General features: G+C 65.7%; 49 protein-coding genes and 3 pseudogenes. 19 read left to right on the top strand and 33 right to left on the bottom strand.

Annotation, left to right across the window (positions count from 1 at the left end):
* The 3 genes from VFH65_RS17145 to urtA form a co-directional block, all read right to left on the bottom strand.
* On the bottom strand, positions 1–387 hold a 387-nt coding region (locus VFH65_RS17145), incomplete at its 3' end, for an ABC transporter permease subunit (protein ID WP_414688440.1).
* Positions 384–1,268, bottom strand: coding sequence for an urea ABC transporter permease subunit UrtB (gene urtB, locus VFH65_RS17140; protein ID WP_353323047.1), 885 nt, complete (start codon positions 1,266–1,268; stop codon positions 384–386). The genes VFH65_RS17145 and urtB, both read right to left, overlap by 4 nt.
* Position 1,269: 1 nt before the next feature.
* Positions 1,270–2,535 carry an urea ABC transporter substrate-binding protein gene (urtA, locus tag VFH65_RS17135; protein WP_353323046.1) on the bottom strand — a complete coding sequence of 422 codons (1,266 nt, stop codon included), beginning with the start codon at positions 2,533–2,535 and terminating at the stop codon, positions 1,270–1,272.
* A 346-nt stretch (positions 2,536–2,881) separates the two neighbouring features.
* Here urtA and VFH65_RS17130 point away from each other — a divergent pair, with 346 nt between their 5' ends.
* Positions 2,882–3,199: a hypothetical protein gene (locus VFH65_RS17130; protein ID WP_353323045.1), complete on the top strand. Its 318-nt coding sequence runs from the start codon at positions 2,882–2,884 to the stop codon at positions 3,197–3,199.
* A gap of 4 nt (positions 3,200–3,203) precedes the next feature.
* Here the strand turns inward: VFH65_RS17130 and VFH65_RS17125 are convergent, their stop codons facing one another.
* From VFH65_RS17125 to VFH65_RS17105, 5 genes are all read right to left on the bottom strand, one after another.
* Positions 3,204–3,554 carry a gamma-glutamylcyclotransferase family protein gene (locus VFH65_RS17125; RefSeq protein ID WP_353323044.1) on the bottom strand — a complete coding sequence of 117 codons (351 nt, stop codon included), beginning with the start codon at positions 3,552–3,554 and terminating at the stop codon, positions 3,204–3,206.
* On the bottom strand, positions 3,551–4,444 hold the full coding sequence (locus tag VFH65_RS17120; protein WP_353323043.1) for a haloalkane dehalogenase: 894 nt from the start codon (positions 4,442–4,444) through the stop codon (positions 3,551–3,553). The genes VFH65_RS17125 and VFH65_RS17120 overlap by 4 nt, the downstream gene beginning before the upstream one ends.
* A gap of 59 nt (positions 4,445–4,503) precedes the next feature.
* On the bottom strand, positions 4,504–5,226 hold the full coding sequence (locus tag VFH65_RS17115; RefSeq protein WP_414688439.1) for a hypothetical protein: 723 nt from the start codon (positions 5,224–5,226) through the stop codon (positions 4,504–4,506).
* A gap of 146 nt (positions 5,227–5,372) precedes the next feature.
* Positions 5,373–6,602, bottom strand: coding sequence for an FAD-dependent oxidoreductase (locus VFH65_RS17110; protein ID WP_353323041.1), 1,230 nt, complete (start codon positions 6,600–6,602; stop codon positions 5,373–5,375).
* Positions 6,603–6,612: 10 nt separating this feature from the next.
* Positions 6,613–7,260, bottom strand: a complete 648-nt coding sequence (locus VFH65_RS17105) for a PadR family transcriptional regulator (protein ID WP_353323040.1) — start codon at positions 7,258–7,260, stop codon at positions 6,613–6,615.
* Positions 7,261–7,370: 110 nt separating this feature from the next.
* Here VFH65_RS17105 and VFH65_RS17100 point away from each other — a divergent pair, with 110 nt between their 5' ends.
* Positions 7,371–8,384, top strand: a complete 1,014-nt coding sequence (locus VFH65_RS17100) for an Rv2578c family radical SAM protein (protein WP_353323039.1) — start codon at positions 7,371–7,373, stop codon at positions 8,382–8,384.
* A gap of 205 nt (positions 8,385–8,589) precedes the next feature.
* Here VFH65_RS17100 and VFH65_RS17095 read toward each other — a convergent pair whose 3' ends face one another.
* From VFH65_RS17095 to VFH65_RS17075, 5 genes are all read right to left on the bottom strand, one after another.
* Positions 8,590–8,931, bottom strand: coding sequence for a hypothetical protein (locus tag VFH65_RS17095; protein ID WP_353323038.1), 342 nt, complete (start codon positions 8,929–8,931; stop codon positions 8,590–8,592).
* A gap of 196 nt (positions 8,932–9,127) precedes the next feature.
* Positions 9,128–10,384 carry an acyl-CoA dehydrogenase family protein gene (locus VFH65_RS17090; protein ID WP_353323037.1) on the bottom strand — a complete coding sequence of 419 codons (1,257 nt, stop codon included), beginning with the start codon at positions 10,382–10,384 and terminating at the stop codon, positions 9,128–9,130.
* The gene (locus VFH65_RS17085; RefSeq protein WP_353323036.1) at positions 10,381–11,514 is read right to left on the bottom strand and encodes an acyl-CoA dehydrogenase family protein; all 1,134 of its coding nucleotides are present in this window, start codon (positions 11,512–11,514) and stop codon (positions 10,381–10,383) included. The genes VFH65_RS17090 and VFH65_RS17085 overlap by 4 nt, the downstream gene beginning before the upstream one ends.
* Positions 11,515–11,594: 80 nt before the next feature.
* Positions 11,595–12,815, bottom strand: coding sequence for an amidohydrolase family protein (locus tag VFH65_RS17080; RefSeq protein WP_353323035.1), 1,221 nt, complete (start codon positions 12,813–12,815; stop codon positions 11,595–11,597).
* Positions 12,816–12,893: 78 nt separating this feature from the next.
* Complete coding sequence (locus VFH65_RS17075) at positions 12,894–13,529, bottom strand: TetR/AcrR family transcriptional regulator (protein ID WP_353323033.1); 636 nt, start codon at positions 13,527–13,529, stop codon at positions 12,894–12,896.
* A 77-nt stretch (positions 13,530–13,606) separates the two neighbouring features.
* Here VFH65_RS17075 and VFH65_RS17070 point away from each other — a divergent pair.
* Together VFH65_RS17070 and VFH65_RS17065 are read left to right on the top strand one after the other, a co-directional pair.
* Positions 13,607–13,963: pseudogene (locus VFH65_RS17070) on the top strand (LLM class flavin-dependent oxidoreductase); the annotation flags it as partial.
* Positions 13,964–14,018: 55 nt separating this feature from the next.
* Entirely contained in the window at positions 14,019–14,903 is an 885-nt protein-coding gene (locus VFH65_RS17065) for an acyl-CoA thioesterase (RefSeq protein WP_353323032.1), read from the top strand.
* 99 nt (positions 14,904–15,002) lie between these two features.
* Here VFH65_RS17065 and VFH65_RS17060 read toward each other — a convergent pair whose 3' ends face one another.
* Genes VFH65_RS17060 through ypfJ form a run of 7 tightly spaced genes read right to left on the bottom strand, consistent with a single transcriptional unit; the run spans position 15,003 to position 21,296 of the window.
* Positions 15,003–15,830: a mycofactocin-coupled SDR family oxidoreductase gene (locus tag VFH65_RS17060; protein WP_353323031.1), complete on the bottom strand. Its 828-nt coding sequence runs from the start codon at positions 15,828–15,830 to the stop codon at positions 15,003–15,005.
* A complete protein-coding gene (locus tag VFH65_RS17055; RefSeq protein ID WP_353323029.1) occupies positions 15,827–17,401 on the bottom strand; it encodes a flavin-containing monooxygenase in 1,575 nt (524 codons plus the stop codon). Before VFH65_RS17055 ends, VFH65_RS17060 begins: the two co-directional genes overlap by 4 nt.
* Positions 17,394–17,987: a TetR/AcrR family transcriptional regulator gene (locus VFH65_RS17050; RefSeq protein ID WP_353323028.1), complete on the bottom strand. Its 594-nt coding sequence runs from the start codon at positions 17,985–17,987 to the stop codon at positions 17,394–17,396. Before VFH65_RS17050 ends, VFH65_RS17055 begins: the two co-directional genes overlap by 8 nt.
* Positions 17,988–18,027: 40 nt before the next feature.
* Positions 18,028–18,558: a DinB family protein gene (locus VFH65_RS17045; protein ID WP_353323027.1), complete on the bottom strand. Its 531-nt coding sequence runs from the start codon at positions 18,556–18,558 to the stop codon at positions 18,028–18,030.
* The gene (locus tag VFH65_RS17040; protein WP_353323025.1) at positions 18,555–18,749 is read right to left on the bottom strand and encodes an MBL fold metallo-hydrolase; all 195 of its coding nucleotides are present in this window, start codon (positions 18,747–18,749) and stop codon (positions 18,555–18,557) included. Before VFH65_RS17040 ends, VFH65_RS17045 begins: the two co-directional genes overlap by 4 nt.
* Positions 18,750–18,763: 14 nt before the next feature.
* Positions 18,764–20,410, bottom strand: coding sequence for a DUF885 domain-containing protein (locus VFH65_RS17035; RefSeq protein WP_353323024.1), 1,647 nt, complete (start codon positions 20,408–20,410; stop codon positions 18,764–18,766).
* Complete coding sequence (gene ypfJ, locus VFH65_RS17030; protein ID WP_353323023.1) at positions 20,403–21,296, bottom strand: KPN_02809 family neutral zinc metallopeptidase; 894 nt, start codon at positions 21,294–21,296, stop codon at positions 20,403–20,405. Before ypfJ ends, VFH65_RS17035 begins: the two co-directional genes overlap by 8 nt.
* Positions 21,297–21,326: 30 nt before the next feature.
* Here ypfJ and VFH65_RS17025 point away from each other — a divergent pair, with 30 nt between their 5' ends.
* Positions 21,327–22,832 (top strand): carboxylesterase/lipase family protein, encoded by a 1,506-nt coding sequence (locus tag VFH65_RS17025; RefSeq protein ID WP_353323021.1) that lies wholly within the window; start codon positions 21,327–21,329, stop codon positions 22,830–22,832.
* A 70-nt stretch (positions 22,833–22,902) separates the two neighbouring features.
* Here VFH65_RS17025 and VFH65_RS17020 read toward each other — a convergent pair whose 3' ends face one another.
* From VFH65_RS17020 to VFH65_RS17005, 4 genes and pseudogenes are all read right to left on the bottom strand, one after another.
* Entirely contained in the window at positions 22,903–23,403 is a 501-nt protein-coding gene (locus tag VFH65_RS17020; protein ID WP_414688438.1) for an SRPBCC family protein, read from the bottom strand.
* Between the two features lie 33 nt (positions 23,404–23,436).
* On the bottom strand, positions 23,437–23,940 hold the full coding sequence (locus VFH65_RS17015) for an SRPBCC family protein (protein WP_353323050.1): 504 nt from the start codon (positions 23,938–23,940) through the stop codon (positions 23,437–23,439).
* An 11-nt stretch (positions 23,941–23,951) separates the two neighbouring features.
* Positions 23,952–24,266 (bottom strand): annotated as a pseudogene (locus VFH65_RS17010) (ketopantoate reductase C-terminal domain-containing protein); the annotation flags it as partial.
* 22 nt (positions 24,267–24,288) lie between these two features.
* A pseudogene (locus tag VFH65_RS17005) lies at positions 24,289–24,381 on the bottom strand (hypothetical protein); the annotation flags it as partial.
* A 77-nt stretch (positions 24,382–24,458) separates the two neighbouring features.
* Here VFH65_RS17005 and aspS point away from each other — a divergent pair.
* The gene (gene aspS, locus VFH65_RS17000) at positions 24,459–26,234 is read left to right on the top strand and encodes an aspartate--tRNA ligase (RefSeq protein WP_353323017.1); all 1,776 of its coding nucleotides are present in this window, start codon (positions 24,459–24,461) and stop codon (positions 26,232–26,234) included.
* Between the two features lie 16 nt (positions 26,235–26,250).
* On the top strand, positions 26,251–26,682 hold the full coding sequence (locus VFH65_RS16995; protein ID WP_353323016.1) for a nitroreductase family deazaflavin-dependent oxidoreductase: 432 nt from the start codon (positions 26,251–26,253) through the stop codon (positions 26,680–26,682).
* A gap of 63 nt (positions 26,683–26,745) precedes the next feature.
* Here VFH65_RS16995 and VFH65_RS16990 read toward each other — a convergent pair whose 3' ends face one another.
* The gene (locus VFH65_RS16990; protein WP_353323014.1) at positions 26,746–27,927 is read right to left on the bottom strand and encodes a thiolase family protein; all 1,182 of its coding nucleotides are present in this window, start codon (positions 27,925–27,927) and stop codon (positions 26,746–26,748) included.
* Between the two features lie 95 nt (positions 27,928–28,022).
* Here VFH65_RS16990 and VFH65_RS16985 point away from each other — a divergent pair, with 95 nt between their 5' ends.
* A complete protein-coding gene (locus VFH65_RS16985) occupies positions 28,023–28,493 on the top strand; it encodes a winged helix-turn-helix transcriptional regulator (RefSeq protein ID WP_353323012.1) in 471 nt (156 codons plus the stop codon).
* A gap of 80 nt (positions 28,494–28,573) precedes the next feature.
* Here VFH65_RS16985 and VFH65_RS16980 read toward each other — a convergent pair whose 3' ends face one another.
* Genes VFH65_RS16980 through VFH65_RS16970 form a run of 3 tightly spaced genes read right to left on the bottom strand, consistent with a single transcriptional unit; the run spans position 28,574 to position 30,742 of the window.
* Positions 28,574–29,980, bottom strand: coding sequence for a selenium-binding family protein (locus tag VFH65_RS16980; RefSeq protein ID WP_353323010.1), 1,407 nt, complete (start codon positions 29,978–29,980; stop codon positions 28,574–28,576).
* Positions 29,981–30,010: 30 nt separating this feature from the next.
* The gene (locus VFH65_RS16975) at positions 30,011–30,391 is read right to left on the bottom strand and encodes an MmcQ/YjbR family DNA-binding protein (protein WP_353323008.1); all 381 of its coding nucleotides are present in this window, start codon (positions 30,389–30,391) and stop codon (positions 30,011–30,013) included.
* A gap of 9 nt (positions 30,392–30,400) precedes the next feature.
* Positions 30,401–30,742 (bottom strand): hypothetical protein, encoded by a 342-nt coding sequence (locus tag VFH65_RS16970; RefSeq protein ID WP_353323006.1) that lies wholly within the window; start codon positions 30,740–30,742, stop codon positions 30,401–30,403.
* A 65-nt stretch (positions 30,743–30,807) separates the two neighbouring features.
* Here VFH65_RS16970 and VFH65_RS16965 point away from each other — a divergent pair, with 65 nt between their 5' ends.
* From VFH65_RS16965 to VFH65_RS16945, 5 genes are read left to right on the top strand one after another with little or no spacing between them, the layout of a single operon-like run.
* A complete protein-coding gene (locus VFH65_RS16965) occupies positions 30,808–31,719 on the top strand; it encodes a DUF389 domain-containing protein (protein ID WP_353323004.1) in 912 nt (303 codons plus the stop codon).
* A gap of 41 nt (positions 31,720–31,760) precedes the next feature.
* Complete coding sequence (locus tag VFH65_RS16960) at positions 31,761–35,129, top strand: DUF2126 domain-containing protein (RefSeq protein WP_353323002.1); 3,369 nt, start codon at positions 31,761–31,763, stop codon at positions 35,127–35,129.
* Positions 35,129–37,801, top strand: coding sequence for a circularly permuted type 2 ATP-grasp protein (locus VFH65_RS16955; protein ID WP_353323000.1), 2,673 nt, complete (start codon positions 35,129–35,131; stop codon positions 37,799–37,801). Before VFH65_RS16960 ends, VFH65_RS16955 begins: the two co-directional genes overlap by 1 nt.
* Positions 37,798–38,721, top strand: coding sequence for a transglutaminase family protein (locus VFH65_RS16950; RefSeq protein ID WP_353322998.1), 924 nt, complete (start codon positions 37,798–37,800; stop codon positions 38,719–38,721). Before VFH65_RS16955 ends, VFH65_RS16950 begins: the two co-directional genes overlap by 4 nt.
* Positions 38,714–39,775, top strand: coding sequence for a zinc-binding metallopeptidase family protein (locus tag VFH65_RS16945; RefSeq protein ID WP_353322997.1), 1,062 nt, complete (start codon positions 38,714–38,716; stop codon positions 39,773–39,775). Before VFH65_RS16950 ends, VFH65_RS16945 begins: the two co-directional genes overlap by 8 nt.
* 75 nt (positions 39,776–39,850) lie before the next feature.
* Here VFH65_RS16945 and VFH65_RS16940 read toward each other — a convergent pair whose 3' ends face one another.
* From VFH65_RS16940 to VFH65_RS16930, 3 genes are read right to left on the bottom strand one after another with little or no spacing between them, the layout of a single operon-like run.
* Positions 39,851–40,627 (bottom strand): SDR family NAD(P)-dependent oxidoreductase, encoded by a 777-nt coding sequence (locus VFH65_RS16940; protein ID WP_353322995.1) that lies wholly within the window; start codon positions 40,625–40,627, stop codon positions 39,851–39,853.
* On the bottom strand, positions 40,624–41,106 hold the full coding sequence (locus tag VFH65_RS16935; RefSeq protein WP_353322994.1) for a nuclear transport factor 2 family protein: 483 nt from the start codon (positions 41,104–41,106) through the stop codon (positions 40,624–40,626). The genes VFH65_RS16940 and VFH65_RS16935 overlap by 4 nt, the downstream gene beginning before the upstream one ends.
* Complete coding sequence (locus VFH65_RS16930) at positions 41,103–41,957, bottom strand: LLM class F420-dependent oxidoreductase (RefSeq protein ID WP_353323049.1); 855 nt, start codon at positions 41,955–41,957, stop codon at positions 41,103–41,105. Before VFH65_RS16930 ends, VFH65_RS16935 begins: the two co-directional genes overlap by 4 nt.
* Before the next feature lie 109 nt (positions 41,958–42,066).
* Here VFH65_RS16930 and VFH65_RS16925 point away from each other — a divergent pair, with 109 nt between their 5' ends.
* Entirely contained in the window at positions 42,067–42,714 is a 648-nt protein-coding gene (locus VFH65_RS16925; protein WP_353322992.1) for an IclR family transcriptional regulator, read from the top strand.
* Positions 42,715–42,778: 64 nt separating this feature from the next.
* Here VFH65_RS16925 and VFH65_RS16920 read toward each other — a convergent pair whose 3' ends face one another.
* Complete coding sequence (locus VFH65_RS16920) at positions 42,779–43,570, bottom strand: SDR family NAD(P)-dependent oxidoreductase (protein ID WP_353322990.1); 792 nt, start codon at positions 43,568–43,570, stop codon at positions 42,779–42,781.
* Between the two features lie 96 nt (positions 43,571–43,666).
* Here VFH65_RS16920 and VFH65_RS16915 point away from each other — a divergent pair, with 96 nt between their 5' ends.
* Positions 43,667–44,251: a TetR family transcriptional regulator gene (locus VFH65_RS16915; protein WP_353322988.1), complete on the top strand. Its 585-nt coding sequence runs from the start codon at positions 43,667–43,669 to the stop codon at positions 44,249–44,251.
* Here VFH65_RS16915 and VFH65_RS16910 read toward each other — a convergent pair.
* On the bottom strand, positions 44,241–44,816 hold the full coding sequence (locus tag VFH65_RS16910) for a hypothetical protein (protein WP_353322986.1): 576 nt from the start codon (positions 44,814–44,816) through the stop codon (positions 44,241–44,243). The two genes, VFH65_RS16915 and VFH65_RS16910, sit on opposite strands and share 11 nt — an antisense overlap.
* A gap of 24 nt (positions 44,817–44,840) precedes the next feature.
* Between VFH65_RS16910 and VFH65_RS16905 the strand changes: the two genes are divergently transcribed.
* The 4 genes from VFH65_RS16905 to VFH65_RS16890 form a co-directional block, all read left to right on the top strand.
* On the top strand, positions 44,841–45,683 hold the full coding sequence (locus tag VFH65_RS16905; protein WP_353322984.1) for a DUF3097 domain-containing protein: 843 nt from the start codon (positions 44,841–44,843) through the stop codon (positions 45,681–45,683).
* A 20-nt stretch (positions 45,684–45,703) separates the two neighbouring features.
* Positions 45,704–47,032: a replication-associated recombination protein A gene (locus VFH65_RS16900; RefSeq protein WP_353322982.1), complete on the top strand. Its 1,329-nt coding sequence runs from the start codon at positions 45,704–45,706 to the stop codon at positions 47,030–47,032.
* Positions 47,033–47,079: 47 nt separating this feature from the next.
* Positions 47,080–47,943, top strand: a complete 864-nt coding sequence (locus VFH65_RS16895) for a hypothetical protein (protein WP_353322980.1) — start codon at positions 47,080–47,082, stop codon at positions 47,941–47,943.
* Positions 47,944–48,121: 178 nt separating this feature from the next.
* Positions 48,122–48,376: ArsR/SmtB family transcription factor (locus VFH65_RS16890; protein ID WP_353322979.1), on the top strand; the 255-nt coding region annotated here is incomplete at its 3' end.

The raw sequence follows: 48,376 nt of genomic DNA, 5'->3' as shown, positions 1-48,376 counted from the left end.
CGCGGCGATGGCCGTCGGAACGAGCACGATCGCCAGCAGCGTGAAGGCGGGGGAGGCGAACGGCTGCCAGTACGCGGGCAGTTCGCGCACGCCGGCGATCTGCATGAAGTCGGGCACGTCGTCGCCGCGGATCTGCGCGTCGGCGATCTTGAGGTGCATGCCCATCATGTAACCGCCGAGGCCGAAGAACACGCCCTGGCCCAGCACCAGCATTCCGCCGCGGCCCCACGCCAATCCGATGCCGACGGCGACGATCGCGAAGCACAGGAACTTCCCGAGTAGCGACAGCCGGAAGTCGGACAGCACCACGGGTGCCACGCCGAACAGCACCACCGCGGCAATGCCGAATCCGGCCCAGGTCTGCCAGCGGCCGAGCACGGTTCTCACACCAAACTCCTTGTCCGAACTGTGAACAGGCCCTGCGGTCGTACCTGCAGGAAAATCACGATGATCACGAACAGAATCACCTTGGCCAGCGACGCGGTGGTGTTGTACTCGATGAACGAGTTGAAGAAGCCCAGCGCGAACGCTGCGATGACGGTGCCCTTGATCTGGCCAAGACCGCCGACCACCACGACAAGGAACGCGTCGATCAGATAGCTCTGTCCGATTGTCGGGCTGGTCGAGCCGATCAATGTCAACGCCACACCCGCCACCGCTGCCAGACCTGACCCGATGAAAAACGTTGTGATGTCGGTCTTTCGGGACGAGATGCCACTAGTCTCGGCGAGGTCGCGGTTCTGTACGACGGCCCGGATGCGCCGTCCCATCGGGCTGACCTTCAACACGATGGCCAGCACCGCCACACACACCACTGCAAGCACCATGATGAAGATGCGGCTCTTGGGAACGACGGCGCCGAGTACCTCCACACCTCCGGACAGCCATACCGGTGCGACGACGTTGACCGCGGGCGCACCGAAGATGTCGCGGGCGACCTGTTGAAGGACCAGGCCGACGCCGAAGGTCACCAGCAGGGTGTCCAGCGGCCGGTCGTACATCCGCTGAATCAGCGTGACCTCTAGGAGCGCGCCCATGGCACCGCCGACCAGGAATCCAACGACCAGTGAGATCAACAGGGACACACCGGCACTCGAGAAGATCTGCTGCACCACGTAGGCGGTGTAGCAGCCGGCCATGATGAACTCGCCGTGCGCCATGTTGATGACGCCCATCTGACCGAAGGTCAGCGACAACCCCAGTGCAGCCAACAACAGGATTGAGCCGAGGCTCAACCCCGTCGTCAGCTGTCCGATTAGGACGTCCATATCAGTTGGAGAGACCAGCCGCCCACGGGTAGGACTTGAGGTAAGGATCCGGCTCGATCGGTCCCGGCGACTCCCAGATCGTGTAGATCAACTTGTCGGGGCGGATCTCGCCGATGCGGGCCGTTTTGGTGATGTGGTGGTTCTCGCCGTCGATGGTGACCAGGCCCTCTGGCGCGTCGAACGTGACCCCGCCTGCATTGTCCTGAATCGCCTTGACGTCGAACGACTTCGCCTTCTCGACGGTGTTCTTCCACAGGTAGACCGACACGTAGGCGGCTTCCATCGGGTCCGACGTCGGCTTGTCCGCGCCGAACTTGTCCTTGTAGGCCTTGACGAACGCCTTGTTCACGGGGCTGTCGACGGTCTCGTAGTAATTCCAGGCGGTGAGCTGTCCGGTGATGTTCTGGATGCCGATGCCGTTGATCTCCTCCTCGGCGATCGACACCGACACCACCGGCATCGCCTGCGGTGTCAGGCCGACGTTCTTGTACTCACGGAAGAACGCCACGTTGGAATCGCCGTTGAGGGTGTTGAACACCGCGTCGGCGTCGGCGGTGCGGACCTTGTTGATGATGGTGGAGAAATCCGTCGAACCCAGCGGGGTGTAGTCCTCGCCCTTGATCTCGATGCCGTTCGCGCCGGCGTACGCCTTGATGATCCGGTTGGCGGTCTGCGGGAAGACATAGTCGCTGCCGACCAGATACAGCGATTTGATGCCCTTTTCCTTGAGGTAGTCAAGCGCCGGCACGATCTGCTGATTGGTGGTGGCGCCGGTGTAGAAGATGTTCTTCGATGACTCGAGGCCCTCATACTGCACCGGGTAATAGAGCAGTGAGTTGGCGCTTTCGAACACCGGCAGCATGGCCTTGCGGCTCGAAGAGGTCCAGCCGCCGAACACCGCGGCCACGCAGTCGCTGCTGATCAGCTTCTCGGCCTTCTCCGCGAAAACCGTCGGCTCGGAGGCGCCGTCCTCGCCGACCAGCTGGATTTGCTTGCCCATCACGCCGCCCGAGGCGTTGATCTGCTCGACGGCCAAGTCGATGGCGTGGCGAACAGTCACCTCGGAGATCGCCATGGTGCCCGACAGCGAGTTCAGCGCGCCCACTTTGATCGTCGAACCTGAGGTGTCGACGCACGATTCGGCGTTTGCCGCGTCGGTCTCGGTGGCCTTGCTTCCACACCCGGCCAACAACAAGCTGGTCGCGGCGACAACGCTCCCCGCAGCCAGAGCCGATCTCTTCAACGCGGAGCGTCGTGGTGGTCGCATGTACAGCCTTTCCCTTTGTCAGCAGCGCTCATTCCCTAATGAGTGCTGGCAAGAGCGCAAAAGATAAGACACCGTTCCGGTGTCGAATCGGGACGTTAGAACGCCCGTGTTTCTGCCAAATGTCTGTATGTGACGAACAAATTAACGTGTAGACCTACTGGCATACGTTTGCCGTTCAACTGGCCCGACGTAGCTGTCTGTAAGCATTTGTAACGATCCGGTACGGTGCCCCGATGTGACGGACATGCGAACAGCGACAGCTAGGGTCGGGACGGCATTCGTGGTGGCGGCTGCCAGTATTGCGGTGAGCCAGGCAACGTCGACTGCCGAGCCAACCGGCCAAAAGGTGACGTACACACTCATTTCGGCAGGTGCTGCGGACTACAAGCTCAATTATCTGACGGCGCAGCCTGCAAGCAAGGAGGCCTACAACGCCGACGCCTACAAGTACCTGAAGAGCGAGACGGTGGTCCTGGCGCCGGGCGTGCCGTGGGTTTTCGAAACCACGCTCGAGGATCCGCAATGGGCGATCCTGACCGCGAGCACGGGCGTGCACGCCATGCAGGGTTCGCCGAACCCGCACTGCGAGATCGCGATCGACGGTCAGGTTGCCGTGCAGAATGACGGTCCCTATACCGCGCACTGCCAGCTCGGGCAGTGGTGATTCGTCAACTGGCGAACACGTACACCCAGGCTTGATCGCCTGACCTCAGCGGCACCGTGATGCGCCGGTAGTCGTCGACTTCGTATTCGTCGGCGGCCGCCAGTTCGGCTGCGCTGACGACGAATACCGTGCCCTCGACCGCGGCGTCGGCACGGTCGGTCGGCTTCAGAATCGGATGGCGGTCACTACCGCTGGTGGCGATCACATGCGGATCGGTAATGGTGACGTAGTCAAGGTCGTAGCCCACGATGGCGTCCGGCCTGCCGTCGAGCTCACGGCCGAACGTGGTCAGTTGAACTTCGCGTTGGCGCAGCGTGCCGTAGGAGAACAGCAGTTCCGTCACGGCAACAGTCAAGCTCCAGTCGCGCGAATCGCGCGGACGAAGGATGCGACCGCCGCACCGATCTCGTCGGGGCTGTCCTCCTGAATGAAATGCGCTCCGGGCACGGTGACTTCGGTCTGGTTGGGCCAGCTGCGCACGAAATCCCGGACACGGCCTCGGATCAGTGCGCCGGGTTGGCCGTTGATGAACAGTTTCGGCACGTCGCTGCCGGCGAGCCAGCGGCCGTACTCCTCGACGATCGCGACGACATCGGCCGGCTCGCCCTCGATCGGAATGTTGCGCGGCCACGAAAGCGTCGGGCGCCGGTCCTCACCAGGATTGCGGAACGGCTCACGGTAGTGATCCATCTCCTCATCGCTCAGCGTGCGCAGGATGGCACCGGGCAGTACGGCCTCGACGAACATGTTGTTGTCCAGCACCATCGCCTCGCCTTGCGGCGAGCGGAAGCCCTGGAAGACCGCGCGCACGGGATCAGGAAAGTCGGACCAATCAATAGGCATGGCAATGGCTTCCATGAATACGATGCCTGCCACCCGGTCGCGGTGCTGGTTCGCCCAGTCGAAGCCCAGCGCCGAACCCCAGTCATGCACGACGAGTATCACGCGGTCACCCAGATCCAGGGCGTCCCACAGCGCGAACAGGAAATCGCGGTGTTCGGCGTAGTGGTAGCGGTCGGGCCCGGAGTCGTCGAGCTTGTCAGAGCCACCCATGCCGATCAGGTCACACGCCACGAGACGGCCAAGGCCTTCCACATGCGGCATCACGTTCCGCCACAGATACGACGACGTGGGATTGCCGTGCTGAAAGACGATCGCGTCGCCTTCGCCCTCATCGACATAGGCCATTCGCTTACCGTTGACGTCCTTGTATCGCAGCGTTCCGTACGGCGTGGCTCCGGCCATCGTGTCCTCCTCGCTCCCGCACAACAGTCAACCACTTCGTGTGCAGTCGGCCGCGCGAGTTATCGAGTGTGCTGAAGGACCCGGCTATCCATCCGCCGATAGACGTCGTCCATCTCCGCGAAGATCTTGGGGAGCTGTTCGGGCTCGGCGTGGTCGGCGAAGGTGAGCCGGTCCCACCACATCATTTTTGTGCGGTAACGCCCGTCGGGGTACGGCGTCGAATGGACCGGCGCCACAACACCACCGGACGACCGCCAGCGGTCAAGGGCGTGTTCGGCGGACGTCGCCATGAAGAACTGGACACCAAGCAGTGCCATCGCGTGGAAAGCGGCGCGGGCCAGCGGCTTGGTGAGGTGGCGGTTGCGATTCGGATCATCGGTGACCCATGCCGACTTCCCTTCCATCACACCTAGCGGCACTCGCTCGGCAATCATCGTGCGGACAAGAGGCAAGCCGGGTTGGCCGGCCCACTCGATGACGGCGTGTGAGTCGTCGGGGGACTGCAGCGGGCCGACCGCCCGCAGACCGCCCACCACCCGTCCTGCCGCATCGAGCAGGGTCCAGAAGAGTGCCGTGTCGCGGGCCCGTTGAATTGCCTCGACGTCCAGGGCGGCTTCGACGCCGTGCTTGCGGTAACTACGCGCTGCACCGAGGAGGTAGTCGCGCCACAGCTCTTTGTCGGCCGATGGTTCCGACATCACGAGGGTGCACTCGGCATCGTCGTCCCACCAGCTTGTTGACGCCGCGTGAGCCGATATGGCGGGTAATTCAACGACGGCCATCGGCCTCCGATCAGCGTCAACTCAGTGCATCGGCGACCAGCTTCCCATAAAACAGCCGAAAAGTCTGTTTAATGGCAAGATGCAGAGTGCTGCTAATCAAATGTCTTCAATAGGGTAAAGAGTGACTACAGATTTCCGTAGCGAACTCAGGTACGTGCACGAGCAACATCTGGGTCGACGCGAGCCGCCCAATCAATGGTGTAGCGCTGCTCGGCGGCGGCGGTCTTGTCGATGTTCATCGTCTTGAGCATCACCGGTAGCAGCACGCGCATCATGCGCTGCGCGATCGGTCCAGGGGCTTTGGCGCGGCCGATGCGGGCGCCCCGCGCGGCGATCTTCTCCACCCGCGGCCTGCGCATCCGCTCATAGGTGTCGAACGCAGACGTCACGTCGGGCAAATCCCGCACGCAACGGGCCAGTTGGATCGCGCTCTCCATGGCCAGCGATGCGCCCTGCCCGGTGCTGTTGGACGGTGCGTGCACGGCGTCGCCCACCAGCACCATGCGGTGACGATGCCAGTGTGGCACCGGCGGCATGATGTGCAGCGCGCCGACGGCCTGCAGCGTGTCACTGGTCGTCTCAGTGGCAAGCCGCGCGCCAGGAACGTCGTCGGCGTAGGCCTTGCGCAGTGTGTGCCGCCAGTCTTCGGCGGGCACTGCGCGGGCTTCTTTGAGGCTGGTCGGTTGTGGCGAGGGCAGATTGGCGCCCCAGCCGATCCGGCCATCGGGGCGCTTCCAGTAGAGGTAGTACGCGCGTCGCCCGAACGCGAACGTCATCGTTCCCGGCTCGAGTGTGGCGGTGTCTGGGCCGTCGTCGACCAGTCCCTCGAACCCGAGAAGGCCAAGATAGCGGGCGCCCGGTGCCTCCGGGTCGATCAGACGACGCACTGTCGAGTGCACGCCATCGGCGCCAATCAGCACCTGGGCACTGGCGCTGCCGCCGTCCGCGAAATGCGCAGTGACGCCGTCAACGCCTTCCTCGACGCGAATCAGCTTCTTGCCGTGCTCAATTCGCACACCGGCTTGCTGCGCCCGATCGCGCAGTATGCGGTGCAGGGCGCCGCGATCGATGAGCTGGCGGGGCGGAAGTCCGTGCGGCGATGGCACCTCCCGGCCGGGTTTGTTCCCGATCGACATGATCGACCGGGTGATGGGCACCGCAGCGGCGCGCACCGCGTCGTCGAGGTCGACGATGCGCAGTGCGGCCAGTCCATTGGGTTCCAGCGCCAGCGAGCCGCCAATCCCGTTGGCCGAAGCCGCATCCGCCGGTCGGGCCTCACAAATCACGGTATCGATGCCGGACATGGCCAGCGCGGTGCCTGCAACCGGTCCTGCGATACCACCGCCGACGACGAGTGCGGTCTGTACTGCGGGCATCTGATTCCTCCTATTGCTCGTGTTCGGCGCCGCGTTCGGCGGGCTCGGTGAATTCGGTTGGAACGTCGCCACTTTCGTGCCAACGCCGCCATGCATCGAAATGAGGGAATGTTCCCGACGACAGTTCGTCGATCAGCGTCCGCGTCCAATCGGCTTCGGCCTGCGTCATCGCGATCCGGTATTCGTCTTCGATCAGGAACAGCCGGGGCACGTCCGCGGCCTGCCCGATCTCGGCGCGCATCGCAGCCACCGATTCGGTCAGCCGCTGAAGGCGCCGGCGCAGCAGATCGACGACGTCGTTCGGGGGGAGCACCACCAAGACCGACAGGCCGGCCACGAACCGGGTGTGCTCTGTCGCGGGTTCGGCGATCAACTCGCGAGTCCACGCCGTCAGCTCATCCCGGCCGGCGTCGGTGATCTGATAAACCGTGCGCTCCGGGCGCGCACCCTGCCGGGTGACGCCGATCGGTTCGATAAATCCGTTCCGCTCGAGATTTGCGACGACGGTGTAGAGCGATCCCCACTTGATGTCCATGTCGCGGTCCTTGCCGCGGACCCGCATCACCGACGCCATCTCGTAGCGGTGCATCGGACGCTGCACCACCGTGGCCAGCACGGCGAGCGCCAGCAGGTTCGCGACCTTGCGCTTTTCGACCATGACCACCCCTTGCGCATAATACTCGTAGCCGAATATACGTATGCGAGTATTGCGACACAAGCTCGTAATTACCTTGACAATCAGATCGAACAAGAGTTCGAATAGAGGATGTGCGGTGGGACAGTCAGGGCGTCAGCGTCGACGACGGCGCCCTGCCCGGTCTGCAGCGCATCGGCTTCGTGCGTAGCGTCCGCACGCCACAGTTCGACGGCATCACGTTCCACGAAGTGCTGTGCAAGTCGGCGCTGAACAAGGTGCCTGCCGCCTCGATGCTGCCGTTCCGGTACACCGTCAACGGCTACCGCGGCTGCTCGCATGCCTGCAGGTATTGCTTTGCCAGGCCCACCCACGAGTACCTGGATCTGGATTGCGGCACCGATTTCGACACCCAGGTGGTGGTCAAGACCAATGTGGCCGAGGTGCTGCGGCGCGAGTTGCACCGGCCGTCGTGGCAGCGAGAGACCGTCGCTCTTGGCACCAATACAGACCCGTATCAGCGGGCAGAGGGTCGCTACGCGCTGATGCCAGGAATCATCGGCGCGCTTGCCGACTCCGGGACGCCGTTCTCGATCCTGACCAAGGGCACGCTGCTGCGCCGGGATCTACCGTTGATCACCGACGCTGCGCGCCGCGTCGACGTCAGTGTCGCGGTCTCGCTGGCCGTCGGCGATCCCGAACTTCACAAGGACGTCGAACCGGGGACGCCGTCACCGCAGGCGCGGCTCGGCCTGATCTCGGCCATCCGTGAGGCAGGCCTGGATTGTCACGTCATGGTCGCGCCCGTGCTGCCGCGGTTGACCGACTCGGTCGCGCACCTGGATGCGCTACTGGCCCAGATCGCTGAGGCCGGCGCCACGGGCGTGACGGTGTTCGGGCTGCACTTGCGCGGCTCGACGCGTGGCTGGTTCATGTCGTGGTTGGCGCGATCGCACCCAGAGCTTGTCGGGCAGTACCGCGAGTTGTATCGGCGTGGAGCTTATCTGCCGTCGGACTACCGAAAGATGCTGCACGACAGGGTGACACCGCTGGTAGCCAAACACGGCCTCGCCCCCGATCGGCGGTCGTTCCGCGCGGCCGAGGCACCCGCACCCGCCGCCGAGGCGCTGCAGCCGACACTGTTCTAGGTGTGCTGTTCCATCACATTGGTTACGTGGATTGGATCCCTCACCGGGCTATGGCCCCGGTCTGGTCTATCTCGTGGTCTGAGCTGACACCCGGATTCACGGTTGACCGAATGAAGCGGCCTCCGTGATTCACCGATGGTTGATCACCATCTCTGGACGTCTTCACCGCGGCAGGTGGCTGGTCGAAACGCCGAATTCGGTTCGCTCACCACACGATTGGCGTCGCGCTCGCTACGATCGCGACGATCATTCCAGTTTCGGAACCGGACTCATGTATCTCACCGGGGCTCCACAACACCGCCTGGCCTTCGCTGATCGGAGCAGTCATGCCGGTGGAGTCCGCAACCCAGCCCGATCCGTTGACTACCGCGAAGAGTTGGTGCATCCGGGCCGGGTGGCGCCCCAGGACGCTGTCTGGACCACACAAAGCGATATGCACCCGCACCTCGGCACCCGAAGCCAGTCGGGCGAGCCGAAGCATCGTGACATTACGGCTTCCATGCTCATCACCGTCTAAATCACCGCGGGGCAACTCAACAAACTCCATGACCAATAGTGTCCCGCGGAGCGATCCGATCACCGCGCTGGCAGTGGACTGGTATGGCGGCCAGGAAGCCGACGGCGTCTGGCCGGCAGCGTTGGCAGGTTGAATACAAGTCCGCTATCCGAACTCCGTGTAACCAATGAAGTGGAACAGCTCTAGTCCACCCGATCAGTACGAGAGGTGGATCGCCGACGCTGTTCTAGGACTTGTTGCGCTTGACTTGATTGAAGGGCACACCACGGTCGGCGGCGGGCTCCCGTGGGAAGCCGAGTACCCGTTCGCCGATGATGTTGCGGGCGATCTCGGTGGTGCCGCCCCCGAGGGAGGCCGTCTGCCGCGACAGGTACCGATCGCCAAACCGGATCAGGTCTTCGCCGGCGTCGACGACGCCTGCACTGCCAGTGATGGCCAACGCGGTGTCGAACTCCAACTGATGTGTCTCGGCATGCGTGATCCGGATGATCGAACCCGCCGCCGGGGGCAGGGAACCGTCGAGGACGCCGTGGTAGACGTGGTCGACGAGTTGCTCCTGCACTTCCCGGTGCACGAGCGCCCGGCCCGCCAGTTCACGCGCCCGCTCGTTGTCGGCCTGTCCCGTCGCGGCCAACAAGGAGACGTAATCGATCGCCTGGTCGGTCTTGCCCTCGGCGCCAATGCCGCTGGAGAACTCGGAGCCGCCGCCGACCGCGCGCCGCTCGTGATAGAGCTGCCGCGACGCCACATGCCAGCCCTCATTCACCTCACCGACGACCGCGTCGTCGCCCAGTTCGAGGTTGTCGAAGAACTCCTCGCAGAACTCGATGGAGCCGTTGACTTGTTTGATCCGCCGCATCGTGATGCCCGGGCTGTCGAGTGGCACCAGGAACATGGTCAGCCCCTCGTGCTTCGGCACGTCCCAGTTCGTGCGGGCCAAAAGCAATCCGTAGTCGGCGGCGAATGCGCTTGTGCTCCAGGTCTTTGCGCCATTGATCACCCATTTGTCGCCCTGTCGGTCGGCGCGGGTGATGACACCTGCGAGATCCGATCCGCCGCTGGGCTCCGACAACAGCTGCACGAGTACCTCGTCGCCGCGCAGCGCAGCCGAAATGTGTTGGCGCTTCTGCTCTTCAGTTCCGGTGTCGAGGATCGTCGCGGCGCAGATCGTGAACGTCGGCGTGTTGAGGATGATCGGCAGCTCGTAGCCGCGCGACACGTTGTCGAACGCTCTCTGGTAGGCGATGGGCAGGCCAAGGCCGCCGTACTCGCGGGGGAAGCAGATACCCGCGAATCCACCTTCGTAGAGCTTCTTTTGAATCTCGCGCGCGCGCAGCCACGGCGCCTCTTCGCCGCGGTCGGCTTCGGGCGGGTTGTCCGGATCGGTCCTCGGCATGTTGTCCGCCAGCCAGGCGCCGGCCCTGGCGGCAAAGTCCTCGACTGATTCCGCCGTCTCGGTGGCTGCCGACGTGGTCTCGGTCATGAGGCGGCCTCCAGCTCGGTCAGGGTGTAGACCCGCAGGTTGTGGTCCTCAGGTGTGCCGAATATCGAGCGGTACAAGGTGACTCGCCGCAGGTACAGGTGTAGGTCGTGTTCCCACGTCACCCCGATACCGCCGTGCAACTGGATGCAATCCTGAACCATGCCCGGGGCGCGTTCACCCACATAGGATTTCGCGACGCTGACGGCCATATCGGCGCCGGGGGAGCGCGCGGAGACTTCCGCGACCGCCGCGCGCGTGGTGGCCCGGCACGCCTCGAACCAGATCTTCAGGTCGGCGTACTTGTGCTTGAGCGCCTGATACGACGCCAGCGGGCGGCCGAACGAATGCCGGTCCAGCCCCCACTGGATGGTGAACGCGAGAACCGTGTCGAGAATGCCGACCACTTCCGCGCACTGCAGCACCTGTGCGATCTGGCTTTGACGTCGGATCAGTCCCGCGGTCTGTTCCGCTGTGCCAACCACGGCGTTCTCGTCGACCTCGACAGCGTCGAAATGCACGCGGGCATACCGCTTCACCAAGTCGACTGACCGTTGCACCTCGATGCGCACGTTCGGCGCGGCCGTCGGCACCAGGAACTGGCGTACCTCGCCGTCGCATTGCGCAACGACCAGCAGTACGTCGCTTTCGGCGCCCGCCTCAACGCGATCCTTGACGCCGTCGATGCGGTATCCGGACGGCGTGCGTGTCGCCGTGACAGTGGCGTCGAGCGGCGACCACGGCTTTCCGGGTTCGTAGACGGCCCAGGATGCGATGGTCTCACCGGATACCAGGGATTCGATTGTCGCCTCATGGTTTTCGGGCGACTCCACCAGGCCGGCCAGCACGGTGCTGACGGGGTGCAATGGTCCTGGCGCGACGGACTTGCCTGCCAGCTCGGCGACGAGTGCCAGGTCGGACACGCCGTCGGCCGACACGCTGCCGCCGCCGAGTTCTTCGGGGACCAGGAGGCTGGTCCAGCCGAGTTCGGCGGCTCGACGCCACCATTTGCGCTCGAAGGAGGTGCCGGCTTCATGGAGTTCCCGCAGCCGGCCCAGCGATGCTTCCTTCTCGAGGAACGACTGGGTCGTCGAAGCGAACAGCAGCCGTTCTGGGTTTGCGGCGTCGGTCACGGCGCGAGCTCACTTTCAATAAAGCGTGACCGTGCGTGCCGAAGTACCGACACGCACGTTCACGATAGACGCCGTTGTGATCAGGCGAACTCCATAGCAGGCACACCCGGCTTGTGGACGACCTCGTTCGGGATCTTGAACAGGTCGATCATGTTGCCGCCCATGACCTTGCGCTGCCCCTCTTCGTCGAGACCCTGAAGATCGTCGATGAGATGCGTCGGTTGCGCCAAGCCCTCGGGGTGGGGCCAGTCTGATCCGAAGATCACCCGGTCGACGCCGCACAGCTCGGCCATCTGGGTGAAGTCGTCCTCCCAGAATGGCGCGACGTAGACGCCACGCCGGAACGCCTGGATCGGATCCTCCAGGAACCCATGGGGCATCTTTGCGTAGACGCTCTTGAACTGTTTGAACAGATAGGGCACCCAATCCGCGCCGTTCTCGATCGACAGGATGCGCAGATCCGGGTTGCGGGTCAGCGCACCGTGGCAGACCATCGCCGCCATGGTGTCTTCGATCGGCCGCTTGCCCATCGCGACCATGCGGAACGACGTCGGCGCGAACGGCTTGTACTCGTCGCCGGGTTCCCAGTCGTTGAGGTACTCGGAGTACCCGCTGTCCGAGGCGTGCATCGACACCGGGATGCCGGCCTTGACGCAGGCATCCCAGAACGGGTCGAACTCTTCCAGTCCCAGCGAGCGGGTTCCCCGATACCCGGGCACCGGCGCCGGCCGGACGAGGACGGTCTTGGCGCCGCGCTCGAGACACCAATCCAGTTCCTCGAGTGCGCGGTCGACATTGCCCAGGTTGATGACCGGGGTGGAGAAGATGCGGTCCTCGTAGTTGAACTGCCAGGTCTCGTACATCCACTGGTTTAGCGCATGGACGATGTCGAGGATCAGGTCGGGATCGTCCTTGAGTCGCTCCTCGACGAGGCTGGCCAGCGTCGGGAACATCAGGGTGTAGTCCAGGGCGAGGCTGTCCATCACCTCGAGGCGTGCCTCGGGGTTGCGGAACGCGGGAATCGCCTTCATGGGCTTGCCCATCACTTCGCGGAAGCTCTTGCCGCCGCTGCCGTGCCGGAAGTACTCCTCCTGGGCGCCGGGCCGGGCTACCACCTCGAACGTCGGGTTGGGGATGTAGTCGCTGACCACATTGCGGACCATGATCTTGGTGCGCCCGCGGACGTCGATGTAATCGATGACGCCCTTGCGGTTGTCCGGGAGGAACTGGGTCAGGGCCTCTTTGGGCTCGTAGAAGTGGTTGTCGGCGTCGAACACCGGATAGGGGAGCTTGCGGGTCATTTCCGCCTCCTGGAAGTCTCGTTAGCTGCAAGTGGTAATGACGTTACCACTTCTGGACCAGCGAAAACAACACGCAGGTCAGGCCTTGTTCGACGGGCCGATGAGGCCGCCAATGCAGAACGCGAAGATGTGGTCCGCCTCGACAGGGACGCCGCTTAGCTCGATGCCCAGAACGCGCAGCCGCATCGCGCCCAGCGCCGACTGCATGATCAGTGCGGCGGTGGCGTCGACGTCTAACTCGGCTCGGAACGAGCCCTCGTCGATCCCGCGGGTGATGATGTCTTTGATCAGCTCGTGCAGTGGCGAGAGCACGCGCGCGTACTCACGGGGCAGGGTTTCAGCAAGATGGTCGTTGTAGTCGGTCAGCCCGCGGTTGACTCTGTCCTGGGTGCTGGATTCGGCTGGGGTACAGATCCTGTCGATCAGCGCCCGCATCGCGGCCAGGCTGTCCAGCCCTTCGGTGTCCTGGCGCCACTTGCGCGTCGACTCGGTCATGATCCGCTCGATGAGCGCGAGTAGGAGCTCGTCCTTGGTCGAAAAATGCTGGTAGAAGGATCGCAGGGAAGTCTTCGAGCGCTCAACCACCTCGAGCACCGTGAAGTCGGTGCGTCCGGTTTCGCCCAGGATGGTCAGCGCGGACTTCATGAAGCGATTGGCGCGGGATTCGGCGTCGACGCTGACGCCCTCCGGCGTTCGCTCGGTCGACTTCGGCATGGGAGACACCTTCCCGCATGACAGCATGTTGGTAATGACGTTACCGGTTTTGAAGAAGCTCGGTTACTGTTCCTTCGATGGCCGAATGGTTCCTGTTCCTGCCGCAGGTGCGGCTGGACATCCCCGCGATCGTCGAGCGCGCGCACGTCGCCCAATCCAGCGGCTTCGACGGCATCGCGTTCATCGACCATCTCGAAGCGCAGGGGGCCGTCGACCAAAGCATTTGGGAGGCAATGGCCCTCTGGGGCGACGGGGAGTTGGCGCAGAAACCCGCGCCGTCGCACCGGATTCCGTTGGTGCTCGGCGGAACCGGGAAGAAAACCATGGGGTTGGTCCGGAAGCACGCGGATTGGTGGAACATTCCCTCGCATCAGCTCGACCGCCTGCCGCGGCTGCTGCCGACAGCGGGCTCCGCGCGGGTTTCGCTGCGCCAGACACCCTTACCGAGTTTGCAGACACAGTAATCGGTTACAAGTAAAGGCAATTCACATGACAACAGATTCAGCGCAGACGCAGTGGTCGGTCGAGAGCCTGCTCGACCTGTTCGATGTGCAACCCGACGGTGAGAACCGTTTCATCGCCGCGACCGGCCCCGCAGGCGAGGACGATCGGCAGGTTGTTGAAGGCACGCAGGTCCTCGCCCAAGTGATTGTGGCTGTGGCGAAACGATTTCCGGACAAGTCGGTGCGATCCGTGTACGCAGTGTTCGCGCGTGCGGTGTTGGTCGGGGCAGGGCCGGTCGAGCTGGAGATCGACGTCGTAAGTGAAGGGCGGTCCACTGCGACGGCCATCGTCGCGGCCAAGCAGAACGGCAAGCGGTGCATCACGGCGACGGTGCTGGCCGACGTACCGACCGCCGACGTGATCCGTCATCACCTGCCGCGCCCTGAGGTCGCTGGTCCCGCGGACGCCAACGTCTCGGAGATGCCGATGATCGGGCGCGAGCTGCGCCTGGTCGACGTCGTCGACGTCAACAGCCCCGACGAGGTTGGGCCGCCGGAGCTGTATGCCTGGTTGCACTACGACCCCATCCCGTCCCGCGACGACCTCGCCAAGGCGCTGATCGCGTATTTCACTGGGCATCTTGGCATTTCGACGACGATGCGGGCACACGCCGGCATCGGCACCGCGCAATCGCATCTCACCGTCTCGACGGCGCCGATGACGATCACGGTCAGCTTCCACGAGCCGGTCAGCTGGGACGGTTGGATCCTCTACTCGCATGAGAGCACCCAAGTGGGCGCCGGGATGTCCTACGTTCGCGGCACAGTGCACACCGAAGGGGGTGAGCTGATCGCGTCCTTCGCGCAGGATGCGTTGATCCGCCCGCTGCGCACCACCGACACTGCCATCCAGGAGCAGTCGCGGTTGTAGCACGATTACGGAATCAGACGAGCCGCGAGAGTCGGATATATGACGGATTTCGCGCCGCATGCATCATATTTCCCACTGTCGGCGCAATTTCACGACAGGTCAGATCTTCAGATAGCCCTTGTCCGCGGGGATCTGAGCCGCTGTCACCAACGACGAGGCGTCACCGGCCAGCCAGACGACGATGTCGGAGATGAGATCCGGGTCGGCCAGCGAATCTGTGGGCAGCGCGCCCGGGGAGTAGCTGTGGATGTAGTTCGGGTGGTCTTGGAACACCTTGTACATCGACAGGTCGTTACCCATCGGCGTATCGGTGCCGTACGGGTGCACCGAGTTCACCCGAATGCCGTATTCGCCCAGTTCGACCGCCAGCGAGTTTGTCAGCCCGACGACTCCGAATTTGCTTGCGCAGTAGTGGCCGCAGCCCGGAACAGCCTTGATTCCGGCCGCCGAGCTGATGGTGATGATCGATCCGCCGTTTCCGGCCTCGATCATCGGTGGCACCACCGCCTTGATGGTGTTCCACAGCCCGGTGAGGTTGACATCGAGAATGTCCTGCCACTGCTGTGCCGAGATCTCCCACAGCCGACCCCAATTCAGCACACCGGCGTTGGCGACGACGATGTCGATACGACCGAACTGTTCCAGCGCGTCGGCTACCACGCGCAGCAGCCCGGCGGCGTCGCGGACGTCGACTCGGTCGGCGAGAATCTTGCGTCCCTCTCCCTCGACCAGGCTCACCGTCTCGGCAAGGTCTTCGGGGCTAGCAGGCGGATAACCGTTGTGCTCAGCGACGGGCCCGCAGGCATCGATCGCGACGATATCGGCCCCGGCGCGGGCCAGCCGGATGCAGTGTGAGCGTCCCTGACCCCGCGCGGCGCCCGTGACGAAGGCGACCTTACCGGCCAGCGGGGCGTCGGGATTCGTCATGCGGGCAGCTCCTTCGGAAGTGGAGCGGACAGCACATCAGCCGCCCGCGTGGAGAACTCGTAGTCCGATAGAGGCGACCGACGCGCGAATCGCCTTGACCCGGTGATGGTTTGGGGTCGGTAGTACACAACCTCGTCATGTGAGTTGACGAAGTAGCTGTTCATTCCGCGATTGCATTCGGCGATGTAGGTCTGAACCGCCTTGCCGTGCCTGCGCATCCGCTCGTTCCAGCGGTTGAACGCGTCGTGGCTGACCTCGACGACCTGGGCGCCGCGCCTGCGTGTCTCGTCGATCATGCGTACCGCGTGCTCGGCCATCGTCTCGTCGTAGTCCATCCACGCAAAGCCGACGAAGCCGGTCGGCCCGACGATCTCCCACCGGTTGGGTAGCCGTGGATGGGCGGTGCCGGCATAGCTGCGTAGCCCGTGCGCGCGGTAGTACTCGGCAAGGTCGAAACCCGCTGCGCCCAAGATGGTTCCGGGCCGGTAAGTCTGCGGATCGGTCCACAGCTCGTAGCCGGTTGCCGCGACGATCAGATCGGCCTCGCGTTCGACGCCGTCGGTGGTGCGCACCCCGTTGCGGGTGATCCGGTCGATCGGGGTGGTGATCAGGGCGGTGTTCGGGTTGTTCAGCGCCTTGAAAAACGCGCTCGAGATGACGGGGCGCTTGGCGAGGATACCGATGCGGGGCACGAGCGCCCGTCGGTAAGCGGGATCGTCGACCGTGGCCCGGAGCAGGAGGCGGTACAGCAGCCGTGACCACTTGTCGTAGAGCGGCAGGACACGCACCAGCACGTTCTCCGGCAGCCGCGAGAGCAGATGCACGATGGGCATCACCATGAAGGCGTCCATCGCGGTCCGCCCGAGCACGTTGACCGCGGTGATGAAACCCGGCAGGCGCAACACCCTGCGCGCCGCCGGGGAGAACTCGAAGTCGATCTTCGGCAGCACCCAACCCGGGGTGCGCTGGTAGACATCGAGAGTCTTGGCTTGCGCCGAGAGGGCTGCGGCGATTTGCACGCCGCTGGATCCCGTTCCGATGACCGCGATGCGCTTGCCGCGGGTGTCGTAGCCGTCATCCCACGCGTTGGGTCGCAGGATGGTGCCTTCGAAGTCGTCGACCCCTTCGATGTCGATAGTGTTCTTGGCGTTGACGTAGCCGCCAACCGAGCTGATCAGGAAGCGTGCGGTGACCGGCTCTTGGCCACGGATCTGCAGGCGCCACATGCCGGCGCGGCCATCCCACTGTTGTTGCACCACTTCAGAATTCGACTGCAGATGCTCGTAGAGACCGAGCCCGCGTGCGGTGTCGCGGAAGTAGTTGTACAGCTCGGGGCCGGGTGCAAAGAGCCGGCTCCAGTTGGGATTCGGGGCGAACGACAGCTGATACCACAGCGACGGGATGTCGACGGCCAGGCCGGGATAGTGGTTGTCCCGCCACGTGCCGCCGAAGTCGTCGGCGCGTTCCAGGATGACGAAGTCGGTGATGCCTTTCTTGCGCAGCAGACGCCCCACGGCGATTCCGCCGGGGCCGGCGCCGATGATGGCCACCTCGTACATGGGCTCAGCCACGAGACGCTCCGCTCAGTCCGGCGACGATGTGTTCTGACACGAACCGCCGCACCGCGCGTGGACTGTTCAGGTTCACCCCGATCGGGGGTAACAGCTCGAAACTCAACAACATTCGCACTATCCATTCACTCGCCCGGCCGGGGTCCACGCTGTCGGCGACTTCTCCACGCTGCTGGGCCGCCCGCACCCGCGGCTTCCACAACTCGATCGAGCGCTTCATCAAGTCGTCGCCGATATTTCGCAGCAGCAGCACCAGGATGCTTTCGTTGATGCCCCGAGGCGCAACCGAGTCCGAATGCTGCCGGTGTGCGCACACGACGACCGCCGCGGCCGCTACCTGCTCGGCCAGGGTGGCCTGCGTGTCGACTTCGGCAGCCATGGTTTCGATGAACGCCGACGCGAGATGGTCGAGAGCGGTCTTGATGGCACGGTCGCGGCTGCCCAGTGCGTTATGGACGGTCCCGCGGGATACGCCGGCCGCCTCGGCGACGGCGGTGAGGCTGAACTGGCGCGGGCCCAGCCGGCGCAGCGTTTCGGTGGTGGCCGCCAACAGGGTCGGCGATACCGACCGCTCTTCGCCGCGCATTTGAACACATTATCGACATGTGTTCAATGTGGTCAATAGGTCAGCCGCGTTGGACGTCGTGGGCGTGGTGGACGACGTCGTGCAGGTGATATACCGAGATCGATGCGACGGTGAACTCACTGCCGTTGCTTCGCAGGCCCCTTCGCGACCATGCGTGAGGCGGCACATTCGCATACGTATCGGCCACCACGTCCGCGGCGTCGAACAGTTCGCGAGCAACGGTGCCAGGATCCTGTGAGGCGTAATCGTCGGCGAGCGCTGTCTCGTCCTGATCCCAGTTGGGGAACCGCGGTTCGTCCTCGGTGAGCATCAGCTGCACCCGGTGATTGAAGATGCGGTGCACGTCGCGCACGTGACAGCCGTACTCCAACGTTGACCACACCCCGGGCCGGCGACGCAGGGCGACGCCGGCATCACCAAGTCTGCTGACCCAATCGGCGGCGTCACGACGAATGTGGCCGGCCACCTCGGTGTAGTGCACCGAGGTCGGATCGAAACCACACTCTCCGCACGCTCGCGAGAGCACCCACGTCCAGTCCTTGGTGTCGGGTTCGATGTGCTCAGAGTTCACAGCTGCTCCGCTACCTCCCGGATTCGGGGTCCTGCCCCCGATGCTATGGGCTCGCCGTGCCCGAAGCACGCTGTCTCGACGTCGAGGGCGGCCAGCCGCCGAAACGAAGCCACCGTGCGGTCGCGGTCCTGGTTGAACGTGCCGAGCATGACGGTGCCGACGTTGGCGATGGTGTCACCGGTGAACAACACGCGATCAAAGCGAATCAGCTGGTGGCGAAATCACCCGACAGCGCGGACTTCAGCACGCCCAGCGGCAGCCCGCCCAGATCAAGTGCGCGACTGTGGAATTCCTTCAACGACCACCCGCGACCCAGCGCTTCGTCGCGCAACTGCTGCCAGATTCGCTGCCCGATTGCGTACGACGGCGCCTGGCCCGGCCAGCCCAGGTAGCGGTCCAGTTCGAACCGCAGGTGCTCTTCGGTCATTGCGCTGTGGGACTGCAGGAACACCCATGCCTTCTGGGCGTCCCACGCGTCGCCGTCGGGTGCCGTCAGCCCGCAATGTACGCCGATGTCGATGACCACCCGCGCGGCCCGGAAACGTTGCGCGTCGAGCATTCCCATCCGATTGCCCGCGTCGTCGAGCCAGCCCAGTTCGGCCATCAACCGCTCGGCGTACAGCGCCCAGCCCTCGCCGTGGCCTGATACCCAGCAGCCCAGCCGGCGCCACCGGTTCAGCTGATCGGCAAGCACCACCGCCCGCCCGATCTGCAGATGATGGCCGGGCACCCCTTCGTGATACACCGTCGTCGTTTCCTGCCAGGTGTGGAACGTGTCCACGCCATGCGGAACAGACCACCACATCCGCCCAGGACGGGTGAGATCCTCCGACGGGCCTGTGTAGTAAATGCCACCGGTATGTGTGGGCGCGATCCGGCATTCCAGCCGGCGCAGCGGCGCGGCAATGTCGAAGTGCGTGTCGGCCAGGGACTCCACTGCCCGATCGGACAGTTCCTGCATCCACGACTGCAGCGCGTCGACGCCGTGCACGACGTAACGGTCCTCGTCGTTGAGCCTGCGCAGCGCTTCGGCGACCGACGAACCGGGATACAGCCGACTCGCGATGGATTCCTGTTCGGCCACAATGCTTTCCAACTGACGCAGGCCCCACTCGTAGGTCTCGTCGAGGTCGACCGTGGTGCCGAGAAAGCTGCGGGAGAGCAGCCGGTAGGCATCGCGGCCGAACGCGTCGTCCTGACGCGCGTATGGCGCGATATCGTCGCCAAGCACCCTGGCCAGCTCGGCGTAAGCCTGGGCGGCGTTGGCGGCATGCAATTGAAGCTCTTCGTGCAACGCCGTGTTCCCCGGTGCGGCATCGGCGACCATGTCGACGAACAGGTGCTGGATTCCTGCGGCCTGCTCGATGCCTCTGGCGACCTGGCGCATCGCCGGCGGATGCCCACCAGTCGCTGCGACCCGCAATGCCTCGGCGTACCCGGCGACACGGTCGGGTAGTCGGGACAGCCGCCGGCTTATCACCGCCCAATCCTCGTCGGTGTCGGTGGCCATCAGGTCGAATACGTCGCGCATGGTCTGCAACGGTGAGGCGATCACGTTCAGGTCGCCGACGTCGAGTCCCGCTGCATGCAGTTCAACGAGGACGCCCAGCCGTTCGCGCATCGCCGCGACGGTGACGGCGTCCACGTCGTCTTCCGCTTCGACAGCATCAAGGTCGCGCAACGCCGCACCCGCCGCTTCGACACGGGCCGCCACGCCATCGGGCGAGTAGTCGGTGATGTCGTCATCGTGACCGATGATGCCTAATTCCGTTGCTGCGCAGGGATCTAACGCGGCGACCGTCTCCAGATAGCGTTCGGCTGCGTCGTCGACGGCCGTGGTTTGCCTACCCAAGGTTGTTGGTGGCGAACGTGTCGCACTTGTTCGGATCGCCGGTCTGATAGCCCACGGTGAACCACTTCTGCCGCTGCTCGGCGGATCCATGCGTCCACGCTTCCGGGTTGACGCGCCCGGTGGCGGCCTCTTGGATTCGGTCGTCACCGACGGACGCAGCGGCCGAAAGCGCGTCGGCAATGTCCTTGTCGCTCAACGGCTCCAGGAACGGTACGCCGGTGCTCTCCTGTTTGGTGATGGCCGCGTAGTGCGCCCACACGCCTGCGTAGCAGTCAGCCTGCAGCTCGACGCGCACACCGCCGCCCTGCGCGCCCTGGGCGCCTGGGCCCTGCGCCTTGCCCAGCACACCTTTGAGGTCCTGCACGTGGTGTCCGAACTCGTGCGCCACCACATACTCCTGGGCCAATGGCCCACCGCTGGAACCGAACTGGTCGACGAGCACCTGGAAGAAGTCGGTGTCGAAGTAGGCGGTCTGATCGGCGGGGCAGTAGAACGGTCCGACGTCACTGGTCGCCGGACCACAGCCGGTGTCCACCTGGCCGGTGAAGATCCGGACGTGCGGGCGGGTGTAGTCGGGCATCAACTGCTCCCAGACACCGTCGACCGAGTTGGCGGTCGCCACCACGCGGCATTGCACGATCCGATTGGCGTCCGCGCCGGTCTTGCACTGGCTCAGATCGAATCCAGGTGCTTCGACGCCCTCGGTGCCGATCTGCTGTTCTTGGGGGATCACCGTGCTCGGGTCGACGCCGAGAAACAGCGCCACCACGAGGATGAGCAACCCACCGACGCCACCGCCGACCGCGATTCCACGCCCTGGACCGCGACCGCCGCCGCTGGTCGACGTGGTGCTCGTATCGATTTGCATGCCCTCGTTGAAGGTCATGCCATCAGCTTTGCACACTACGATTTCGGTGTGGCCCTCGTTGTCGGACATTCGACCGTCGTGCACACCGGCCAGGGAGACCTGCGCGGCACGACCGAGGGAGGCGTCGGCGTCTGGCGTGGCATTCCGTACGCCGAGCAGCCGGTGGGCGAGCGTCGATTCCTGGCGCCTGCCCCGCTGCGACCGTGGACCGGTGTGCGCGACGCACTCGAACACGGTCCGCTGCCGCCGCAGGGCAAGTCGTTCGTCGGGGGTGGCCGCGACGATCCGAAGGTGCGCGACGAGGCCTGTCTGACGCTGACGGTGTGGTCGCCCGACACCAATGGGTCGTTGCCGGTCATGGTGTGGATTCCCGGCGGCGCGTTCGTGTTTGGCGCTGGCCAGTTTCAGCTCTACAACGGGTCGCCGCTGGCCGCCAATGGAAACGTGGTGGTTGTCAACGTCACCTATCGGATCGGGGTGTTCGGGGGTTTCGAGCTCGGCGACCTTGGCGACGGATTCGACGACAACCTGGCACTGCGTGACCAGATGGCCGCACTTCGCTGGATCCGCGAGAACATTGCGGCGTTCGGCGGTGACGCCGACCGGGTCACCGTGTTCGGCGAGTCGGCGGGTGCGACGTCGGTGCTCGCGCTGCTGGCGAGCCCGGAGGCCGACGGGCTGTTCAGCCGGGCGATAGCCCAGAGTCCGGCGTTGCCGCTCATTGCCGATCGTGAGGTGCGAGCGAAGCAAGCACACGACTTCCTGCACCGCCTGGGTGTCAGCCCGACGGAGGTCAAGGCGCTACCGCAGCGCCAGCTGCGGCGTGCCGCGGGGTGGCTGCAGCTGAAGAGTTCGGCGACGACACCGACTCTGGCCTACGGGCTGACCTACGGCGTCGACCTGCTGCCGCAGCATCCCGTCGACGCGGCGCGCGCGGGCGAGCTGGCGCGGGTGCCGCTGATCATCGGCACCAACAGCCATGAGGCCTCGATGTTCGCCTGGACCAAGCCACCGATGCTGCCGACCACGCCGGCGTCCATCAACGCCTATTTCGAGCGGGTCGCGCCGGACGCCAAGGAACGGGTGCTGGCCGCGTACCCGGACTACCCGCGCCGGCGCGCGCTGGTCGCGTTCGGCTCCGATGTCATGTTCGGTGGCCCGGCCTGGGCGTTCGCCGACGCGTACAGCACCCACGCGCCGACCCACATGTACCGCTTCGACCACTTCGGTTGGAGCCTGCGGGTGCTCGGGCTCGGCGCCACCCATGGCAGCGAAATCGTGCACATCCAGCACAGCTACGCGTCGTTCATCGGCCGCAAACTGCATCCGCTTGGGCGGCGGCTGCAGCCGTCGGTCGGTCGGCGCATGCAGCGGGCGTGGCTGGACTTCGCCGCAAAGGGCTGGGAGAGCGGAGAGATCCGGTGGTCCAGCGGGCACGATTGGCCGGTCTACGACACCGAACGTCGCTTCACTCGCATCATCGAAACGGCCCGCGACACGGTGGTCTCCGATCCCGACGCCGCGCGCCGTAAGGCCTGGGTCGGGCTCTACTAGCCGGCAGTGCCGAACCGTACGTTTTGTAGAAAAAGTGCGAGAAGGGCGCTACAAAACGTACGTTTCGCGGCTAGCTAGCCGCGGCGTACCGCTTGTCGCTGTAGTCGCGCAGGTTGTAGAGGAACTTCTGGAACATCCGGGCCATCACCGGCCGACCCAGTGACATGCCCAGGCGTGCCGCAACGCCGTTTGGCTTCATCGCCATCACCCAGGTCAGGTGGCAGCCGCCGGCGGTGGGGAGCACACGATAATCCTCCGCGAACGCGGCGATGCTGCCGGTGGACGCTTCGTTGAACCGAAAAGCCATGTGCGTGAACGGCTCCCAGGCCAGGAACTCCTCATCGCCGACGATGCCGCCGCGCATGTGAACCGTCCTCGTGGTGCCTACGCCGCGGGGTTCGGGACTGGTCCACGTCACCTTGGTGATCACCGTCGCCCATTGGGGCCAGGACTCAGCGTCGGCCAGCACCTCGAATAGCTGCTCGGGTGTGATCGCGAGGTCGACGGTGCTGACGAATCGGAACGGTGCGCCGCCGATGAAGTCCAGGCCGACGCGCTCGCAGGAGTGCATGACCATACACAGTAGACGTCGGTGTCTGGCCTACTAGATCGTCATGCCGAAGCGCTGGTCGGTGTACTGGCGCAGCTTGGCCAAGTACTCGCGATATTTGGAAGTCATCACGCGTTTTGCGATGATCCTGGCCAGTAACGGCGGGTTTTGCGGGTCGTGCGCGAGCGTCCAGGTCAGCCGGCAACCCTGCGGAGTCGGCTCGATCCGGTGCTCCTCGACCGATGCACGCTCCCTCGCAAAGGAGCTCTTGTTCATACGGAAAGCCATGTGGCTGTGAGGTTGCCACGCGATGACCTCTTCGAGGGCGGCGCCGCCGTTGCGCATCTCGATAGCGCGGGTGCTGCCGAGCCGAAATGGCGCCGGGCTGGTCCAGGTCATACGGGTCAACGGTGACCAGAGCGGCCAGGACTCCGCTTCCTCGAGGACCTGCCACAGTTGCGCAGGTGTGATGGCCAAGTCCACGGAGTTGGTCGAGCGGAACCGCGCGGTGTTGATGAGTTCCAGGCCGACGCGCTCGCACGGGTACAGATCAGGCACGGGCCGGAATCTTAACCAGGACCGTCGCTGGCCGCCGCCAATAACGGCACCAGCACGTCGCTGATCGGCGTGGACAGCCCGTGCTCGGCCGCCTTGCGCGTGATGACGCCGTTGCGGATGTCTCACTCGAGGCGCCGATTTGCCTCCCGGTCGGTCAGCATGGACGTCGTGATGTCCGGCGGTGAGTTGGCCAACAGGCCGATGATTTCGTCGACCACCCCGTCGCCGAGGTGGGCGTCGTCGGCCCGGGCGACCGCCAGACATTCGGTCAGGTAGCGGCGCGCCAGGTCGGCCACGTCGTCGCGGCGGCGTATGTCCGCACATCGTCACCCGGTGGCTCGCCGCGTGAAGGAAGGCCGCGACCGTCGACCCGATAGCGCCCGGCCCGATGACCGCCGTGTTGGTGCGCGGGCGATGGTCTTCGCGCAAGCGCTGATCCACGAACGCCAAAGATACTGGCAGGGGGTCCCCACTACACTGTGGCAGTCCTCTCCTCAGGCCATTCACAAGGAGTTTTTGTGCTGCGCAGTCATGCCGCCGGTTCGTTGCGGCCCACCGATGCCGGGCAGAAGGTCACGCTCGCCGGCTGGGTGGCGCGTCGCCGCGACCACGGCGGCGTCATCTTCATCGACCTGCGCGACGCATCGGGGGTGTCGCAGGTGGTGTTCCGCGACGCCGACGTGCTTGAGGCGGCCCACCGGCTGCGCGCCGAGTTCTGCATCGCCGTCGACGGCGTCGTCGAGATCAGGCCGGAAGGCAACGCCAACGTCGAGATCCCGACGGGGGAGATCGAAGTCAATGCCGTCTCGCTGACAGTGCTGGGGGAGAGCGCGCCGCTGCCTTTCCAGCTCGACGAGCAGGCGGGTGAGGAGGCCCGGCTCAAATACCGCTACCTCGATCTGCGCCGCGAGGGGCCGGGAGCGGCGATTCGCCTGCGCTCCAAGGTCAACGCCGCCGCCCGCGACGTGCTGGCCCGCCACGACTTCGTCGAGATCGAAACCCCGACGATGACGCGGTCGACGCCCGAAGGCGCCCGCGACTTCCTGATTCCCGCGCGCCTGCAGCCCGGCAACTTCTACGCCCTGCCACAGAGCCCGCAGCTGTTCAAGCAGCTGCTGATGGTCGCCGGCATGGAGCGCTACTACCAAATCGCCCGCTGTTACCGCGATGAAGACTTTCGCGCGGACCGTCAGCCGGAGTTCACGCAGCTCGACATGGAGATGAGCTTCGTCGACTCCGACGATGTGATGACGGTGTCCGAGGAGATCCTCAAGGCGCTGTGGGCGCTGGTCGGCTACGACCTGCCGACCCCGATCCCGCGGATGACGTATACCGAGGCGATGCGCAGATTCGGCTCCGACAAACCCGATCTGCGGTTCGGCGTCGAACTGGTGGAGTGCACAGAGTACTTCTCGGACACCACATTTCGGGTCTTCCAAGCGCCGCATGTGGGTGCCGTCGTCATGGCGGGCGGCGCGTCGCAGCCGCGGCGCACCCTCGACGGGTGGCAGGAGTTCGCCAAGCAGCGTGGCCACCGCGGGCTGGCCTACGTATTGGTGGGTGACGACGGGACGCTCAGTGGTCCGGTCGCCAAGAACCTGTCCGACACCGAACGCGACGGCCTTGCCGCGCATGTCGGCGCCCAACCGGGGGACTGCATCTTCTTCTCCGCGGGCCCGGCCAAGACGGCGCGGGCACTATTGGGCGCGGTCCGTATCGAGATCGCCAAGCGGCTCAACCTGATCGACCCGGATGCGTGGGCATTCACCTGGATCGTCGACTGGCCGCTGTTCGAGTCAGCCGACGAGGCCGCCGCACACGGCGATGTCGCGGTCGGCTCAGGGGCGTGGACAGCCGTGCACCACGCGTTCACCGCACCGAAGCCCGAGTCGGAGGCCACATTCGACACAGACCCAGGCGCGGCGCTCGCCAACGCTTACGACATCGTCTGCAACGGCAACGAAATCGGTGGCGGCTCCATCCGTATCCACCGCCGCGACGTGCAGGAGCGGGTCTTCGCGATGATGGGAATCAGCCACGACGAAGCGCAGGACAAGTTCGGGTTCCTGTTGGAGGCGTTCACCTTTGGCGCACCGCCGCACGGCGGCATCGCGTTCGGTTGGGACCGGATCACCGCACTGCTCGCCGGTACCGATTCGATCAGGGAAGTGATCGCGTTCCCGAAGTCCGGCGGCGGTGTCGACCCGTTGACCGGTGCGCCCTCAGCGATCACGCCGCAGCAGCGCAAGGAATCGGGAATAGACGCCAAGCCGGAAAAGATTGAAGGGTCATGACCGCAGGAGTCGAGAGATGACCGAAGTACCCGACGCCGACACCATGAAGGCGTTCAACCAGAACATCGTCGAGGAGTTCCGCACCAACGGCGGCAAGGTGGGCGGCCCGTTCGAAGGCGCCACTCTGCTACTGCTGACCTCCACCGGCGCCAAATCGGGCCAGCCACGTCTCGCACCGCTGGCGTACCTGACCATTGATCAGAAGATGATCATCATCGGCTCCAAGGCGGGCGCGGACAACAATCCCGACTGGGTGCACAACCTGCGGGCCAATCCGCGGGCGCGCATAGAAGTGGGCACCGATGCCTACGACGTCGTGGCCCGCGAACTGCCACGCGACGAGCGCGACGCGGTATATCCGAAGGTCGTCGCCCTGGCGCCGGGTTTCGGTGAATACCAGGCCAAGACGAGCAGGGTCATCCCGCTGTTCGAGCTGCAGAAGGCCTAGCCCAAACAGAAGCCAGGGTCGCGAAAGGCACCGGATCGCGACCCTGGCTTCTGTTTCGCGGCCTTACAGCCGCTCGATGATGGTGGCGTTCGCCATGCCACCGGCCTCACACATGGTCTGCAGCCCGTAGCGGCCACCGCGCTGCTCGAGTGCGTTGACCAGGGTCGTCATGAGCCGCGCGCCGCTGGCGCCTAACGGGTGCCCGATCGCGAGCGCCCCGCCGTTGACGTTGGTCTTGGCCAGATCCGCTCCGGTGTCGTGCGCCCACGCCATCACCACAGGTGCGAACGCCTCGTTGACCTCGAACAGGTCGATGTCGGCAAGCGTCAAACCGGCCCGCTGCAAGACCTTTTCGGTCGCCGGGATGACACCGGTCAGCATGTACAGCGGATCGGAGCCGACGACGGTCGTGGTGTGGATCCGGGCCAGCGGACGCAGGCCCAGCCGCGCAGCCACCTCGCTGGTAGTGATCAACACCGCCGCGCTGCCGTCGGACAGCGGCGAGGAGTTGCCCGGTGTGATCTCCCACTTGATCTGCGGGAAGCGTGCCCCATAAGAGGGGTCGTAGAACGCAGGCTTGAGTCCCGCGAGCGTTTCCACCGTCGTACCGGGGCGGATGATCTCGTCGGTGGTCAAGCCGTTGATCGGGATCAGCTCGTTGTCGAATCGGCCCTCTTTGGTTGCGGCCGCGGCCTTCTCGTGGCTGCCCGCGGAGAACTCGTCGAGCTGCTGTCGCGAGAATCCCCACTTGGCGGCAATCAGTTCGGCGCTGATGCCTTGCGGGACAAGGCCTTCGGGATAGCGCTGCGCCATCGCACCGAACGGGTCGCTTCCTGGCAACACGCTCGAACCCATAGGCACCCGAGACATCGATTCGACGCCTGCCGCGACGGCGATGTCGTAGGCACCCGAGATCACGCCCTGCGCGGCGAAGTGAATCGCCTGCTGGCTGCTGCCGCACTGGCGGTCAACGGTGGTGCCGGGAACGCTTTCTGGGAAGCCGGCACCGAGTAGTGCGTTGCGTGCGATGTTGGCGGCCTGGTCTCCCACCTGGGTCACCGCGCCGGTGATGACGTCGTCGATCTGGACGGGATCGATCCCGGTCCGGCTGACCAGCTCGCGCAGGCTGTGCGCCAGCAGGTCGACGGGCAGGACGTCGTGCAGCGCGCCGCTGGCCTTGCCCTTTCCGATCGGCGTGCGTACCGCTGAAACGATGACCGCGTCCCGGCCCGCATATCCGGCCATTCCTGCCTCCTGTAACTCGACGCTGAGTGATGTTCTCCATACCCAGCTATACCACCTGGGTATACTGGCAACAACCCAGGAGGAGAGTGAATTCCATGACAGTGCTCCAGGGCAGGCTGGCCGACCGGGACGCCTGGTCGGCGGTGGGCCAGTGCCCGATCGAAAAGACCATGGCCCTGCTGGGGACCAAGTCGGCGATGCTGATTATGCGTGAGGCCTACTACGGCACCACCAGGTTCGAGGACTTCTGGCGGCGCGTCGGCATTACCAAGGCCGCCGCGTCCGCGCGCCTGTCCGAACTCGTCGACGCCGGGCTGCTCACGCGTCGGCCCTACCAGGAGCCGGGCCAGCGAAGCCGCGACGAATACGTGCTCACCGATGCGGGGCTGGACTTCATGCCGGTCATCTGGGGGATGTTCGAGTGGGGGCGACGACATCTGCCGTACAACGCTTCACTGCGGTTGGCGCACAAGGATTGCGGCGCGGAGGCCACAGTCGAGATCCGCTGCTCTGACGGCCATCGCGTGCCCCCCGACGAGCTGGCCGTCCGGATCAGCAAGGGCTAGTTGGCTTCCCCGCGACGACAATGTAACGGCGCAGAAGACGTTCGAGTAACCGTCTGCTGGAATACCGTTTCGGCGCAAATCTAGTCGGTAAAGCAATAGGAATCGCTGGACGCGTCGCCGCCCTGCAGCCGGGTTTGGTGCACCCGCAGCCCGCGAAAGTCGTCGCCATGCGGGAAGAAGCCCGCGTCGGGAGCGAGCCCGCCGGCGTCGACATCGGCGTCCAGCTTGGCCATCCACGCACCGACCCCGTTGGGGTAGAAGACCTCGTCCCACGACGCGTACAGCGAGTTGGTTGCGTACACCCGTCGGCCGTCGCGGCTGATCTCGATCATCTGCGGCCCACCGGCGAGCTGCACGTCGGGTTGCGCCGGGTGCGGTTGACGCCGCACCACACCGCCGAGCCGAACCGAAGCCGTCTCACGCGGGTGGAACGGATCGCTGACGTCGAACTGCTTGAGTTCGCCTGTGCCCCAGCATGATACGTACAGCCACCGATCGTCGACCGACAGGTCGATGTCGGACACCAGCGGCGGCACGGCGCCGAACGGCTTGAGCGCGGGAGGCAGGTCGTCGGCGTCTGCGGGTTCGGCCGGAATAGTGATGACCTTCTCGACTGACCATTGGTAGCCCTCGTCCTTGTGCCACAGCCAGATCGAGGCCGACAGATCCTCGACGCTGATCACCACGCCAACGAAGCCGTAAGACTTCGACGGGTCGTGAGCCGGGCGAAGTTCGAGCACCATCTGGTGCTCGTCGCCGAGGTCAACACGCTGGATCAGTTTGCGCTCCGACAGGCTCCAGAAGTTCAGGTGGTGGCCGAACTTTCTGCCAAGCAGGTCCTCTGGCCTGAGCCCGTCTTCGATCATCGACGGTGTCGCCCACTCCGACGTCACCACGGTGTCGTAGCGAAGGTGCCACCAGAAGTCATAGGCGAAGAATTGCGGTCCATGGTCGGCCTCCCACGGCCCGATCACCTCGAACGTGTCGTGGTCGAGCAGCGCGACACCGCCGGGACCGTCCTCGCCATTGGCGCCACCGAGCGCCGACATGAAGATGCCGCCGGGGCCGCAATGCACCGTGTGAGGCCGCGAGTAGCCGGCCTTGGCTGCTAGCTCGCCAGCCTCAATGGTATGCGTTACCAAGGGGTTTCGCGGATCTGGCTTGGTGTCGAGCACGTAGGTGTTCGACGATCGAATGCCGGGGACGACGAGATAGCGGCGCTCCAGGTGACTGGAATGCCCTTCATGACACAGCGCGCTGGAGCAGGCGTTCCAGCCGAAGTGGTGCAGTTCGTTGCCGGCAGTGGGCAGGTCCGACCAGCCGACCACCTGGCCGTGTGTCGGGGAGTTCGGGTCGCAATCGACCACCGCAAGCGCGTCTTTCTTGACGCCGGCCGGATCGAATGCGGCAACGTAAGCGAGTTGCTCGGGCACCGCCGCGACAGCAGCACCCGGGCTGCGGTAAAAAGTGGGATCTGTCGCACGCATACCTGCAGATCATCCTCGTTCGGCAGGTCACTAGCCGCTGTTCTGCAGGAACGCCTTCACCAATGTTTTGGGCGCCTGCGCGAGCCACGCCTCGGTGATCAATTCTTCGAGTTCCGGCACGCCGATCTCGGCCAGCCGGACCAGCACCGCGGGATACCCGTCGAAGTGCGGCGTGGTGAAGTACACGGCTGGATCGTCGGCGATCAACGCGAACTTCACGCCTTCGTCGGGCACCCGCGCGCCCAGAACATCACCGTCGGGGGCGGCATCGCCGAGCGCCTCGTAATCCGCCTTGCGCAGCGGTCTTTCCCACGCGATCAGCTTTTTGCGCACACGCCAGTTGCGCGGCGACGGTTCCGCCGTTTCGGGAAGCTCACCGACAATGCGCGCGACATCGTCCCAGGAAGCCACGACCTCAGGTTAGAAGCTGGTGTCGTGAATCTGCTCGGATTGCGGCGGCGTTTGCGATGTCAGGTCGATGCCATGGACATCGAGGACCCGCTCCCGGAACCAACGCTGGAATGGCTCGTCCGACCGTGAAATGTCTTGTAGCGCGGCCGATATGTCGTCGGCCTCGATATACACGACATCCACGGTCCCATCCTCGGTCTGCTGCTGCCAGACCGAGTGCCGGGTCACACCGGCGCCGCGCCACGCGGATCGGTACTCCTCCCGCCGCGCACCGTCCATCGCGTCCATCCATTCGCGGTCCGCTTGCTCCTTGCCGGGCAGGACCGGAACGACAAAGCCAATTGAAGCCATGACTCACCCCCGTGAATTAGCTATGGCGCGAGCGTACGCCGCAGCGCGCCGCTACTGTGCCCAACGTGCTGCATTTGCGGGTGATCACACCGACCGAATTGCGCGATGAGGTCATCGACATCTTTCGTGCCAACCCGGGGGTGGCGCATCTCGTCGTGCACCGCGACGCCGCGCTGGAGCCACAGGGCGACGAGATCACCGCCGACATCGCCAGAGAGTCAGCCAACGACGTCGTCGGTGAACTCAAGGCACTCGGCGTCAAGGAGCGCGGCGCGATCACGCTCGACTTCGTCGACACCGTGCTGTCCACCCGGGCGTACCGCGCTGAGGACGAGGCGGAGGGTGAGCCCGCCGACGCGGTGATCTGGGACGAGCTGGTGTCGCGGACCCGCGAGGAGTCCAGCCTGACCATCACGTATCTGATGTTCTTGTGCATCGCCTGCATGATCGCCGCGGTGGGTGTGGTCACCGATTCGCCGGTGACCGTGGTCGGCGCGATGGTCGTCGGCCCGGAGTTCGGGCCACTGGCCGCGCTGGCCGTCGCGCTGGTCCGCAGGCGGTTGCACCTGGCGCGTCGCGCCGCGCTGGCGTTGGTGATCGGGTTTCCGGCAGCGATGGCCGTCACAGCAGTGTTCACGCTGGCCGTCGAAGCCATCGGCTGGGTGACGCTGGACAGCACCAGCGAACTCAGCGAGGTGGACTTCATCTTCCAGGTCGGTCCGTTCTCGTTGGTCGTCGCGATGCTGGCGGGTGCGGCGGGAATGCTCTCGCTTGTATCCGCGAAATCTGCTGCGCTGGTTGGGGTTTTCATCTCGGTGACGACCGTGCCTGCGGCCGGCTTCGCCGTCGTTGCCGCAACCGTCGGCGATTGGGACATCGCCCTGCAGTCGGCAGCCCAACTCGCGGTGAACCTGGTGGGCATCGTGCTGGCTGCGGTGCTGGTGCTGTGGGTCTACCAGCGGTCCAGCGCCAGATGACACGGTGTGCACGCTCAACCAGCGTGTGATGGGATCGCCTGATGGGTATCAAGGTGGCGCTGGAGCATCGCACCAGCTACACGTTCGATCGGCTGGTGGAGGTGCATCCCCACGTCGTTCGGCTGCGTCCGGCGCCGCACTCGCGTACCCCGATCGAGGCGTACTCGTTGCGGGTGGAGCCGGACGATCATTTCATCAACTGGCAACAGGACGCGTTCGGCAACTTCCTGGCCCGGCTGGTCTTCCCGAACCGTGCCCGCAGCCTGACCATCACGGTCGGGCTGATCGCCGACATGAAGGTGATCAACCCGTTCGACTTCTTCATCGAGGACTGGGCAGAAAAGGTCGGCTTCACCTACCCGAAGGCACTGGCCGAGGACCTCAAGCCTTACCTGCGTCCGGTCGACGAGAACGGCGAAGAGTCGGGACCCGGCGACCTGACCCAGGCGTGGGTGAGGAATTTCTCCGTCGCGTTCGGAGGGCAGGAGCGAAGCGACCCGGGATTCGGCAGGGGCACTCGCACCATCGACTTCCTGGTCGCGCTGAACCGCGCCGTGAACGCCGACGTCGGCTACAGCCTGCGGATGGAACCCGGCGTGCAGACCCCGGATCACACGCTGCGCACCGGGATCGGCTCGTGCCGCGACTCGGCCTGGTTGCTGGTCTCGATCCTGCGCCAGATGGGTCTCGCGGCTCGCTTCGTGTCCGGCTACCTGGTGCAGTTGACCTCCGACGTCGAGGCGCTCGACGGCCCGTCCGGTCCTGCCGCCGACTTCACCGACCTGCACGCGTGGACCGAGGTGTACATCCCCGGCGCCGGCTGGATCGGCCTGGATCCGACGTCGGGATTGTTCGCCGGGGAAGGCCACATCCCACTGTCGGCCACGCCGCACCCCGAATCGGCGGCGCCGATCACCGGAGCCACGGAACCGTGCGAGACGACGCTCGACTTCACCAACCTCGTCACTCGTGTGCACGAGGATCCGCGCGTCACCCTGCCCTACACCGAGACGGCGTGGGCCGCGATCAACGCGCTCGGCGCCCGCGTCGACGAGCGCCTGACCGCCGGTGACGTCCGCCTCACCGTAGGGGGCGAGCCGACGTTCGTCTCGATCGACAACCAGGTAGACCCGGAGTGGACCACCGACGCCGACGGGCCGCACAAGCGCCAGCGCGCATCCGACCTTGCCGCGCGGCTGAAGAAGGTGTGGGCGCCGCAGGGTCTGGTCCAGCGCGGCCAGGGCAAGTGGTATCCCGGAGAACCGTTGCCGCGCTGGCAGATTGGACTGCATTGGCGTACGGACGGCGAGCCGCTGTGGACGAACGAGGCGCTTCTGGCTGATCCGTGGGCCGCCGACGCCGTGCCAGCGGCGATCGCCCCCGATGCGGGCCAGCAGGTGCTTGGCGCCATCGCCGACGGGCTCGGGCTCCCTGCGTCGGCGGTGCGGCCGGCTTTCGAGGACCCGCTGAGCCGGCTCGCCAACGCGGTGCGCCAACCCGAAGGCGAACCCGTCGCGGCCTCCGAGGATCTGGAGGCCGACGCCGCCGACGCCCGTTCCGCGCTTCTGGCCCGGCTCGAGGCGCCCGTCAGCGAACCCACCGCCCACGTGCTGCCGTTGCATCGCCGCGACGACGACTCCGGCTGGGCCAGCGCCGACTGGCAGTTGCGCCGCGGCCGCATCGTGCTGCTCGAAGGTGACTCGCCGGCGGGTCTGCGGCTACCGCTCGACTCGATCAGCTGGGATGCGCCGCGGCCGTCGTATGAGGCCGATCCGCTGAGCCGCCGCGGCAGCCTGGCCGCCGACCCAGAACCCGGCGACGCGGTCGTCGAGGATGCCGAGTCCGCGCCGACGACGGCGATGGTCGCCGAGATCAGGCGCGAAGAAGGCGGGGCCGAGTTCCTCTACGTGTACTTGCCGCCGACAGAAGAACTGGAGCACTTCGTCGACCTGATCCGGCGGGTCGAGACCGCCGCTGCCAAGGCCGACTGCCCCGTCGTCATCGAGGGCTACGGTCCGCCGCCGGACGCGCGGATCACCTCGATGACGGTCACCCCCGACCCCGGGGTCATCGAGGTCAACGTGGCGCCGACGGCCAGCTTCGCCGAGCAGAAGCAGCAGCTGCAAACCCTCTACGAGCAGGCCCGGCTGGCGCGGTTGTCCACCGAATCGTTCGACGTCGACGGCACTCATGGCGGCACCGGCGGCGGCAACCACATCACCCTCGGCGGCATCACCCCGGCCGACTCGCCGCTGCTGCGCCGCCCTGACCTATTGGTGTCGTTGCTGACCTACTGGCAGCGTCACCCGTCGCTGTCCTATCTGTTCGCCGGGCGCTTCATCGGCACCACCTCGCAGGCGCCGCGCGTCGATGAGGGCCGCGCCGAGGCGCTCTACGAGCTGGAGATCGCGTTCGCCGAGATCGACCGGTTGACCAACGGAGCCGGCGCCTCCAAGCCGTGGATCACCGACCGGGCGCTGCGGCACCTGCTCACCGACATCACCGGCAACACCCACCGCGCCGAGTTCTGCATCGACAAGCTCTACAGTCCCGACAGTGCGCGTGGTCGGCTGGGCCTGCTGGAGCTGCGCGGTTTCGAGATGCCGCCGCATTTCCAGATGGCGATGGTTCAGTCGCTTCTGGTGCGCTCGCTGGTCGCCTGGTTCTGGGACAAGCCGCTGCGGGCGCCGCTGATCCGCCATGGCGCAAACCTGCACGGCCGATACCTGTTGCCGCACTTCCTGATTCATGACATCGCCGACGTCGCGGCGGATCTGCGCGCACACGGCATCAACTTTGACACCAGCTGGCTTGACCCGTTCACCGAGTTCCGCTTCCCACGCATCGGCACCGCGGTCTTCGACGGTGTGGAGATCGAACTGCGCGGCGCGATCGAACCGTGGAACGTCCTCGGCGAGGAGTCCACTGCCGGCGGCACCGCGCGCTACGTCGACTCGTCGGTGGAGCGCATCCAGGTCCGGCTGGTCGGCGCGGACCGGCACCGCTACATCGTCACCGCCAACGGCTACCCGATCCCGATGCTGGCCACCGAGAAACCCGACATCCAGGTCGGCGGGTTGCGGTTCCGGGCGTGGCAGCCGCCAAGCGCGCTGCACCCGACCATCACCGTCGACGGTCCGCTGCGTTTCGAACTCGTCGACACGGTCACGGGCATGTCCCGCGGCGGCTGTACCTATCACGTCTCCCATCCGGGTGGCCGCTCGTACGACAACCCGCCCGTCAACGCCGTGGAGGCCGAATCGCGGCGCGGCAGGCGCTTCGAGGCGACAGGTTTCACACCGGGCAGCCTCGACATGTCGGACCTCCGCGAGAAGCAGGCGCGGCAATCCACCGACATGGGCGCGCCCGGCATCTTGGATCTGCGCCGGGTGCGTACCGTTCTCCAGTAATGGCACTACCCGCAAGCGGCCCGTCACCTTCATTTCCCGACGCGAGTCCGCACGACATCGACAACCTTCTGGCGCGTTACCGCACGACCCGGGCCCAGCAGGCGTTGTTCGACGTGCGCGGCGACAGGGCGGCCGCCGGCTACGACGAATTCGTCGACGCGGCAGGCAATGTCCGGCCCGCCTGGCGGGAGCTGGCCGAATGCATCGGTGAACGCGGTCGTGGCGGCCTGAACCAGCTGCGGGCGGTGGTGCGCAGTCTGGTCGACAACGATGGCATCACCTATATCCAGGTCGACCGGCACGGCGACGCCGTCACCAACGGGGACGGCACCGCGGAGCCAGGGCCGTGGCACCTCGATGCGCTGCCGCTCGTCATTTCCGCGGCGGATTGGGACACGCTGGAATCCGGTCTGGTGCAGCGCTCCCGGCTGCTCGACGCGGTGCTCGCCGACTTGTACGGGCCGCGTCATTCGCTGACCAGCGGGGTGCTGCCCGCGCAGTTGCTGTTCGCCCATCCCGGCTATGTCAGGGCGGCCAGGGGCATCGAGGTGCCCGGGCGCCACCAGCTGTTCCTGCACGGCTGCGACATCAGCCGCACCGCAGATGGCGATTTTCGGGTGAACGCCGACTGGACACAGGCACCGTCGGGCGCGGGTTACGCCCTCGCCGACCGCCGCGTGGTGGCACACGCCATCCCCGACCTCTACGAGCGGATCGGGCCCCGGCCGGCCTCGCCGTGGGCCCAGGCGCTGCGGCTGGCGTTGATCGACGCCGCGCCGGAGTCGGCGGAAGAGCCCGTGGTGGTGGTGCTCAGTCCCGGCATCCACTCCGAAACCGCATTCGACCAGGCGTACCTGGCCAGCGTGCTGGGCTTCCCTCTGGTGGAAAGCGCCGACCTGGTGGTGCGCGACGGCAAGCTGTGGATGCGGTCGATGGGCACCCTGAAACGAGTCGATGTGGTGCTGCGCCGCGTGGACGCCGAGTATGCGGATCCGTTGGACCTGCGCGCCGACTCTCGCCTCGGTGTGGTCGGACTCGTCGAGGTGCTCCGGCGCGGCGCGGTGACGGTGGTCAACACGTTGGGTAGCGGCATATTGGAAAGCCCTGGGCTGCTTCGCTTTCTGCCCGAGCTGGCCGAGCGGCTGCTTGGCGAGACGCCGTTGCTTCAGACTGCTCCGATGTATTGGGGCGGCGACAGCACCGAACGCTCGCATCTCCTGACAAACCTGTCGTCACTGCTGATCAAGTCGGTCACCGGTGCAGAGGCAATCGTCGGTCCCGGGCTGTCGTCCGCACAGATCGAGACCCTGACCGCGCGCATCGAGGCCGCCCCCTGGCAGTGGGTCGGTCAGGAGTTGCCGCAGTTCTCCTCGGCCCCAACCGATTACTACGCGGGCGGACTGTCGTCGGCCAGCGTCGGAATGCGGCTGTTCACCGTCTCCCAGCGCGGCGGATACGCACCGATGATTGGCGGGCTGGGTTATCTGCTTGCCCCGGGCAACGCCGCATTCAAGTTGAACAACATTGCCGCCAAAGACATCTGGGTGTGCACACCGACCCGCGTGACGGCCGAGCGGGTGCCGACTGCCCCTATGGTCGAATTGCCCGCGATCACGCCGAGCCCGACGCGGGGAATCAGCTCGCCGCGCGTGCTGTCCGACCTGTTCTGGATGGGCCGCTACGCGGAGCGCGCCGAGAACATGGCCCGGCTACTTACCGTCACCAGGGAGCGCTATCACGAATTCCGCTATCGCCGTGAGCTGGAGGGCAGCGAGTGTGTGCCCGTCCTGCTCGCGGCGCTCGGCCACATCACCGGCACCGACACGGGTTCCGGCGCCGATTACGCCGAGATGGTCGCGACGGCGCAGAGCACGCTGTGGTCGTTGACGGCCGATCGGCACCGCGCGGGCTCGCTGGCGCAGTCGGTCGAGCGGCTCGGGTCCTCCGCCCGCGCAGTGCGCGATCAGATGTCCAACGACACGTGGATGGTGCTCGCGGCGGTCGAACGCGCGCTTCTTCACGCGCACGGTTCGCCGCCTGAGTCGCAGACCGAAGGCGACGCCTTCCTGTCTTCGACGAACAACCTGACGCTGGCCGGCATGCTGGCGCTGTCCGGGGTGGCTGCCGAGTCGATGGTCCAGGACGTCGGCTGGACCATGATGGACATCGGCAAACGCATCGAGCGTGGGTTGACGCTGACGGCGCTGCTGCGTGCGACGCTGACGACGGTGCGCGCTCCCGGTGCGGAGCAAACGATCACCGAGTCCACGCTGGTGGCATGCGAATCGGCGGTCATCTACCGGCGGCGCACTTTGGGCAAGGTTAGTGTGGCTGCTGTGGCCGACCTGGTGTTGTTCGACGCCGAGAATCCGCGGTCGCTGGTCTACCAGCTCGAACGGCTGCGAACGGGTCTCAAGGCGCTTCCCGGATCGTCGGGATCGTCACGCCCGGAGCGCCTGGTCGACGACATCGGCATCCGGCTGCGTCGGCTTGACCCCGCCGACCTCGAAGAGGTCAGCGCCGACGGCACGCGCGCTGAACTCGCCGACCTGCTCGACTCGATGCACCGCGACCTTCGCGAGCTGTCCCGCGTCATCACCGCGACCCATCTGTCGCTGCCCGGCGGCATGCAGCCGTTGTGGGGGCCGGCCGAGCGCCGGATGGTGCCGTGACCGACGGGCCTATCGCCTCGAGATCCAGCCGGTGCTACAAAGTCACGCATCGCACGGTCTACCGCTACTCCGACGTCGTGACCAGCTCCTACGGCCGTGGATTCCTCACACCGCGCGACTCCGCGCGGCAGCGCTGCCTGTCGCATGAACTGGTAATCGACCCGGAGGCGGCTGACAGCTCCACCAGCCGCGACGTGTACGGCAACATCAGCTCGTATTTCCATGTCACCGAGCGTCACGACAGGCTGAGTATCACGAGCAACTCCGTCGTCGAAGTGGATCCACCGCCGCCCGATCTCTACGGCGGGGGTTCGGCACGGGCGCCGTGGGAGATCGCTCGGCCGGTTGGCCTCGACGGTGCACTGGCCACCGAATTCACCCTGGACCTGAGGCCGCCGGAGATCACCGACGAGCTACGCGCTTATGCCGCACCGAGTTTCGAGCCCGAACGACCGCTGATCGAGGTGCTTCGCGACCTGACGTCGCGGATCTACTCCGACTTCACCTACCGGTCGGGTTCGACAACGGTTTCTACCGGGGTCAACGAGGTTTTGGCGGCCAGGGAAGGGGTATGTCAGGACTTCGCGCGGCTGGCCATCGCCTGCCTGCGTGCCAACGGGTTGGCGGCCAGTTACGTGTCGGGATACCTGGCGACCGACCCGCCGCCTGGGAAGAAGCGCATGATCGGCATCGACGCCACGCACGCATGGGCGTCGGTGTGGACGCCGCAAAACCAGTGGCTCGGTTTGGATCCCACAAACGACCAGATGGTCGACGAGCGTTACATCATCGTCGGTTTCGGCCGTGACTACGCCGACGTCCCGCCGCTGCGCGGCATCATCTACACCGACTCGGACCGCAGCGTGATCGACGTCGCTGTCGACGTGGCGCCGTGCGAAGGTGAGATGTTGCGTGCGTGACTTCAACTGCCCCAACTGCGGTCAGCGACTGGCGTTCGAGAACTCGCTGTGCCTGTCATGCGGGAGCCGGCTGGGATTCTCTCTCGACGACATGGCTCTGCTGGTCATCGCATCGGGCGCTGACAGTGAGCATGGCGGTGCTGTCGACTCCAGTGAGTATCGGTTGTGCGCGAATCTGCATCTGGCCAAATGCAATTGGCTGGTCGAGAAGGGGCCGATCAGGAAGCTGTGCAGAGCGTGCGCGCTGACCCGTACACGGCCCAACGACTCCGACACCAAGGCGCTTGCCGCATTCGCCGCGGCGGAGAAGGCCAAGCGCAGACTCGTCGTCGAGCTGCATGAGCTGAAGCTGCCGATCGTCGGTCGCGACGAGGACCCCGAGTTCGGTTTGGCGTTCGACTTGCTGTCCAGCGAGTTCGAGAAGGTGTTCACCGGCCACCACAACGGCGTGATCACGCTCGACCTCGCCGAGGGCGACGACGTGCACCGCGAGCAGCTGCGGGTGGAGATGGAGGAGCCGTATCGCACGCTGCTCGGCCACTTCCGGCACGAGATCGGCCACTACTACTTCTATCGGCTGGTCGGCACGTCGCAGGCCTATTCGCAGCGGTTCCGCGAGTTGTTCGGCGATCCGAACGCCGACTACCAGGCCGCGCTGGATCGCCATTACAACGAAGGCCCGCCGCCCGACTGGAAGGAGAATTACGTCTCCTCCTATGCGACCATGCATCCCGCGGAGGACTGGGCCGAAACGTTCGCCCACTACCTGCACATCCGCGACACCCTTGACACCGCGGCCGCGTTCGGCTTCACACCTGCCGGCGCCACCATCGAGCGACGAGTGTTGGGGCCCAGCGGATTTGACACGATGATCGAGATGTGGCTGCCTCTGGCGTGGGCGCTGAACATGGTGAATCGATCGATGGGTAAGGCCGATCTCTACCCCTTCGTGCTGCCGCCCGCGGTGCTGGAAAAGATGCGGTTCATCCACACCATCATCGACGAGATCACCTCGGACCCAGCCAAACTCGCCGAAGTCAGCGGCCCGACCTAGTCATCGCGAGCGACCGTGTCTGTACGCCGACACGCCGATAATTAGCGTACAAACGCGGTCGCTCGCGCGAGAAACTCACGCGTCGAGGTCGGGTGCCCAGGCAACACCGTTGATGTGGCTGCCACCGTCGACGAACAACGTGTTGCCGGTCAGATATCGCGAGCCGTCGCTGGCGAGGAACACCGCCACCGGGGCGATGTCGTCATACGGATCGCCCATCCGGCCCATCGGGTTGGCCGCGTCGGCCATCGCCTCCAACTCCGGATACTCGCCGATAGCTCGAAAGAACGCCTGGCTCTTGGCCGCCGGGCACAGCGCGTTGACGGTGACTCCGGTCGGTGCCCACTCGCGAGCAGCCGTACGGGTGAGCGTCCGCAACGCTTCCTTGGCGGCGTTGTACTCTAGTGAACCCATGTGGGCGTTGACGCCATTGAGGCTGCACAGGTTGACAATCCGGCCCTGCCCGCGCGCCTTCATGTGCGGGAAAGCGGCGCGCATCGCCCAGTAGGGGCCGTAGTAGCCGATCGCAAAGCCCTTTGCCAGTTGCTCGTCGGTCTTGTTCTCCACCCGGCCGATCGAGCCGCCGCCCCACGCGTTGTTCACCACGATGTCGATCGCGCCGCATGCGGAAAGCGCTGTCTGCACGGCATTTTCGACCTGCAAGCGATCGGACACATCGGTGTGGACGAACACGCCGCCGATTGCTGACGCCACGGTTTGGCCTGCGGCGTCGTCGATCTCGGCGACAACGACCCGCGCTCCCTCGTCGGCGAAGCGGCGAGCGATGCCCTCGCCGATGCCCGCTCCCGCCCCGGTCACAAGGGCGACCTTGCCCTCCAGTGCCGCGCTCACCGGCCCGCGACTCCGGCCGCCAACAATTCGCGGGCCTCGGGCTTGCCGTCGAGGGACCGCGTCGTGCGGGCGACGATTTGCCAGCGCGCGTCGATGCGCTCGAGCCGGAAGTGGTTGGCGCCCGCACGCCACACGGTGAACCCCTCGACGCGATGGACGACCAGAATCGATTCGCAGACGGCAACCGCGTCGTCGTCGCCGGTGATGGTGACGACGGCAGGGCCGAGGAAATGACAGCAGCCGCGGCCGATCAAGCCCTGATGGGCATCCGACCGCACCATGGCCGCGACATCGTCACGGCTGCGCATTGGCCAGCCTTCGACGTCATAGCCGCCGTCGACCGCCCACAGCTGCGCCGCCAATTCGGCTTCGCCGGCGTCGACCAGCGGACCGTACGACGCGATCAGCCGCTCGATCGCGCGCTCATCCTCGACGCGTTGCATCCGCTTCTCCAACTCGGCGAGTCGCTCGTCGCTCACGGCGTTTCCTTCCCGATGTCGCTCAGGGCGGCCAACTGGTCGCAGAAGTGGGCGGCGGACGTCGCGGTTACCGAGCACGTGATGGCCGTCGCACCCAACTCCCGCAGCGTGTCCAGCTGCCGCCTGGTTTCGACAGCGTTGTCAAGGGGATCGAGCCGAGGAGTCGCGAGAACGACATCGAAGTTCGGCGGAAGATCAACGCTCGCAAGGAAGCTCGTGATGTCAGCGGCGCGCAGCCCGAACGGCATCCACCCGTCGCCGAGCTCGACGGCCCGGCGCAACGACCGCCGAGTGCGCCCGCCCACCCAGATGGGGACGCGTGGCTGGAGGGCACAGGGATCCACGATGACGGAGTCGAAGCGGAAGTACTCGCCGTTGTATGCCGGGCGGTTTGACGACAGCGACGCCCGCAGCGCGCGCATCGCGTCGTCGGCGCGGGAACCCCGGTCGGCCCAATGCGCGCCAAGCAGCTCGAATTCCCCGGCCAGAGAGCCGACGCCGACGCCGAGCACCAGGCGCCCGCCGCTGATCCGGTCGAGCGTGCCGTAGCGCTTGGCAATCGCGAGCGGATGGTGATAGCCCAGCACGACGACCGAGGTGGCCAGCCGGATGCGTGATGTGCGCGCGGCGAGGAACGCCAACGTGGCTAGCGGATCCCAGTACGTCGACCCCCGGCCCTGCGCGTCGCCGGCGGGGCTGGCGACGTGCTCCGAGCACGTCAGGTAATCGAAGCCGAGGTTGTCGGCGGCCTCGGCGATGCGGGCGATGTCGTCGATGCCGGCGTCGCGCTCCCACGGAGAAGCCACCCCGGGCATCTGAATCACTACCGGCGTAGACAGTCCGATCCGCACGAATGTGTTGTAGCCCGATCCGCCCGTCGACGGTGCTTGCGTCCCGATCATCGGGACCATAGCGTCGGTAGAACGAATTCTCGTTTGTCGATTGGGGTGCGCAGTGACGATGGTGGACAGGTTTACGTCGATCATCGACGCGTTCGACGACGCCACCGTCGGTTTGAGCCTGGATCAGGTGGCGGCGCGCGCAGCGCTACCGCGGTCGACCACGCACCGCATCCTGGATCATCTGGTGCGTCTGAACTGGCTGGCGCATTCGGAGCGCGGATACGGGCTTGGCGCCCGGGCGATGTCGTGGGGCGCAGGGGATGCCGCGGACCTGCGGCTACGCGAGGCGGCAGCACCCGTGCTGCAGCATCTGCAGGCCACTACCGGTGCGGTGATTCATCTTGGCGTGCTCAGGGGCGAGGACATCGTCCACATCGACAGGCTGGGCGGCGGGCCCGAGGGGCACGTGCCCACTCGTGTCGGAACACGTTCTCGGGCAACAGAACTCGCGCTTGGGCTGGCGGTGGTCGCCGTGCAACCGCCTGAAGACACCGATCCGGCGTTGAGCTCGGAGCTGCACCACATCCGCCGCACAGGAGTGGTGTGCCGTCGCGGCGATTACGGCCGCGGACTGATATCGGTGGCCGCGACCATCGATGCGCGTGCCGCTCTGGGAATTGTGCTGCCCGACAAGGTTTCCCCGGAGCGATACCAGCCATTGCTGATCGCCGCGGCTACGCGAATCCGCGAAGAGCTTCGAGCGTGAAATATTGCACTCAGGGTCGTTATTCGCGCCGAATCACAGCCCTGAGTGCAGTTTCGAGACTCCGCTAGTGCTCACCTAACAGCTTCTGCATCACCCGGTGCGTGCCAAGGACCACCTTGGCGCGGTCCGGATGATTGCGACGCGCGACGTCCTCGCCGTTGCCGCCGGCCACGAAGACGGGCCCGTTGGGCAGCTGCTCGAGACCCTCACGGGCGACGTCGGCCGGCTCGCCGACCCGCAGCCCCGGCACGTCGAAATTCAGCCCAACCCTCTCCATCGCCGGTGTACGGGTGACGCCAAGCACCAGCTCCAGCACGTCAACGTCGAACTCGCGCAATTCAAGCCACAGACTTTCGGAGAAGATGCGTCCGAACGCCTTGACCCCGCCGTAGACGGTGTGCCGCATCGAACCCAGATAGCCCGCCATCGAACCGACCATCACGATGCCGCCTCGACGGCGCTCGCGCATTGACCTGCCGAAGTGCTGCACCAAAGCCATCATGGTGCCGATATTCAGGTCGATCACACGCTGGAAGTCCGCCAGCGCACCGTCGAGAAAGTGTTCGCTACACGTGTTGGCCCCGGCGTTGTAGATCAGCAGGCCGACCTCCACGTCGGCGGTGGCATCGACAATGCTGCCCACGGCCGCTGGCTCGACCAAATCGACTGCCAGCGTTCGCACTTCGACACCGCGGCCACGGCACAGATCGGCTGTTTCCTCGAGTGGCGCCGACTTGCGTGCGATCAGGACCAGATTCAATCCTGCGTCAGCGAGCAATCGGGCGAACTCGGCGCCCACTCCTTCCGAACCGCCCGCAATCACCGCCCAGGGGCCGTACTTGGCTAGATCCGTCACTCGTCGATACTCACCGTGCCGCGACCCATCCGGGTGGCCCGTCCCGCTCATCGGTACATGCATGGCGGCAGCGATGGAAGCGCCGATACTGACCCCATGCCGCGAATCGGCGAACGACGACCACCCGCGCTGCCCGCAACCGATGACCAACACGCTCGGCGGGCGGCGATTCTGCGTGCGGCCGCTCGGTTGGGCAGGGCCAGGGAACTCGACCGGATTACGGCGCAGGAGGTCGCGGCCGAAGCCGGCGTCGCGCTGCGCACGCTGTACCGCTATTACCCGTCGAAGTACCACGTGTTCGCCGCGGTGCTCACCGCGCAGATCGAGAACCTCAAGCCATCACCCACGTCGTCCGATGCAGCCACCGCAGTGGCGGACTACATGGCCGACGCATGCCGGAATATGTTGAGGCACAAGCATCTTGCGCACGCGATGATCACGTCGACTCAGGCTGTGCGGGCACAGTCCGGGCCCACCGGCTATCACACCATGCGCGATCTGATCCTGCGGGTCGCCGGGTTCGAGCACCCCAGCGCCGAGCAGATCCGGATTGCGCGCCTTGTCGAGCAGGTGACCTTCGGTGTCCTGACGTGGACGGTCGGCGGCGAACTCGATCCCGACCAAGCCGTCGCGGACGTCCGCCTGGCATGTCTGAAGTTGGTGGGTGGCGCTAACTGGTGAGCCGCAGATACGCGCGGCCGCGTGGTGACAACCGATATCCGACGTCGAGGCTGATGGTCAGGCCCAGTCCCTTGAGCTGACGCACGCGGCGCTTGAATCGCGGCACGTCGAGGCCGACGCGGTCCGCAAGATCCGGTGCGCGGACCGCCTCGTTGGCGCCGATCATCTCGAGGTACTGTCTCGTCCACGGTGAGCCGGCGGTGTCCCAGCGGTTCAGCCGTGCGGTGATCGCGGCGACGTCGGCCTCCGACAGTCGGTCATCGGAGGCGAGCTCGGGCCGCTCGTCTGGCGCCAGGTAGGAGACCGCAATGACGTACGTGTGCTGTGCGGGCCTGCGGTCCAGGTCCTTCTGTGCGGTTTTCGCGTCCGGATAGCCGGCGGCACGAGCCTGCGCGGCGGTGACGCGGTAGCGGCCCGGATACTCGGTGACGTCGTCGACGCGGATGGTGCCTGCGACCGTGCGTTGCGTGCCGCCGGGCTTCGCGCGCGGCGCGTCCCAGCGCCTCAACACGAGCGTGATGGTGCCGTTTGCGATTCCCTCCGCCGTGGCGCGGTTCAACAGCACGGTTGTGATCATAGGATCCGTCGCGTGGATGATCGCTACGGCCGTGACGTGCTGGCCCGAAACCCGCACGGCTCTAAGAAGAATCGCTCGACCGAACAGCCGGTGGAAATCGGCATGGTCGTCGAAGACGCCCAGACGGGATATGTCGGCGCGGTGGTCCGTGTCGAATACGGCCGGATGGAACTCGAGGACCGGCGCGGCCGCAGGAAGCCGTTCCCGATCGGTCCCGGATACCTCATCGACGGCCGGCCGGTGATCCTCACCGCGCCGCGTCGTACGGCGCCAGCGAGCCCCGCGCGCACCGCATCGGGGTCCGTCGCCGTACCGCAGTCGCGTGCGAAAGTGGCACTGGCCAGCCGCATTTACGTCGAGGGACGACATGACGCCGAACTGGTCGAACAGGTGTGGGGCGCCGATCTGCGGGTCGAGGGCGTCGTGGTCGAGCACCTGGGCGGCGTCGATGACCTGGTGGCCATCGTCAACGACTTCCAGCCGGGTCCAGGACGCCGGCTCGGCGTGCTCGTCGACCATCTCGTCGCCGGTTCGAAGGAAGCGCGCATCGCCGAAGCGGTCCGGCGCGGACCCGGCGGCGTCAACACGCTCGTCGTCGGACATCCCTTCATCGACATCTGGCAGGCCATCAAGCCGGCCCGGTTGGGTATCTCGACGTGGCCCACTGTGCCGCGGGGCACCGACTGGAAAAAGGGCGTATGCCGGGCGCTGGGCTGGCCTCACACCGAACAGGCCGACACGGCGAGGGCGTGGCAGCGGATCAGGGGCCGGGTGCGCGATTGGAATGACCTCGAACCGGCGCTGATCGGCCGTGTCGAGGAACTCATCGACTTCGTGACCCAACCGCCGTCGTAGCGGCGTGGTAAGCAGAAGGCGTGTCCGACGGTCTGTTCGACGTCCCCGGCGAGCCGAGATCGACCGCGGGCGGTCCCGTTGGCGCGTCGGCGCCGTTGGCTGTCCGCATGCGCCCGGCGACGCTCGACGAGGTGGTCGGGCAGGATCACCTGCTGCAACCCGGCTCGCCGCTGCGCCGGCTCGCCGAGGGCTCAGGTGCGGCATCGCTCATCCTCTACGGGCCTCCCGGCACAGGTAAGACCACGCTGGCGGCGCTGATCTCGGGCGCCACCGGGCGACGGTTCGAGGCGCTATCGGCGCTGTCGGCCGGGGTCAAGGAGGTGCGCGCGGTCATCGACGTCGCGCGCCGCGCCGCCGTGCACGGTGAGCAGACCGTGTTGTTCATCGACGAGGTGCACCGGTTCTCCAAGACCCAACAGGATGCGCTGCTGTCCGCCGTCGAGAACCGGATAGTGCTGCTCGTCGCGGCCACCACCGAAAACCCGTCGTTCTCCGTGGTCGCACCGTTGTTGTCGCGGTCGCTGATCCTGCAACTGCAGCCACTGACCGCTGACGCCATCCGCACCGTCGTCCGTCGCGCCATCGACGACCCTCGCGGACTCGGCGGAAAGGTAACGGTCACAGACGAAGCCGTCGACCTGTTGGTGCAGCTGTCGGCAGGCGACGCCAGGCGGGCGTTGACCGCGCTCGAAGTGGCGGCCGAGGCGACCGAGCACGTCACCGTCGAGACCATCGAGCAGTCGCTGGACAAGGCCGCCGTCCGCTACGACCGCGACGGCGATCAGCACTACGACGTCATCAGCGCGTTCATCAAGTCGGTGCGCGGATCCGACGTCGACGCCGCACTGCACTATCTGTCCCGGATGCTGGTGGCGGGGGAGGACCCGCGATTCATCGCCCGCCGCCTGATGATCCTGGCCAGCGAGGACATCGGAATGGCCGACCCGACGGCGCTGCAGACTGCTGTCGCCGCCGCGCAAACGGTGCAGCTGATCGGTATGCCGGAGGCTCAGCTGACGCTCGCTCATGCCACGGTGCATCTCGCGACGGCGCCGAAGTCCAACGCCGTCACCGCTGCACTGGGGGCCGCGATGGGCGACATCAAGGCAGGCAAGGCCGGTCTGGTGCCCGCCCATCTGCGCGACGGTCACTACTCCGGCGCGGCGGGCCTCGGCAACGCGATCGGCTACAAGTATTCGCACGACGACCCCGATGGTGTTGTGCCGCAACAGTATCCGCCCGACGAGATCGTGGGTGTCGACTACTACCGGCCCACTACCCACGGCGCCGAGCGTGAGATCGCCACCCGGCTGGACAAGCTGCGCGCCATCATCCGCAAAAAACGCTGAGCCGCCGAAGGGCTCAACTTGTCAGTGTGTGTTGTGAACATGCCGGCATGAGGAAGCTCATCGTCGGCAGCCAGGCACTTGCGAATGGCGTGGTCACTGAACACGACTTGCGTCGGTGGTATGACCGCATGTTCCGGGACATCTACTGGCCCAAAGGCTATGAGCCGACGCTGTTGGACCGCATCGACGGTGCCTGGTTGCGGTCCGGCCGCAATGGTGTGGTGGCCGGCGTCGCTGCGTCGGCTCTTCACGGAGCCCAGTGGGTTGACGACGACATACCGGTCGAGCTGATCTGGGACAACACTCGACCGCCGCCGGGCATCATCGCCCGCGACGAACGTCTCGGCCGTGACGAGATCACCACCGTCTCATGTATTTCCGTCACCACATCCGCTCGCACGGCGTACGACCTCGGGCGCCATTTGCCGCGCGGCGAGGCGATCGCTCGGCTCGACGCCCTCATGCGGGCAGCGCCGTTTTCGATCGATGAGATCTTGGGGCTCGCCCAGCGTCACCGCCGCGCCCGCGGACTCAAGCGACTACGTGCCATGCTCCCGCTCGTCGACGGCGGAGCTGGGTCGCCGCAGGAGACGCGGTTACGTCTTCTGTTCATCGACGCCGGGTTTCCTAGGCCGACGACTCAAATACCCGTGGTCGACGGTCGCGGGCGGCTCGTACGCCCTCTCGACATGGGGTGGGAGGACTTCATGGTCGCCGCCGAGTACGACGGGGACCAACACCGCACCAACCGCAAGGCGTACGTCAAGGACATGCGGGCATTGGCAAAGCTACAGCGACTCGGCTGGATCGTGATCCGCGTGATCAAGGAGGACCGCGACGAAGACATCATTGACCGCGCGTACCGGGCCTTGGTTTCTCGCGGTTGGGATGGGCAACTGCACCCACCGTGAGCCTGTAGTTACCGAGCCCTCCACTCGAAAAACCTCTCGACAACTACAGGCTCAAAGAACTCGTCCACGCCCTTGGGGGCTCGGAGGCGGATCGCCGTCGAAATAGCCCCTTGACACCCGCCGCACCCTCTCCTACCTTTGTAGTCAATCAGATCGTTGATCAAACACAAGGTTGACAATGGAGAGTGATGGGGATGGGGAAGCACGGCTTGACCGCGCCTTCATGGCCCTGGCCGACCCGGTCCGCCGGGCCATGGTGGCCCGCCTGTCGCGCGGCCCCGCCACGGTCAACGAGCTGGCTGCGCCGTTCGACATCACGAAACAAGCGGTGTCCAAGCACATTCAGGTGCTCGAGCAGGCCGGCCTGGTCACCCGGAGCCGGGACGCCCAGCGCAGGCCCGTTCATCTCGACGCGGCGGCACTCGAGGCGCTG

It is taken from the genome of Mycobacterium sp. (genome assembly GCF_035697385.1).
GTDB lineage: Bacteria > Actinomycetota > Actinomycetes > Mycobacteriales > Mycobacteriaceae > Mycobacterium.
Note: the sequence above shows the minus strand (reverse complement) of the source record. Positions and strands in the feature narration are given on the sequence as shown.

Excerpts from the sequence above, each read along its gene's own strand:
- VFH65_RS17105 (WP_353323040.1), bottom strand. The coding sequence starts at position 7,260 with ATGGTCGAAAAGCGCAAGGTCGCGAACCTGCTGGCGCTCGCCGTGCTG.
- VFH65_RS16925 (WP_353322992.1), top strand. The coding sequence starts at position 42,067 with ATGGTGGACAGGTTTACGTCGATCATCGACGCGTTCGACGACGCCACC.
- VFH65_RS17120 (WP_353323043.1), bottom strand. The coding sequence starts at position 4,444 with ATGGCCGGAGCCACGCCGTACGGAACGCTGCGATACAAGGACGTCAAC.
- VFH65_RS17075 (WP_353323033.1), bottom strand. The coding sequence starts at position 13,529 with ATGCCGAAGTCGACCGAGCGAACGCCGGAGGGCGTCAGCGTCGACGCC.
- ypfJ (WP_353323023.1), bottom strand. The coding sequence starts at position 21,296 with ATGACCTTCAACGAGGGCATGCAAATCGATACGAGCACCACGTCGACC.
- VFH65_RS16985 (WP_353323012.1), top strand. The coding sequence starts at position 28,023 with ATGACAGTGCTCCAGGGCAGGCTGGCCGACCGGGACGCCTGGTCGGCG.
- VFH65_RS17060 (WP_353323031.1), bottom strand. The coding sequence starts at position 15,830 with ATGACGAATCCCGACGCCCCGCTGGCCGGTAAGGTCGCCTTCGTCACG.
- VFH65_RS17090 (WP_353323037.1), bottom strand. The coding sequence starts at position 10,384 with ATGACCGAGACCACGTCGGCAGCCACCGAGACGGCGGAATCAGTCGAG.
- VFH65_RS17115 (WP_414688439.1), bottom strand. The coding sequence starts at position 5,226 with ATGGCCGTCGTTGAATTACCCGCCATATCGGCTCACGCGGCGTCAACA.
- VFH65_RS17095 (WP_353323038.1), bottom strand. The coding sequence starts at position 8,931 with ATGGAGTTTGTTGAGTTGCCCCGCGGTGATTTAGACGGTGATGAGCAT.
- VFH65_RS17065 (WP_353323032.1), top strand. The coding sequence starts at position 14,019 with ATGACAACAGATTCAGCGCAGACGCAGTGGTCGGTCGAGAGCCTGCTC.
- urtA (WP_353323046.1), bottom strand. The coding sequence starts at position 2,535 with ATGCGACCACCACGACGCTCCGCGTTGAAGAGATCGGCTCTGGCTGCG.
- VFH65_RS16955 (WP_353323000.1), top strand. The coding sequence starts at position 35,129 with ATGGCACTACCCGCAAGCGGCCCGTCACCTTCATTTCCCGACGCGAGT.
- VFH65_RS17110 (WP_353323041.1), bottom strand. The coding sequence starts at position 6,602 with ATGCCCGCAGTACAGACCGCACTCGTCGTCGGCGGTGGTATCGCAGGA.
- VFH65_RS16960 (WP_353323002.1), top strand. The coding sequence starts at position 31,761 with ATGGGTATCAAGGTGGCGCTGGAGCATCGCACCAGCTACACGTTCGAT.
- VFH65_RS17050 (WP_353323028.1), bottom strand. The coding sequence starts at position 17,987 with ATGCGCGGCGAAGAGCGGTCGGTATCGCCGACCCTGTTGGCGGCCACC.
- VFH65_RS16895 (WP_353322980.1), top strand. The coding sequence starts at position 47,080 with ATGAGGAAGCTCATCGTCGGCAGCCAGGCACTTGCGAATGGCGTGGTC.
- VFH65_RS16980 (WP_353323010.1), bottom strand. The coding sequence starts at position 29,980 with ATGCGTGCGACAGATCCCACTTTTTACCGCAGCCCGGGTGCTGCTGTC.
- VFH65_RS16970 (WP_353323006.1), bottom strand. The coding sequence starts at position 30,742 with ATGGCTTCAATTGGCTTTGTCGTTCCGGTCCTGCCCGGCAAGGAGCAA.
- VFH65_RS16915 (WP_353322988.1), top strand. The coding sequence starts at position 43,667 with ATGCCGCGAATCGGCGAACGACGACCACCCGCGCTGCCCGCAACCGAT.
- VFH65_RS16990 (WP_353323014.1), bottom strand. The coding sequence starts at position 27,927 with ATGGCCGGATATGCGGGCCGGGACGCGGTCATCGTTTCAGCGGTACGC.
- VFH65_RS17020 (WP_414688438.1), bottom strand. The coding sequence starts at position 23,403 with ATGCACTCCTGCGAGCGCGTCGGCCTGGACTTCATCGGCGGCGCACCG.
- VFH65_RS16995 (WP_353323016.1), top strand. The coding sequence starts at position 26,251 with ATGACCGAAGTACCCGACGCCGACACCATGAAGGCGTTCAACCAGAAC.
- urtB (WP_353323047.1), bottom strand. The coding sequence starts at position 1,268 with ATGGACGTCCTAATCGGACAGCTGACGACGGGGTTGAGCCTCGGCTCA.
- VFH65_RS17080 (WP_353323035.1), bottom strand. The coding sequence starts at position 12,815 with ATGACCCGCAAGCTCCCCTATCCGGTGTTCGACGCCGACAACCACTTC.